The sequence below is a fragment of the Anaeromonas frigoriresistens genome, from assembly GCF_016820655.1.
In the GTDB taxonomy this organism is placed as follows: domain Bacteria; phylum Bacillota; class Clostridia; order Tissierellales; family SIT17; genus Anaeromonas; species Anaeromonas frigoriresistens.
Genome location: NZ_WSFT01000019.1, coordinates 57,672 through 115,342, shown reverse-complemented (window position 1 = coordinate 115,342; position 57,671 = coordinate 57,672). Strand labels below are relative to the sequence as shown.

Sequence of the window (57,671 nt, the reverse complement as noted above, 5' to 3'; positions counted from 1 at the left end):
ATCCTCTGGTGTAAGGTAACCTAGCTCTGTAGGAAGTATTGGGCCTGCTCCTTCATTTACCTTTACTTTACAATAGCCACAACTACCTTTACCTCCACAAGCAGAAGGGATAAAGATTTTCTCATCTATTAGAGCAGAAAGTAAAGTAGTACCACCATCTACTACATGGTCCTCATCATCATTAATATTAATAATTACTTCTCCATAATTTCCTATAGTGTTTTTTGCTAGGGTAAGAAGGAATGCTAGGATCCCTGTAATGCCTGAAATTGCCCCTACAGTAATAATAATTGTACCCATAATATTCCTCCTAACTATTGAATTTGTACTATTCCTGAAAAACCAACGAAAGCAAGGGCCATTAATCCAGTGATTATTATTGTTATTCCTGGTCCCTCTAATCCTTTAGGAACTTTTGCATATTTAAGTCTTTTTCTGATTCCTGCTAATGCTACTATAGCTAATGTCCAACCTATTCCTGAACCTAAACCAAATAATAATGAAACAATCATATTATAATCACGAATTACCATAAATAATGAAACACCTAATATAGCACAGTTAACTGTGATTAGTGGTAAGAAGATTCCCAAAGCATAATAAAGATTAGGAAGGTATCTTTCTACTATCATTTCAACTAATTGTACAAAAGCTGCAATACTTATAATGAATATTATAAATCTTAAATATTCTAATCCTAATGGAACTAAAACATAATGATAAATAAAATAGTTTAGTACTGTAGTAAAAGTAAGTACAAATGTAACTGCCTGCCCTAATCCTAGAGAGGTTTTTATTTCTCCTGATACTGCAATAAATGAGCACATACCTAAGAAATTAGTTAAAATCATATTATTAGTAAATATTGATGCAAAAAATACAACAAATGGGTTCAAACCTTCCATTAGCTAATCGCCTCCCCTTTCATAGATTCCTCTTCAGTGCCGGGTAATAAACTTCTTGCTACCCATATAACTATACCAAGCATGAAGAATGCTCCTGGCGCCATAACCATAATGGTCCATTTAGTAAACCATTCACCTAACACTTGATATCCGAATAAACTACCAAATCCTAATAGTTCTCTGAAGAATGCTATGACTAAAAGGATTATAGCATATCCTGTTCCTGATGCTATACCATCCATAAAAGCATATAATGGTTTATTATTCTGAGCATAGGATTCACAACGACCCATAATAATGCAGTTGGTTATAATAAGTCCTACATAAGGGCCTAGAGCCTTACTCATAGAAGGATAATATGCCTTTAATACTATATCTACTATTATTACAAATGAAGATATTATAAGCACTTGAACCATCATCCTGATATGTTTTGGAGTATGTTTCCTTAATAGAGACACTGTAAGCTCTGAGAAGGAAGTAACAAATATAAGTCCTATCCCCATAACTAATGAATTAAGCATTAAATTTGTTACAGCTAGAGCAGAGCATATACCTAATATTTGTCTATATATAGGGTTATCTTTCCATATTCCCAACGTAAATATTTTTTTTAGTTTTTTATTGCCCATTATTTAAACCCTCCTTCATCAGTTGTCTGAATTCCTCTATATCTTTATTAAGCATATTTTTTACTGATTTAGAAGTTAGAGTTGCCCCTGTTATTGCATCCACATTACCACTTGCAGCTGGTCTATATTCAATATAGTCTCCTTCATTATTTTCGGTTAAATCAATGCCCCTAAATTGTTCTTTAAACCATTCTTCACTTATACGGCCACCTAATCCAGGAGTTTCACTATGTGATACGAAATCTATCCCAAGTAAGGTGTTTAAATCATTAGATACTGCTGCATAACCTCTTACCGTACCCCATAGAGCATTTCCTTCTACAGGGAAGGCATAGCCTAATGTATCACCATTCTCTTTTGCTTTATAAATTGTTATATCATTTACTTTTTCTGCTTCAATCTTTTCTTTATATAGATTTTCTATTTCTTTATCATCTTCTTGATAGTCTATATCAAAAATGTACAAGAGTGTTTTCCATTCTTCAATTTGAGCATTATATGCTATTACATCTTTAGTAGAATAATTTAATAATGATAATACTAAAGTAAAGAATGCAGTTATTAATACCATAAAAATTATTGGGTAACTAAAGGATTTTTTCATGCTGTCACCTTCTTTTTCTTGGCTTTTTTACTTTTCTTATAATATCTTACTCCTTCGTCAATAATAGGGGCGAAAGTATTACCAACTAATATTGCGAACATTATACCACCAGCAAATAATGCATAACCTCTTATGATAACTGTTATAACACCGATGAGAATACCATATATCCATTTTCCTTCTTTAGTTTTAGGTGATGATATAGGGTCGGTTGCCATAAATACTGCTCCAAATAATAAACCACCAGCTAATACTCCGAATATAGGATTTGGTATAGCTGTAAATCCAAAGAGTCTTAATATTAAACTTAAACCTATAAATCCAGAAAGTACTCCAGCCATGGTCTGCCATGCTGCAGTTTTAGTATAAATAAGATAAATTCCTGCTAATATGATTAGAATAGCACTGGTTTCACCCATAGATCCTGATATTCGACCGAATAATAAATCTGTATATGAAGATAATTCTCCAGTTTCTCTGAATCTTAACATTGGAGTTGCTGTAGAAATAGTATCTACTCCTTTAGTCATATATTGGGTAAATCCACCAAGGAAAGATGTTGTTGCATGAGACCATTCAATAGTTAATGGTTGAGGAAAGGATACATATACAAAAGCTCTAGCTACTAGAGCAGGATTGAAAACGTTTTTACCAAATCCCCCAAAAACTTCTTTTCCAAATATTACCCCAAATATAATTCCTAATACCCCGACCCAATAAGGTGTGCTTGGTGGTAGAGTTAATGTAAAGAGAATAGCTGTAACTACCACAGCTTCGGATACTTTACCTTTACCATATTTCTTTTCGAAGATATACTCTGTTACACCACCCCATAGAGTAATCCAAGTCATTAAAAATAATGATCTCCATCCAAAGAAATAAATAGATGCAAGAATTATTGGAATTAATGAATAGATAACCTTTCGCATCATTTTCTGTTGCATAAAATATTGATTGATATTAAAGGACATTTTGACACCCCCATAAGTTTATTTTATATAGTATGTAGTCCTGTTATAGATTATATATTCCCGAAAATAAGGCTAGAAAACAAAAATTTAATAATATTTAAAATATTATTAAATTTTTGTTTCTAGTAATTTCTTATGGATGGTTAATGGATTATTATAGTGGTATATATGAATTAAAGATATATAAGGAGGTTGAAACTGCTTCAATAAAAGATACTAAATAGTATAAATATATAAAATAATACTAGAATAATTGATTGAGAACATTAGTTCTGTTTGATATAATTTTACTATAAGAATAATTGAAGCAGAGGGAAGGTGAAAGCAATTAAAATAACAGTTAAAGGTTTATTAATTAATACATTAGACGTGTATCTAGATGAAATAAATGAATTGATGACTGTGTTTTCATCAGCTAAAAGATTTGCATTTAAAAGACTTGTTGAAAACAAGATTAAAAAAGGCGAACTTGAAAAATTAATATCTCACAAATATGGAATAAATATTCGTCAAAGTAAAGACGCTGTTGAGTCTGCAAGACAGATGATTGCTTCACAAAAAGCTTTGGTTAAGGACTATTATGAGAATTACTCCAAAAAGGTTAAAGGCATAGAAAGACAATTAGAAAAAGCTAAATCAAAGAAAAAGATTTATGGGTTAACCAAGAAACTTGACAAAAGAAAAGAGAAACTAAAATTCTACAAAGAACACTTAGATAACAATACTATACCTAAGATTATTTTTGGAGGCAGAAAAAACTTCGTTAGAAGATGTAAAGGACTCATATCTAATGAAGAATGGAAAGACTTAAGGGACAATAATTATTACTCAAGGGGAGATAAAACTAAAAAGGGTAATCCAAATTTAAGAATAGTGATTAAAAATAACATGACCTTTTTAGAGATTTCTACCCTTAGAAAAACAAACTCTAATAGAGCTGTAAAAATCCAAGTACCTTTATATTTACCTCAAAAGCTTTCTAAAAAGACAGGAAAAGTTAATGGCAGAAATTATAGACATATGGTGTTAGATTACCTACTAACTGGAGAAGCCTATCAAGTAGAGTTAATAAAAAAGAACAATAAAATCTACTGCCATATAACTATAGATGAAAGTAAAATCAGCGATTATAAAGAAGAATTTAATATTTATAACGGAGTTATTGGAATAGATACTAATCCAGATGGATTGGCTTTAACAAAGCTTGATAAGGATGGAAATTACAAGTGGTCGGTCTATTTAAAGGAATCAGAACTTTTGTATGCACGAACCAACAGAAGAGAAAATATTTGTGGTTAACTAGTAAGAGATGTAATTAATATAGCAAAATCTGAACATTGTGCTATAGCATTTGAAGATTTAAAGTTCAAAAATGATAAAGATGTAAAATCTAAATTTTCAAGAATTAAACATCAATTTATTTATAATAAACTCTTATTAATGTTGGAAGCAAAATCTATCAGAGAAAATGTTCAGTATTTTAAAGTAAAACCACAATTCACCAGTAAGATTGGACTCTATAAATATTGCCATCAATACGGATTAGATGTTCATAATGGAGCTGCTTTAGTTATAGCTCGTAGAGCATTTGGATTTAATGAAAAAGTTTCTAAAGTACTAAAAGATAAGTTATTAAAGATAAGTGAATTAGAAAAGTTTCATAAACAAACTAACTGGAAACAGTGGTCTATAATAAATAAAAAAATTAAAAAGAAAGGTGGTGAATATCCTGGTTTGTGGCTAAAACACAGGAAATTGTTTCTTAATATAGTATAAATCATTAACTTAGTTAATGATTTTAATATAAGAATATATCTTGCTAAAGGACACCTAGAAGGAAAAGCTTTTAGCAACTTTAGATATAGATTAGGCAGAAGTAACACTTCTAGCTCTGTTGTACTTAATTACTATATGTGATTAAGGCTTACCTTAAGTATACGGAGTTTATAGTCAAGTGACTATACCTTAGTAGTTGAATCCTGTGATGCTACCACTTTTATTAAAGTGAAAAATCATAATAAATAGTAATGAATGATACTATTTGTTTTGATTTTAGAAACCAGGGAAAAGATATGCAAGAGAATAAAGATGTTGAGAGAAGAGAGGTAGAAGAAAAAAGAAATTCTAGCAGGGTACAGGCTACATTCATCAAATATTTTGCATACATACTTATATTTTTTGGATTTTTATACTTTTTAGTAAGATATGTATTCCCAATGCTTAGATAAATAAAATTAGTATAATAATAAGACGAGGGATAGACTATCCCTCGTCTTATTATGTTAAAATATATTTGGGGTGATGATATGAAAAGTTTAAATAATATAATTAATTTAATAAAAAATAGAGAAGCAAAACCATTAGGTATTCATGCAGATTTCTCAGTACTTATTCCCCTGATATATAGAGAGGGAGAATTACACATATTATATGAAGTGAGAGCTCACCATCTTAGCACTCAGCCGGGGGAAATATCCTTCCCTGGGGGTAGGGTAGAAATGGGAGAAACTTTCTTAGAGGCAGCTATAAGAGAAACAATGGAAGAATTAAATATAGAAAGAGAAAATATTGAAATAATAAATCAAACGGACTATATAGTGATGCCCTTTAATATTGGCATATATCCTTTCTTAGGAATAATAAAGGGCATAGAATTTGAAAATATACGATTTAGTATAGACGAAGTATCAGAGATTTTTACTGTACCATTGAAATACTTTTTAGAAAATGAGCCAGAAGAACATAATATGGCAATAGAACCTCAAGTGGGAGAAGATTTTCCTTATCATTTAATAAATAATGGGAAAGCATATGATTGGAGAACAGGAATTTATCCTGTATACTTCTATAATTATAGAGATTATATAATATGGGGTATGACTGCTAGGATAACTAAAAACTTTATAGATATAATAGATAAATAATCATTTAGATTCTATCCCTGACCTTCATAAAAGAAGATTAGGGATTTTTATTTTTATAAAAATTATATTTTATAAATCTTTCTTATTATTTATGTCGTTATTATATATAGAAGGTCTTAAAAGAGAAAAGGGGTGATAATATGCCTACTGATGAAGAGCTTATTGAGGAGATACACAGGGGTTCCCAGGCAGCGATGGAAGTATTAGTTAAGAAGTATTATAAGAATATATTTTCCTACATATATCGTAAGGTTGGGGATTATCACATATCTTATGATTTAACTCAAGAAGTATTTATCAAAATGATGAAATCAATAGATAGATATGAGAGTACAGGAAAGTTTAAAAATTGGTTACTAAAGATAGCTGTTAATCATTGTAATGATTACTATAAAAGTAAATCTTATAAGAATAAATCAAAAGAAACTCAATTAGAGGATAGAATAGGGGATAATCCCGATAAGGTATGGGATTTACTAAAGAAAAAAATAGAGAGAAACTTAGTAAAAAAAGCAATAATGTCATTGCCAGATTATCAAAGGGATGTTTTGATATTAAGGTATTATCATGATATGAAACTAAAAGATATTGCAGATATAACAAGTAGTAAAGAAGCCACAGTTAAATCAAGATTAAGGCAAGGTATAGGTAAGTTAAATAATCTTCTAGGAGGTGAGGATATTGAAGAAAGAAAAAATAGACTTTGATATATATGAAGATATAACTGAAAATGAATTAGATGAACTATGGTCAATGATGGATAGTTATACAGTGGAATATCCTGATGAAGAGGAAATAGATAATACTATTAACGAGTTAAGACAATACGTACCTGAAAAGGAGAAAGAAGAATATTTTATTGATCGATTTCATTATTTACTAAATAAATCTATGATTGAGATATCCTTTATTAGCAAGCCCTTTTGGATAATGAGTTTCATTCTTTTTATAATGGGATTAATAACTATGTACTTTAATAAATATATTAATCCTTATTTACTAGCTATGGTAATATCACCCCTACCTTTTACATTTGGGTTAATAGAAATATTTAAAAGTAGGGATAAAGGGATGATGGAAATAGAAATGTCCTGCAAGACATCCTATGGTGAAGTATTATTATCAAAACTAACTATTATAGGGTTCTATAATATTGTTTTAAATACAATTTTTTCCCTGATAATATCCTCAATTAGTAATGTTGATTTCTTAAGATTAACCTTGATATGGTTTGCTCCTTTTACATTCATATCTGGAATATCATTATGGTTATCAATGAAGATTAAAAGTAGCTATACGATGACTATTATAGTTTCTATTTGGATAGGTATGATTGGTACTTTACTTAATACTCCATATGAACTAATAGAAAGAATCTTATGGATGAATATAACTATATATATTGGTATATCTATTTTAGGAATTAGTATGAGTTTTATACAAATCAGATCTTTTATTAGAAAGAATATATCACATAAGGGGAGGGGATTATTTGAGGTTAATTATTGAAAATATCACTATGAAATACAAGGACAAGGTAGCAGTAGAAGATTTTAATACAGAATTAAATGAAGGGGTATATGGATTTCTTGGACCCAATGGAGCTGGGAAAACTACCTTGATGAGGGTATTAGCAGATTTATTAAGACCAACTAGAGGTAGAGTATTATTAGATGATAGAGATATATCCACTATGGGGGATAAATATAGGAATATACTAGGATATTTACCTCAAAGCTTTGGATTTTATAAAAGCTTTACTGCCCATAAATTCTTGATGTATATAGCAGCATTAAAGGGACTAGACAAATCAATATCCCCTGATAAGGTTGAAGAAGTTTTAGATATAGTAAATCTAAAAGAACATTCAAAAAGAAAAATAGGTAAGTTCTCTGGGGGAATGAAACAAAGACTAGGCATAGCTCAAGCTCTACTAAATGATCCTAAAATACTGATATTAGATGAACCTACAGCCGGACTAGATCCTAAAGAGAGAATACGCTTTAGAAATCTAATCTCTGAGATATCAAAGGACAGAATAGTGATATTATCCACTCATATAGTTTCCGATATAGAGTATATAGCGAAGGAAGTAATATTAATTAAGGATGGAAAGTTATTGGGAGTGGATTCCCCTGAAAATATATTGGAAAATATGAAGGGGAAAGTTTGGAAAGGCATAGCATCAGAAGAGGAATTTAATAGCATGAAAGATGATTATAAAATAAGTAATATAGTGAGAAAGGGTAAAGAAATAGAATTAAGAATTATATCTAAAGATAAACCCCCTATAGAATCAATAGAAGAAGAATCAAGACTAGAGGATATGTATCTTTACTACTTTGATCAGGAGGTTGAAGAATGATAAGATTAATGAAATTTGAATTATATAAGATATTTAGTAAGAAGGCTTTGATTATTGGATTGGTAGCAGTTATTTTATTGTATGGATTTCTAAGCCTTAAGCAATATAAAAGTTTTAATGATTATAGTTATAACAGGAATGAATTCAAAAAAATTGAAGGAGAATTAACTAAAGAAAAGATTAAATTAGCTGAAGAAGGTATGAAAGAAATTCAAAAAAGAGCTATTGAGCATACTGAATCCGATGGTTATACATGGTATGAATATAATCAAGAGGATCTAGATATGGAAGGTATTTATGAACAGGTAGCACGTACAGAGGGATTTCAGCAAAGAAAAGAAAGTAGAATAAAAGAATTAAAAGAAAGTATAGGAAAACTAGAAGGCAAAAGTAATAATAAATATGAATATAGAAAAGCAAAACTTGAATATAATATGTTACAGAAATTGCCTAAACCTGGTATATATTCAAATGGCTTATGGGATAATTTATTAGGATACATAGAAGGAATCGGGTTTATATTCTCGGCTATTCTAGTACTTCTAGGGTTATCAAATGTATTTACAGAAGAATATAGCACCAAAGTGGATAGATTGATTCTTAGTAGTAAAAATGGTAAAAATGCAATCATAACTTCAAAAATCTTTGCTTCAATTATCTACACACTTATTATATCAGCAACAATAGCGATTATTCATCTACTAGTTAATTTTGCCTTGTATGGTACTGAGGGATTACATCTTAATATACAGAATTATTGGTCATATATAGATTCACCATATAATATAAGTATAATTGAATTTTATGGAACTCAGATATTAGTTAACTTTATAGCAGTACTATCCTTTGGATTACTAATATTAGCTATATCCTCTATAAGTAAATCAGTAATAATTCCATTCTTTATGGGAGTAATGCTATATTTACTTCCAGTATTTATTGACTTTGAAACACCAGATGAAATGGTATATTGGTATACTCCTATAATGAAAATATTTAAAAGCTTTTATTACTCCGGTATAGCTCAAGTGAGAAATTTATTCGATCAATTTAAAACCCTCAACATATTCGGTTACCCAATCCTCTATCCCTATGCAGCAGTAGCTATTATGATTATATTAGGAATACTTTCCATAGTATTTATTTACTTTAGTTTTAGAAGACATCAAGTAAAAAGTTAAACAAAATCCGCAATCATCTAGATGATTGCGGATTTTCATATTATTCCTGTTCAATAATTGGTTTGAAATTATTTATTTCATTATGATCATTATTTAACTTTCTAATCTCTAGCATTATCCATACTCCTGTCACTAATGAAGATAAGGAGTCAGCAACTGGAGCTGCCATCCAAACCCCTTTAAGTCCCAAGAATCTAGGGATAATTAAAATTGCAGGGATTAAAAATAGTACTTGTCTAGATAAACTTAGAAACATTGCATGCTTAGGTTTTCCTACTGCTTGGAAATAGTTAGATGAAACTATTTGGAATCCAATGATAGGTAACATAAATAGGAATATAGTAATTCCTTCTGTTGCCATATTTACAAGGTTCATATCTCCCTTACCAAATAAGCTTATCAATTGTTTGGGGAATAATCTTGTTGCTACATATCCTGTAACAGTAATGGATGTTGCTGCAAGAATGGCTAGTTTAAGAGCAGATTTTACTCTGTCATATTGCTTAGCACCATAATTATAACCGATTATAGGCTGAGCCCCTTGGTTAATACCGAAAATAGGCATTAGAATGAACATTGTAATACTATTTATTATACCGAAGGCTGCAATAGCGGTATCTCCTCCATAGGTTTGAAGATTATTATTTAATAGGGCAGTGATACCGCTGGAGGCTACTTGCATTAAAAAGGGTGCAGAACCTATAGCTAAAATCTTGCCTACCACTGGTAATTCTAATTTAAAGTTAGATATATGAATATCTAAGGTACTTCTACCACCAAAGAAATAAGATAATACCCATATGGCTGCCACAGCCTGAGAAAGAATTGTAGCTATAGCTGCACCTCTAACTCCCATGTCAAATACAAAAATAAATATTGGATCCAGTATGATATTTAAAACAGCTCCTATAAGCATAGTAAACATTGCTATTTTAGGGTTTCCTTCTGCTCTAATAAAGTTATTCATACCGAAACCTATTGTTTGGAAAACAGAACCGGCTAATATTATTTGAAGATATGCTTTTGAATAAGGCAATACCGTTTCACTAGCACCAAATAATTTTAATAGAGGGTTAAGGAATATCAATCCTAATGCTGAAACTATTAAAGCTATAATTATAAGTAGAAATGTACCATTTCCTAATATTTTTTCAGCTTCATCTTTTTTATCTTCTCCAAGTTTTATAGATATCAGAGAAGTTGCACCAATACCAATAAGCATACCAAAGGCCATTATGATAATCATTATAGGAAAGCCTATAGTAATACCTGCAATACCCAACTCTCCAACTTTTCTACCTATATATATCCTATCAATTGTATTATATAATGCATTTACCAACATACCTACTATAGCAGGTATTGAGAATTTTAAGAGTAGTTTACCTACTGGAGCACTACCTAGCATTTTTTGTCTATCCATATTTTTTACCTCATACTTTCTTCATTATTTCAACTACATTATTAATATTTTCTGAAAATGACTTTATTTCAAATTCATCTAGTTTATCAAATAATTCTTTAATTACTTCTTTAAATTTTTCTTTTTCTTGTTCCATATATTTTTTACCTTCAGAAGATAAGGACAGTAAATATCTTCTTCTATCATTATTATCTATATCTCTTACCACTAGATTTTTCTTAACTAAAGAATCTATCAGAGTAGTTAAACTTCCTTTACGCATATCAAGATATTTTCCTAAAGTAGAAGGGGAAATACCATCATGATTACCAATAATCATAATAGCTCTATTTTGATTTTTATTACATCGATATTCACCATCTATATTTTTTCTAAAAACCTTGCTTATTTTACTATGGAATAAAGAAGTAAATTCTATTAGATTTTCATTAATATCATTTAAATATTCATCTTTCAAATAATCACCTCAATCTATTTAGAGTTCCGCATAGTTAGAATTCTTACTATTAGAATTCTAACTATATTTATAGTGAAAGTCAAGTATTAATTGAACAAATACAGTAAAAAGTTATATAATATTAATAATTAATTTAAGGAGGTTTTATTATGCAGCAAATAAAGAAAATAGATACTAAGGATAAAAAGAAATTTTATGGTTATTTAAATCTAAAATTAACAGGATTAATATGTGAAGAAGAAGATTGGTTGGCAAACTTGTCTAATGCCTCTGCATTACTATGGTTATTATTAGAGGATATAAACTGGGCTGGATTTTATTTATATAAAAAAGGTGAACTCATATTAGGACCTTTTCAAGGAAAACCTGCTTGTACTCATATTAAAATAGGTAATGGGGTATGTGGTACTGCTGCTGATAAAAAGGAGACAAAAATTATTGGAAATGTTCATGACTTTGAAGGTCATATTGCTTGTGATGTAGCATCTCAATCAGAGATAGTAGTGCCCATTATTAAAGATGATAAACTTATTGGAGTATTAGATATAGATAGTCCTATATTGAACAGATTTAATGAAGAGGATGGAAGGTATTTAGAAAAGTTTGTAGAAACTTTAAATAAGTATGTAAATTGGAGTGATATTAACTAAGTATAATATAGGAGGATATTCATGAAGAAAATAGAAATAAAGAAATTTGGCATAGGTAGTTTATTTAAAGTGGCCTTATATTTTTCGATAATACCAGTTGTTATTATGTTTCTAGTAGGCCTGGTTTTTTTATTGATAGGTATAGCGGGTAAAGTTCCTGAAATGGGTATATTTGGTGTTGTTTATATGGTATTACCTATATTTATGGTTATTTTCTATGGGGTAATGGCTGTAGTTGCTGGACTAATATATAGTGGATTGGCTTCAAAATTTGGTGGTTTAGAAATATACGTGACTGAGGATGAAGAATCAACATATTAAAAGACAGCCTAGGCTGTCTTTTAATATTTATATTTTAACTTGATGATATTTTTTCTTACCTTTTCTGATCATTAACTTTCCATCTTCAAAATCTTCAATAGTGATTTCTTTTCTGAAATCTGTTATTTGCTTATCATTAACAGATACTCCTCCTTGTTTTACGAGGCGTCTAGCCTCACCATTAGATGAAGTAAGACCTAAATCTGTCATAAGGCCTAAAAGACCTATACCTGCTTCGAATATACTTTTATCCATATCTGTAGACGGAACATTAGACATATCAACCCCGCCAGAGAATAAAGCTTTTGCAGCTTTTTCAGCTTTTTTAGCTTCTTCCTCCCCATGAACAATCTTAGTAAATTCAAATGCTAATATTTCCTTTGCCTTATTTATTTCTGATCCCTCTAGAGAACCTAATCTCCTAACTTCATCCATAGGTAAGAATGTTAATAGGGCCAAAGTATTTTCTACATCAGCATCGTCTATATTTCTTAGGTATTGGTATAGTTCAAATGGGGAAGTTTTATCTGGATCAATCCAAACTGCTCCAGATTCTGTTTTACCCATTTTCTTACCTTCACTAGTAGTTAATAGTTTAAAAGTAAGACCATATACTTGCTTTTTCTCCTCTCTTCTTACTAAATCTACTCCTCCTAAGATATTAGACCATTGATCGTTTCCGCCCATCTCCAACTTACAATTATATTTTCTATTAAGCTCTAAAAAGTCATAGGATTGCATAAGCATGTAGTTAAATTCAAGGAAGGATAACCCTTTTTCAAGTCTAGATTTAAAACATTCTGCTGTAAGCATTCTATTTACTGAGAAATGTTTACCTATATCTCTAATAAAGTCGATATATTGTAACCCTTTAAGCCAATCCTTATTGTTAGCTGCATATCCTTTTTCACCATCTAAATCTAAGTATTTAGATATTTGATGTTTAAGAGATGTTGCATTGTGATCTATATCTGCCTCTGTAAGCATTTTTCTCATTTCAGTCTTTCCAGAAGGATCGCCCACCATAGCAGTTCCTCCACCAACTAATGCAATTGGTTTATGTCCTGCCTTTTGCATATGCATCATAACCATTACCTGAATAAAGTGGCCAACGTGTAGACTGTCAGCAGTAGGGTCAAAGCCTACATAAAATGTTACAGATTCCTTTCCTAAAAGCTCTCTGATTTCATCTTCATGGGTAGCCTGCTCAATAAAGCCTCTTTCCATAAGGATGTCATATACATTACTCATTTTTCATACCTCCTTTTAATTATTTTAACAATAAAAAAGGGTCTTCCCAGTCCTAAAGGACGAGAAAACCCGTGGTACCACCTTAATTTACATTTATTAAATGCCTCATTAAGTCATGTATCGTATGACTAAGCGCAACAGTTTCCTATTGAAACTCTAGAGTCGTAATTCACTAATATCTTGGGCAGATTTTTCACCAACCAATCTGTCTCTAATTTCCCATAATAAAAGTTACTGTCTCCTTCAATGTTCATAGTTTTATATTGAGTTTTAATATATGATATTATAAATACATTAAAAATGTCAAGGATTATTCTACTATTATTTCTATACTATTCTCCCATAAACCATGAATATTACAATAAGCTTGAACATATATAACACCTGGTTTATCTAATATTACACTGGTAACACCTACTGGTTCAGTATATACATCAGATTCTCCATGAGCAGTAAATTCAAAACTTGATAATTGAATAGGGAATTTTCCATCCTCTGCGAAATAAAAAACCTTCATCCATTTAATGTGATGTTCTAAACTATTAGGATGTTTTACTTCATCTCCTATTGATACTCTTATCTCTGTATCCTTACCCTTTTTAACTTTTCTAGGAAGATGAATTACTGGTACGTGTTTTTCACCTTTCCAATCTCCAGTTTGAATTAATTGACCTAAATTTTGCATAAAAACCCTCCTTAGATGATTCTAATTCACTTTTTTATAGTATAACCATGTAGTGAAAATTTAGTATGATATAATCAAATTATTAATATCGCTAAAGGAGAGTATAAAATGGATAGTAAGATAAAAATTGATAAAGTTAAAAGAGAAGAAATGATAAACGTAGTTAAGGATTATTTTGCGAAAGAAAGGGATGAAGACTTGGGAGATTTAGCAGCTTCATTGATACTAGATTTTTTTATAGAAGAGTTAGCTCCTGATATATACAATCAAGGAGTGAATGATGCCCATACATATATAAAGGACAAAGTAGAAGATTTATTTGCATTACAAATAATAAAGAGAAAAATAAAATATAATTAATTATATTTTATTTAAATTATTTAGCAATATTTTCTATTCGCGCCTAATTTTAAAAGAAATAGAATTATATAAAAATAAGTCTAAAAACTATTTTAGACTTATTTTTAACTGGTATAGTAGACAATTTTTTCTAATTAATGTATAATATAACTACATAAAAGTAAATAAATTTAAGGGGTGAAATAAATGACTAGTCCGCCATATAATTACAAGATAAATATTAGGTAAATTGAATGTATATGCATTTTAAATTAAAGGAGGAACAATTGTGAAAAAACAGATTACATTAATATTGATTATTATGTTAATTCTTACTTTTAGTTCTCAGTCGTTTGCATTTAATAATACATCATCAAATCCTACCATAGAAGATGTTCTTATAATTAAGGCGGGGACAGGTATTGACAGTATAGGATATACCCCAATAATGCCAGAAGTAGAGAGGCAATTTCCTGAATCGTTTTTTGTATCTAATAATGGTAAGACCTTTTTTATCCTTGACACAGTTAATAAGAGAATTTTAGAATATGAAAAACAAGAATTGGTAAAAAAGATTGAGATACCCTTTATAGAATATGCAAAGGATTTAATCGTTTTAAAAGATAAGATTTATGTGTTGGAAGGTAATGAAGATAATACTATATACAGAATAGATATGAATGGAAATATTGATGAAATTATAAAGAAACCAGAACAATTAAAACAATATCAAATTAATCAGCTAAATATTGATAAAAACAATAATCTAATTTTAGTTTATGATGGGAATAAACTTTATGATATAATAAATTCAAAAATTATTAGTAACTCTGATGTTAGTGTTAAATCTATTTCCCCTAAAAAAGGGAAAATTAAAACTAAAGAAGGAATAGAAATTGATGTAGCTTTTGAAGAACTATACGGATCAATAAATATTCATAATATAACAAAAGAAGGATATATTTATACATCAGTGGAAGATGTGGCTGATACTTCAAAGATTTTAGTAGAACATACTATTAGAAAATATAATAAAACAGGTAAGTTGGAAGGAATTGCTGCAATTCCTATGGAAAGGTATATATCATTTCCAAATAAATATATGAATGTAACAAACAATGGAGATATATATATTATGATCATAGAAGAAAATCAAGTTATTATTTCAAAAGTAAACTTAGATAAGAATTTTAAATCCACATTGAAGCAAAAAAAATCTGAATACTCTATTGAAGATGAAGAAAAGAACACTAATGATGATGATATTATTATTACACCTATGTATGATCCATCTATTCCATCAAGAAGTACAGTTAATTCTAGAGCTAACTCAATGACAGGTTATAAGTGGACATATAATAGTTCAAATGGTCAACATTCTAGTTACTCATATGTAACAAAGCCTGATTATTTAGTAAATACATCTTATGGTAGTAGTTTAACAGGTATTCCTTATTGTTGGGGAGGATTTGATGGTCATGATAGATCATCAACAGGTTCTTGGTCAAATTTTGGTTCTGCAATGTCAATGGGAAAAGAAGCAGGTAATGTTTATACTTCAGGAAGCTACAAGTCAAGTACTGCTGGTCTTGATTGTTCAGGATTCGTATCCGCAGCATTACAATTTGGGTCAAAGTATGGTACTTATGGATTAAATGATATGTCAGATCCTATTTCTTCTAGCCAATTAAAATATATGGACATACTAATTAAGCCAGGATCACATGTTCTTTTCTTTTATTCTTGGAATTCTGATAAAACAGTAGTAAACTCTAAAGAAGCAACCACTAGTGGTTATGATAAAACTAAAAGCTATACAAGAACTTGGTCATGGTTAAGCTCAAATGGATACTCTGCTAAAACTTTTGGATTAAGATAATTATAGAATCTGAACTTACTAATTATAATTAGTAAGTTCAGATTAATTTATTTAAAAAGGGGCATGTAAATGAAAAAAAGATATATTTATATTATACTTATTTTAGTGTCAATAATTATTTTAACCATATTTAAAAATGATATATTTAATCTTATTCATGCTGAAGAAGATCAAATAGAAGAATTAGTAATAGAAGACGAGATTTTTGGTATAGTTAAAATGAAAGATAGTTCTGATATTACTAATGTAAATAAATTGATTAAGAAACTTACAAAAGATAATAGTCAAGATAACACTGATTTTGGAGGTTCCATTAATGGATATTTGAAAACAACGGATGGAAGTAAAAAAGATGTTGTTTTTTCTCCTAATTACTTAATAATAGATGATACTACTTATATCGGAGAATCTACAAATAATATTTTTAATATAATATCTAGTAAATTATATGATTCTCGTAATTTAAAAAATATAACTGATAAAATATATGAAATATCTATTAATGCAGAAGATCTCTCAAAAAACAAATTAATCAGACAAAGAACTCAAATTGAGGACTTTATATCAAATATTTCTAAAAGTAATTATGTTAATGAAGATATTGAATTTCTTAGAGAGAACAATATTGAATTTCCTAATTATTCCATATTAATTAAAATGAAAGATAATCTAAAACTAAATCTACAATTTTTTAATAAAAATTACTTTAAAATTTATAATGATAACGACCGAAGCATTACTTTTAAAATTTCCGAAGATGTTTGGAATGCTCTTGAAAAAATATTTCCAAATGGTATTTATGATGAAAATGATATTCAATATTTATTTAGAGCTGATAATGTATATCTAATGAAAGAAAAAGAAGAAATGATTGAATTAACCCCAATTAAAAACCAAATAGTTAGAATGTTCTTAAGCAATGAACCTTATAATGGCAACCAAAATGTTGCTTATATGGAATATCCAATCCGAATAATTTTTAGATATCAAGATGGAGATAAAATTGTAACAATAAATGAGAATTCTATTGAATATGTTGGAGAAGTATATGAAATTAATGATGTAGGAAAAAAATTTATTGAAGTATATAATATTAACTGATTATGAAGATGCATGTGCTAAAAAACTTCTTTCTACGTAGAAAAAAGTTTTTTAGCACATAATGTTTATAAAACTGATTCTATTATTCTACAGTTATATCTTTGCTATTTTCCCATAATCCATGGATGTTGCAATAGCTCATTACATGGATAGTTCCTGGTTTATTAGTTTTAAAATATGTTTTAACCATCGGCTCATCAAATATATCAGACTCACCATGGGCATCAAAAGTAGCTGTATATATTTCTATAGGGAATTTTCCATCTTCAGGCTTAAAGAATATCTTAAACCACTTAATATGATGTTCTAAAGTATTTGGATGCGCTATTTCATCCCCAATAGATACTTTAAGTTCTATTAATTCCCCTGCTTTAATTGTATCCTCAATATGTATTACTGGAACGTGCTTTTCACCTTTCCAATCTCCGCTTTGTAATAAATTTCCTAAACTCTTCATTATAAAAACTCCTCCCTTAATTTAAAAATTCATTTCACTAATCTATATACCCCCTAAATCTTTTTTAACACAAAAAATATTAGCCTAGACTAAGTTTTTTAAAAAATTGGTTTAAACAAAGTAATTATAGGAATCATTATAATAGATAATAAAATATATTTCTGATAAAATGAAGTTACACTAAAGAATAGGAGAGATATAATGTCTAAAATTAAATTAATAGCTACTGCAACTTTTGGTCTTGAAGCAGTAGTGAAAAGAGAAGTAGAGGCTTTAGGATTTACTGATATAGAAGTGGAGAATGGAAAGGTTGTTTTTTCAGCAGAAGTAGAGGATATACCAAAGGCCAACTTATGGTTACGAACAGCAGATAGAGTACTATTATTAGTTGGTGAATTCAAGGCTCTATCCTTTGAAGAACTCTTTGAAAAAACTAAAGCTCTTCCTTGGGGAGAGTGGATACCTGAAGATGGAGAATTTACAGTTACAGGCAAGTCAATAAAATCCAAACTATACAGTGTTCCAGATTGTCAATCAATAGTAAAAAAAGCAGTAGTAGATAAGATGAAGGCTAAATATAATACAGAATGGTTTAAGGAGACAGGAGCTAAATATACAATTCAAGTAGCTTTATTAAAGGATATAGCTACATTAACTATAGACACCAGTGGTACAGGACTACATAAAAGAGGTTATAGAGAAGAAGCAGTGGAAGCTCCTTTAAAAGAAACATTAGCCGCAGCATTAGTACAGTTAAGTTTTTGGAAGCACGATAGAGTATTGTTAGATCCTTTCTGTGGTTCAGGTACAATAGCTATAGAAGCAGCTATGATAGGAAAGAATATCGCTCCGGGACTAAATAGAAAATTTGCATCTGAAGAGTGGGATAGAATACCTAAGGAAGCATGGAAACAAGCTAAGGTAGAGGCATTTAAAGCAATAGAACATGATAGAGAATTAAAAATATATGCTTCAGATAGAGATAAAAAAGCGGTAGATATAGCAAAGGATAATGCCTTTAAAGCTGGGGTGGATGATTGTATAGATTTTAAGGTAAGAAAATTCTCGACAATTAATATTAAAAATAATTTTGGAGTAATAATTACTAATCCTCCCTACGGAGAGAGGATAGGAGAAAAAAGAGAAGTAGAAGAGCTATATAAACAAATGGGAAGAGAGTTTAAAGATTTAAGAACATGGTCAAAATACATCATAACATCTGATGAGAACTTCGAAAAACTCTATGGTAAGAAAGCATCAAAGAAAAGAAAACTATATAACGGTAGAATAAAAGTAGACTATTATCAATACTTTGGAGTAAAACCAAAAAAGGCTTAAGAAAATATTTTCTTAAGCCTTTTTTCAAATTTTAAAAGGAATATAGGGTAAATATATAGAATATTCTAATAAATATATAAATTAAATAATATAAATTAAATAGAAAAGGATGAGTAAATGCGTACCGAAAAAGAAATGATGGATTTAATTATTAATTTTGCTAAGCAAGATGAGAGAATTAGAGGAGTATTAATGAATGGTTCTAGGGTGAACCCAAATATAGAGAAAGATATATTTCAAGATTTTGACATTGTATATTTGGTTAATGATGTAGAACCTTTTAAAGATGAAGACTATGTGGTACCTTACCTTGGTGAAATAATGATTATGCAAAAACCAGAGGATATGATATTACCACCTCCTATAGGGGATGGCCACTATACATATTTAATGCAGTTTACCGATGGCAATAGAATAGACATATCTTTTATTAATATAAACCAAATTGAAGAACAAATAGAAGATAGCTTAACAAAGGTTTTATTAGATAAAGATGATATTATTCCTTATCTATCTGAACCAAGTGAAGAAAGTTATCGTATACAGAAACCAAATCCAAAGTTATATGATGACTGTTGTAATGAGTTTATATGGGGAATGGGTTCTCATATACCTAAAACAATATGGAGAAAAGAGTTACCTCTATTAAAAGAATTAATAGAAATCGTTCTAAGGAAACCATTAATTAAAATGCTAGAATGGTCCATTGGAATAAAGATTGACTATGCATTTTCAATTGGCAAAGGTGGAAAAAATTTAGAAAAGTTATTAGAACCGGAAGTATGGCATAAATATAAAAAGACATACGCTGATTATCAATATAAGAACATATGGGAATCTTTATTTATATTTCATGATTTATTTAAAGAAACAGCTGAGCATGTAGGGGAGAACTGTGGATTTGAATTCCCAGAAGATGAATTAGAACGGGCATTTAGTTTCCTAAAGCATGTAAAAGAACTACCAGAGAATGCAGAATCAATATTTTAAATTAAGGAGTAAAATATTATTAAGTATTAAAGGACTTAAAGATATATCTTTAAGTCTTTCTTTTGCAGGGATTGAAAATGAAAATGAAAAATAATACAGTAGATAAGTAATAATTTAAGTTAAAAATAAATTAACAAGTTAAGGGTGGATGTAAGGGATGAATAAGAGATTAGTAGACATAGGATTAAAAAAATTAGAAATATGTAAACAAGGAGAAGGACAACCGGTAGTTGTAATTGAATTAGGTATGGGAAGTTCCATGGATGAATGGAGTCATATTGTAGATGAAATTTCCCAGGATACTACAGTACTAATATATCATAGAGCAGGATATGGTATAAGTACTATTGATTCTAATGATGATAGAAGAACAGAAAATATTGTAGAAGACTTGAACACTCTACTAGACAAAGAAGATATTTCAGAAAAGATCATTATAGTAGGTCACTCCTTTGGAGGTTTCTGTGGGCAACATTATTTAACTAAATATCCAGATAGGATTAAAGGATTGATTTTAATAGATTCAACACCTTTAGAAAATTATAAAATTGAAAAGTTAAAGAAACAATTAAAAGTTATTAATACAAAATATAACATTAATAATATGATAGAAAAATGGAATGAACTATCAATGAAAACAGATGAGAAATTAAAAGATGAAGTAAGTCACCAAATTTTTAATAATAAACTAGACAACCTATCAGAAAAAGAGCAGAGTAAATTAGAATTTTTATCTAAACCTACCTTATATAAAGTTATGAGAAATGAATTTAATAATTTATTTGAAAGTAGAAAGAAATCATTAGAGATAGAAAACCAACTTAATATTCCTTTAAAGGTTCTAGTAAGGGATGGGAATTTAGAAATAGATAATTTAGTTAATAATGGTATACCTGTAGAAGAAGCTACAAGGTTAGAAGATTTAGTTCAAGAATTACTTAAAGAACAAGTTAACATTTCTATGAGGGGCGAGATAATTGAAGCTAAGGGTTGTAGGCATAACATATATATTGATAATCCAAAACTTGTTGTGAATACTATAAGAAGTGTAATAAATGAAGTAGCTGAAAGATAGTATGAAAGGGGATTTTTGATGGAGAAACAATGGTTGAAATGGGCAAAAGAACTACAAGCTATATCACAAGCTGGAATAGAATATTCTAAAGATAAATATGACATAGAAAGATTTCAGCAAATTCGGGATTTAAGTGTAGAGATTATAAGCGAATATACTGAAATGGAACATCATAAAGTGAAGGACTTATTTGCCAATGAGTCAGGGTACCAAACGCCTAAAGTAGATGTAAGAGGGGCAATATTTAAAGGGGAAGAAATCCTATTGGTTAAGGAAAAATTAGATAATAAATGGTCTATGCCTGGAGGATGGGCAGATGTAGGCCTTTCCATTAAAGAAAATGTGGTAAAGGAGGCAATGGAAGAGGCAGGAGCAGAAATAAACCCAAGAAGAATTATAGCTATTCTAGATCGTCAAAAGCATATAAAAGATGATTTTCCATACTCTATATACAAAGTTTTTGTAGAGTGTGATTATATAAAAGGGAGTCATATAGGAAATATTGAGACAAGTGAGGCAAGATTTTTTAGAACAGATAATCTTCCAGAACTCTCTATAGGAAGAAATACTAAAAAACAAATTGATTTATGTTTTAAGTCTAGAGCAAAGGATGTATTTGAAACCCTTTTTGATTAGAATAGTTTTACTTAATCTATATTAGACATATTTAAAAGAGGAAGTTTTAGAAGGAGTGAGGAATTATGATTCTACATATTGTAAAAGAAGAAGAGTGGGAAAAGGCTAAAGTAGAAGGAATATATAAATCCCAGACATTAGAATCGGAAGGGTTTATCCACTGCTCTCCTATTGAAAAAGTGATAGATGTGGCTAATTATAATTTTAAGGGAGTTAAAGGATTAGTATTATTATGTATAGATGAAGAGAAAGTTAAGTCAGAAATAAAATGGGAGGATTTATATAGTGAAGGTAGAGAATATCCTCATATATATGATGAATTAAACATTGATGCGGTAAACAAGGAGTATGACTTTCCTGCAAAGAAGGAAGGATATTTTGAATTACCTAAGGAGCTAAAATATAATAAATAGTTATAGTCTTTTATAGAGTAAGCTCTTAAAGAATAAATTTATTGACAAGTGATTATAAGAAAAAAAGGAGAGAATTAATCATGTTAGATAATAAAGGTTTTGATAACTGGGCAGGAGAATATGATGAATCAATTGATAGATTAAGTACAGGATATCCCTTTGAAGGATATTATAAAGTTTTAGAATATGTTCGTAATTTAGTTGAATTATCAGAGGATGTTAAAATTTTAGATTTAGGTATAGGAACCGGTTTGTTAACTTACGAGGTGTATAAGAATGGTGGACGAGTATACGGCGTGGATTTTTCTTCGGAAATGATAAAAAAGGCAAAAGAAAAAATGCCAAAAGGAAATTTTTATGAACATAATTTTAAACAAGGAATTCCTAAAGAAATTAAAGGATTACAATTTGACTATATAGTTTCTTCCTACGCTATCCATCATTTGGATGATAGTGAAAAGGTTAGTTTCATTTTAGAGTTAAAAAAAGTATTAAAACAAAATGGAAAGATAATTATTGCCGATATATCTTGGAAAAACAAAGAACTGATGGAAGAATGCAAGAAAATATCAAAAAAATACTGGGATGAAGAGGAAATATATTTCATAGGGGATGAGATGGTTAATAAATTAAGGGATATAGGAGTAGATTCATATTATGAACAATTATCTTCTTGTGCTGGTGCACTTGTAATAGAGTAGAGAGGAGAGTATATGAAAGAGATTGAATTTTTAGATTTAGTGGATGAAGATGATAATGTAATAGACAAGGATGAAAGGGAAAATATCATCTCTTCGAATCAAAAAAACTACAGAGTTATTAATATTTTTATATTCAACTCTGAAGGAAAAATGATTATTCCGAGGAGAAGTTCAAATAGAAGAATTTTTCCTGATTGTTATGATTTTTCAGTTGGGGGACATGTAAGTTCAAGGGAAAGTTATGAAGAGGCTGCATATAAGGAACTAAGAGAAGAATTAGGAATTGAGAATGTGATACTAAAAGAAATTGGTTATTTTCATCCTAAAGATTTAAATACTAGCTCTTTTTCAAAACTATATAGACTAGTATATGATGGAGAATTAAATATTGATAGAGATGGTATTTCAGAAATTCATTATTTCAGCATAGATGAAATAATCGAATTGTTAAAAGAAAATCCTAAAAAATTTAAAGGAGATTTTAAACCTTTATTTGAATACTATTTATCAAATCTAAGAATAAATTAATCTAAAATTAATGGAGGAATATATGAATATTCAATATATAACTGGAAAAGAAGAATTGATAGATAATGTAAAAGAACTATGGAATAAGTTGAATGAATATCATACTAACAATTCTAAGTACTTTTCTGAAGACTTTAGAAAGTATAAGTTTGAAGATAGATCTAAAGGGTTACAGGAAAAAGCAAAAGAGGGTAGTATAAAAATTGACTTGGTAAAGAATAAAGATATAGATAAATTAGTAGGATATTGTATAAGTACTATTGATATGAAGAATATAGGGGAAATAGATTCTCTATATATAGAAAAGGAATATAGAGGAGTAGATATAGGGGATAAACTTATGAAAAATTCCATAGAATGGTTAGAATCTAAAGAAGTTAATTCAATAAGGATAGGGGTAAGTGTTGGAAATGATAAGGTGTTAAAATTTTATGAGAGATATGGATTTTATCCTAGAGTTACTATACTACAAAAGAAATAGAGAGTAGTAGAAGAACTGATTACAGAAATATAAATTGGGGGAGATACCATGGGAAATACAAACTGGTCTGAAAAAGTACAGAGTATTTATAGCTTAAATACTAGTAGAGACTTAAGATTTACAGATAAGAAAATGAAAGAAATAATCGAGGTTACTAGGATTGGAGAATCAAAAAATATATTAGAAGTTGGATGTGGACCAGGAACATTTACTAGAAAGCTTAAAAAAGAACTTTCTGAAGAGATAAAGATAACTGGTCTTGATATGGATGGAAAGTTTATTGAATACTGTCGAGAGATAGGAGAGAAAGAAGGGTTAGAAAATATTAATTATATAGAAGGAGATGCACTATCATTACCCTTTGAAAACAATACATTTGATGCCTGTATATCTCATACGGTAATAGAACATGTACCAAATAGAGAATTCCTGAAGGAACAATATAGAGTATGTAAAGAAGGAGGATATGTGTCTGTTTTAAATGTTCGTCCTGAATCATCATTAATGAGTGTAGATAATATCAAGCCAACAGAAAGAGAAAAGGAACTGATGAGGAAGATAGGTACCTACACAAAGGAAGTGAAGAATGAATTACAAGTGGGAGAGTTTTTTGATAATCCTCAAAATATATTAAAATTATTTGAGGAAGTAGGATTCAAAGAAATTCAATTGGATGCTTTAACATATGTAAGCTGTACTGACGATGATAGAAATTCTTATGAAAGAAAAAGAGTAATGATTGATTATGAATATAATATAATATTAGAATTCATTAGGATGAACTTATCTATGAAGAAAGATATATTAACTAATGATGAAGAGGAAGAGTTAATTGGATTAATTAATGATAGATATAAGGAAAGATTAAAGCTTTTAGATAATGGAGAAAGACTGTGGGATTTTAGCATATCTCCAATGATAGTTATTAGTGGTAGGAAGTAGTTAAATCTGAGGTGATAGAGTGGTAGATATTGATAATAGTGAAGTAATGAGAGCTTTAAAAGAGCATAGTGAATACTGTAAAGATAAAAAGGTAATTCAGAGCAATAATTTCTTTGTAGCTATATATAAAGAAGGGATTATTGCTACTGGCGAATTATATATACTTAATAAAGAAAAAGCTAAAGTAGATATTTATTTAAATCATGATGATATAAATAAAGAAAAACTTATTGAAAGATTTATTAATGAAATATTATACTGGAACCCTTTCCTTAAATATATTGATTATGGAAAGGGCGAATTTCATAATCAATGTCCAGCTAATTTAATGAAGATATCTATTGAAGATATACAACCATCACAGTTATATATTAGTGAGGAGAAGTTATCTAATGTATCTAACTGGTTAGATTCAAAAGAAAAGGTAATCATACCTATAGTTAAAATTAATGATACTTATGTATCTACAGATGGGCACACTAGATTAGTACAGGCCTATATTAATGGGTATAAAAATGTGTTTGTATATAATGATACAGATGTTAATCCAGAGACTTCAAAGGTATTTGTAAACTGGTGTAGGGATGAAGGAATAAGTGGTATAAAAGAATTAGCTGATAGGCTATTATGTCAAAAAGAGTACGAAGTAAAGTGGATAGGTAGATGTCAAGGTTATTTTAAAAGTTTAAAGGAAGAAGTATAAGTAAGGGGTGGGATATGAAAAAAAGATCAATAATAATATTCGTGGATTTTCCCAATGTGGAAATAATCCAAGAGATAAGAAAAAAGTATGACCCTTTATATGAATGTATAAGACCTCATATAACCTTATTGTTTCCCTTTGAAAGTGATATTACTTCTGGTGAATTAAAGAATCATATGGAGAATGTATTAGATGACATAGAACCATTTAATATTACTTTAAGGGATATAACTGGAGCAGGAGATAATTATCTATTTTTAAATCTAAAAAAAGGTAATGATGAAATAATCGAACTACATGACAGACTATATTCGGGTATATTAGAGAAGTATCTTTATAAAAGGTTAACCTATATACCTCATATTACAGTAGGACATTTAGATGCTGAGGATAACTACATTAAAGCTTTAGAGGAAGTAGTTAATGTTAAAGATGAATTTAAAATGATTGTTAAAGAAATTGCTGTAGAGGTAATAGATGAAAATGAGAATTCAAATATAGAGTTTATAGTTGGTTTATAAAGGGGGATGTAATGTTAGAAGGGCTTCAAAGTAAATTACCAATATTAATAGGAGATAAATACTTAGTAAGATACATTGATGATGGAGACATAGAAGATATTTTTGATATATATAGTAACGAAAAGATATCAAAACATATTGTAAGAAAAGTTCATACTACTTTAAATGACAGTAAACAGTTAATCCAATTATTAAAAGATAGGATGGTGGAGGGAGATAATGTTTACTTAGGTATTTGTGAGAGTAAAACTAATAAACTTATAGGTATTATTAGATTTTTAATTAAAGAAGATCCTCAAGTAATTACATTAGGATATGGTCTAAATGAAAAATATTGGGGACAAGGAATAGTACCTAAGGTAATCGATGAATTAATTTGTTATATAAAGTCAGATAATAAATACTTAAAGCTAAGGGCGACTATTAAACCTGATAATATTAATTCTCTAAGATGTTTAGAAAAATTAAGGTTTAAAAAAAGTGGAGAGTTTATGAAAGTCGGAATTGTAGATAACGAGGAAGTAAAAACTAAGAGATTTCTTTATTATAAAAAATTATAAAAAATTTAAACTTTCGTATATGGTATTGAAGCTATGAAAATAGCTTCTTATTTTTTTTATTAATGGAAAGTGTACTTTACACAAATATTTGCATATGATATTATTAAGGTGGAAAGTTAACTTAACATTATGGTGTGGAGGAATTAATTTGAAAAATAGATTAGAACAAATAAGAAAAGATAATGAAATTACACAATCGCAATTAGCAGATAAGCTAGAGGTATCTAGGCAGACAATTGGATCATTGGAAAATGGAAGATATAATCCCTCTATAGTACTTGCATTTAAGATTGCTAAATTTTTTAATTTAAGTATTGAAGATATTTTTATTTATGAGGAGGAAGTAAATAATGAAAATTAAAAAAATGAAAATGTATGGTTTGTTACTAGTTTTAGGAGTGATTTTAGTAGTCATTGGAGGCTTTGTAGTTAAAAATCCAGAATTAAAAGCTCTTTCTGGAGTTCTAATAGGAGTAGGGGCTGGCTTATTTGGAATGAGTGGCGGAGAACTAATAAAAAATAAGTTGATACAGAAGGATCCATTATACAACAAAAAGTTAGAAATAGAACAAAAAGACGAAAGAAATATATATATTAGAAATACAGCTAAAGGTAAAGCTTTTGATATTATGAGCATAGTATATAGTATTCTAATGTTAATATTTATACTATTGGAAGCAGAATTAATTTTCATATTATTAATAGTAAGTGCATATATTGTAGGGTATGGAATATACTTCAGATATCTATATAAGTACTCTAATGAAATGTAATAAAACCTCTATTTTGAATAGGGATTTTATTTTTAAGTAAAATATAAATAGAAAAATAAAGATTATGAAGATATATACATAGATAAAAGTTAATCTTACCACTAAATAATTATATTATTATTTGTTATTTAATTAAAAAGATAAGTTAATTATAATATTGGGAAAAATCAAAACAAGCTAAAGATAGATAAAAAGAAAAAAATATTTCCTAATAATTATACTTGTTATAATAAAAGAAGATTGATAAACTAAAGTATATTATAGCAGAAGATGATTTAATAAGAGGTGATAGTTTTGTTTAATCTAGATATTTGAGTATCCTATGTAGCAAATAACTCTACTAAGTTTATTACTGATGTTTTTGATAATATTCTTAGTAAAGAAGGAGTTACACGAGTGCAATGGATTGCACTATATTATTTAGGTAATGATGAAGAATTTAGTCAAAGAGATTTAGCAGATGTGATGAATATAAAGGAATCAACTATTGCAAGGTTAATAGATCGTATGGAAAGAGAAGAACTAGTGATAAGAAAGAGAAATGAGAAGGATAGAAGAATTATGAACTTAGTCCTTACTGAAAAAGGAAAGGCAAAAAGAAAAGAATTACTTCCTAAAGGTGAGGAATTTAACGATATAGTATCCAAGGGTATTCCAGAGAAAGATATGAAAATATTTATGTCGGTTTTGGATAAAATGGTTAGTAATGTGAAAGAACACAGACCTCAAGAATAGGGTAAGTGTTCTTTTTTATAAACAATATTGATTGACTTTCAACAATATACTTGCTATACTAATTATTAGTATAGCAAGTATATTTTATTTAGGGAGGAGATTTAAATGGCAGATGTAAGAAAAATGTTAAATGATTTTACAGGGGGATTAGAGGAATTAGCTCAAACAAATGAAGCGCATGTAAATGCTTTTATGGGATTATTAGGAGCAGCATATGAGCCAGGAGCTCTAGATTTAAAAACTAAAGAGTTAATGAGTATTGCTATTGGATGTTATAATAGATGCGAATATTGCATTGTCTTCCATACATATAAAGCTCTTGAGGCAGGAGCAACCAGAGAAGAAATTTTAGAGTCTGCAATGGTGGCTGTAGCTTTTGGAGGAGGACCATCCATAGCATATAGTGTTACATTATTAAAAGAATCTTTAAATGAGTTCGAGAAGGATTTTCAATAATATAAATTAAGGAGAGAAGACAGTAGAGATACTGTCTTTCTCTAATATATTAGGAATGGAGGAAAGGTATGTTACTGGATATTAAACTTGAAAAACTATCAGGCCATGCTAACAGTGGGAAAGTTGGTAAGGTACATGTGAACATTAATGATAATATAGAATTTGGTGATGAAATATTAGAAGTTGAGTCAAACAAAGGTAATTCAACCATTGTTTCCAATGCGAGTGGAATAGTTAAGTCTATTGAAGTAGAAACTGGAGACACTGTAAAAAAAGGAGAGGTATTAGTAAGGATCGAAGGAGAAGTAAAAAAGGAAGATAATACTAAATCAAAACCAAAAACCAATAAGAGTACTAACACTTTTAATTATATGGGGAATTTAATGAAACCTAAAAAAGAAGAAGTAGATAGAGATATAACAATTATTGGAGCTGGTCCAGGAGGATATGTTGCTGCTATTCAGGCTGCAAAAATGGGAGCCAAGGTTGCAATTATTGAAAAAGAAAGAGTGGGTGGAACTTGTTTAAATTGGGGATGTATTCCTACTAAAGCCTTTGTTACTTCTGCCAAGACTTATAAAGATATTAGGAAAGCTGAAAACTTTGGATTATATGCAGAAAATGTATCGGCTAATATGAAAAAAATAGTTGAAAGAAAAAATGGGATAGTAAAGGAATTAACTAATGGAATTGAGTACTTAATGGAGAATAATAATATTTCTTTATATAAGGGGAAAGGTGAAATAGTAGATAATAATACTATTTTCGTCAAAGAAGGAAATAAAGAAGTGACTATTAATACAGAAAATATCATATTAGCAACTGGGTCAAAGGTTTCTAGAATTCCAATACCAGGTATTGACTCATCAAATATTTTAACAAGTAAAGAGATTCTTGATTTAGAAGAAATACCAAAGAAACTTATTATAGTAGGTGGCGGAGTTATTGGTATGGAATTTGCTTTTTTATTCAATAACTTTGGAGTAGATGTAACAGTTGTAGAATATGCAAATAGTATATTAGACTCCCTAGATAAGGATATTAAAGAGGAAATTTCTGATATAGCAAAGGAGGAAGGTATAAAAATATATTCTTCTTCTAGAGTAGAAGAAATAATGGATACTGAGGATAATCAGAGTATTGTAGTATTTAAGAAAGAAGAAAAAAAGCATTATATAACAGGAGATACTATTTTGTTATCAGTAGGTAGACATCCTAATATTGGAGGAGTAGATTTAGAAAAATATGGAATTCAGAGAAATGATAATAAAAGAGGTATAAAAGTAAATGAAAAAATGCAAACTTCTATACCAAATATATATGCTATAGGTGATGTTACAGATAAAATTCAATTAGCCCATGTAGCCTCTCATCAAGGTATAGTAGCGGTAGAAAATATATTAGGTAAAGATATAAAAATGGACTATAATACTATCCCTAGTGCAATATTTACTGATCCAGAGATAGCTGTAGTAGGTTTAAGTGAAAAGGAAGCTCAAAATAAAGGAATAGAAGTGATTATTGGAAAATTCCCCTTTGGTGCTAATGGAAAAGCTTTAACATTAGGAGAAGCTAAAGGTTTTGTAAAAATAATTAAGGAAAAGGAATCTGATAAAATAATAGGCGGAGCAATAATTGGTCCTCATGCTACTGACTTAATTCATGAAATAGCTGTAGCTATTAAAAATAATTTGAGGGATATAGACTTAATCAATACAATACATGCTCATCCAACTACAGCTGAATCTATTCACGAAGCTATATTAGCATCAACAAAAAATGGTTCAATTCATAACTAGAAGATAAGATAAAGGATTGAGGTTAACCTCAATCCTTTATCTTATCTTTGGAGCTTTTTTTATGATTTTATGCTCCCATTTGCGGGATAAATATAAAATCAAACCTATTATACAGACTATAGCATTACTTAATATCATTGCATACCATACTGATCTTTCTTGAAGATTTGTAAAGTTTTTAAATAATATTATAAGAGGAATTCTAAATAACCACAGTCGAGAGGTCATCATAGACATTGCCATTATGGTATGACCGGAACCTTGGAATGTACCATTAAATATTTGGAATACTCCCATAAGAGGTAGAGAAGCTGAAATCACTCTTAAATAGAATGTGGCTTGCGTTATAACTTCCTCACTATCTGTAAATATCATTATAATTCGTCTTGCTAGAATGAATACGATTAATCCACCTATTAATAAAAATATAGTGGTTAAAATAGTACTCACTTTTACTGCTTTTCTAGCTCTTTTAATATCATCTGCTCCAAGGTTTTGACCTACTATAGTAGATAGAGCATGACCTATTCCCATGGCAGGCATCAATATTAAAGAATTAATCCTATTTCCGATAATAAAAGCAGTCAAAGTAGAAGCACCAAAGGATTTAACAAAGATATTTAGTACAGCAAATCCAAGGGCAGTGGTAGATTGACCTATGGATGAAGGTAAACCTATTGATATTATTTTTTGTAATAGAGTTTTATTTAACTTTAGATCTGACTTATGAAGTTGAATACCTTCCTTTTTTATAAATAGAGTGTATACAGCATATAATGCGAATATTCCTCTAGCTAGAACAGTTGCAATAGCTGCACCAGCTACACCTAAATTAAGTACAAATATAAATATAGGATCTAAGATTATATTTAGACCTACAGATAATGCACCAAATATCATTGGAGTATATGTATCTCCTTGACCTTGTTTAATAGAATTAAAAGCAAAGAATACAAACATAGTAGGCATACCTAAAAGTATTATCCTTAAAAATTCAACGCTAAGTCTGAACATTTCTCCCTCTGCTCCCATTGTTTTTACAATAAAAGGAGTAATAAAAAATCCGATGATTCCTAATCCTATAGAAAATATAAAGGAAAAGGATAATATCTGACCTGCAACTTTTCTAGCATCACTTTTATCATCAGAGCCAGTATATTGTGATATTAAAGCTGTTCCAGCTATTGAAACTCCTATTCCAATAGACATCATGAAAAATATGATTGGCCATACAAATCCTACTGCATTTACTTCAAGATCTCCTAGTCTGCTAACAAAATATGTATCAGTTAGATTGTATATAGTTTGTATTAAATTATTTAGCATTATGGGTCCAGATAATATTAATATTACTTTGGCCATATTGCCATTAAGTATTAAATCTCTTTTCTTAGAATAGTCCATTAAGCCCTCCCAAAATATAATAGCATTAAGAAAATTATATCAAAAATTATTTCGAGTATCAAAACAATTATTTTAAGTCAACCATTATTATGGGTATTAAACATATAAAATATGATTTACTTTTTATCTTGGTGTATAATGTAAATAAACATAAATTTATTAATGAGGAGGGATATATAATGATAGTATCTAATGAAAAGGACATTAAGGGTGTAGAAGTTAAGAATCCTGAAGTTAAAAATGCCGTAATGAAGGCCTTAATTTCACCTAAAGAAGGGTGGGATGGTCATGTAATGAGAGTTATGGAAGTTGGAGAAGAAGGTTATACTCCTAGACATAGTCATCCATGGCCTCATATAAACTATATGTTAGAGGGTAAAGGTGTGTTACACATAGATGGAGAAGATCATGAAGTGGAAGCTGGATCTTTTGCATATGTACCAGCAGATAAATTACATCAATTTAAAAATGTTGGAGAAGGTAAATTTAGATTTATCTGTATAGTACCAGAAGAAGGTCACAAATAGGATGGTTAACCATCCTATTTTTTATTTTTATGATTATATAAAATAAATATCATATGATATAATATATTTACTTAAGTTGTTATAAATATAGCTATAGAATAAGGTGGGAAAAATATGAATCAATGTAAGCAAGTCTGCAATTTATGTCAAGGTAGATATTGTGCAAGAAAAGTATCCATATTCTCAATACTTCAAGAAGAACAATTAGCTGAAGTTACAGATAAAATAAATATAAAAAAATTTAAAAAAGGTGAAATGCTTTTCTTTGAAGGAGATATTTCAGATAAATTATTTTTAATAAATAAAGGAAAGATTAAAGCTTTTAGATATACAAAGGATGGTAAGGAACAAATTATATATATCCTAGCTGAAGGGGATTTTATAGGGGATATGAGCCTTATAAAAGAGGGAGAGTTTAAGTTTAATGCTGAGGCTATGGAGGATAGTAATGTATGTATACTTACTAAGGACGATTTTGATAAGATTCTCTTAAATAATCCAGATATAGCTTTAAAGATATTAAAAGTAATCCATGAAAGAGTTGCTAATTTAGAGGATCAAATCCAGAGACTGGGAACAAAGGATATAGAGTCAAGATTAGCTGGACTACTTTTAAGCTTAATAAAAGATTTTGGAACACCAATGGATACAATAGTAGAACTAGATATACCTCTTAGTAGAGAAGATATGGCCAACTATATAGGTTCTACAAGAGAGACAGTAAGTAGAAAACTAAGTAGTCTTCAAGACGAAGGAATTATAGAACTAATTGGAAACAAAAAAATAATCATAAAAGATCTTAATGCACTGGAGAATCTAGCTTAGGGAGTGAATTTATGAAGCGAATTGATGAAAGGGATACTATGTTTTCTCGAATGAGCTTAGAAAAGGATTCTGAGGAATATAAATATTATTATAATAAAAATCCCGATAAAAAAGAAAAAGATGATAATATAAGACAAAGACCTCAGATCTGTGGAGAAGGTACAGCCACTTATGATCCAGTAAACTCTAAGATTGCTGAGGCCAATTTTAAATTTTTAAACGATATCAAGAGCTTATCAGAAGGAAATCCCGCAGAAAAGGAAGTTGATATAGATAAAGAAACTATTACAAAAAGAATAAAAGGACTTACCTTGCATTATGGTGCTAAACTTGTAGGTGTAACTAAAATGAAGGATTACCACTGGTATTCCCATAGAGGTAGGCATAAAGAGAACTATGGGAATAAAGTTGATATAAAACATCCTTACGGAATAGTATTTGCAGTCCAAATGGATAAGGAAATGTTGAATAGATCTCCCCAAGTTTCAGAAATAATAGATACATCTAGAGCCTATGTGGATGCTGCTGTGATTGGTATGCAAATATCTTATTTTATAAGAGAGTTGGGCTATGAAGCTAGAAACCATATGGATGCTAATTATCTAGCGGTACTTCCTTTAGTTGCAAAAGATGCTGGAATTGGTGATATAGGAAGAAATGGTATTCTTATAACTAAAGAATATGGACAAATGGTAAGGTTGGGTCTTGTTACTACGGAATTACCTTTATTAGAAGATGAATATGAGGATTTTGGGGTAACAGAATTCTGTAAAAGATGCAATAGGTGCATGAGAACTTGTCCAGGAAAAGCTATACCAGAGGATATGAAAAACATTGATGGTATAGAAAGATGGCAAATAAATCAAGAAGATTGCTATAATATATGGAGAAGCTTAGGAACCGATTGTGGAATATGTATTTCTAGTTGCCCATTTAGTCAGGGGATTGAAAATTTGGATGATATTAATAGTGATGAAGATATAGATGTAGCATTAAGAAAGCATGATGAAAAACATGGTATAAGACCCTATATAAGAACAGCTCCTGAATGGCTTAAATAAACTCAGAGAATATTCTCTGAGTTTATTTTTTAAAATATGATTTAGATACAATATTTTCATCTATTCTATCAACTATATCTTTATTCTTACCTAAAATATAAAATACAATTGTTGAATCATATTCTTTAAAATACTTTATATACATTCTCCCATGAAGCTTCATAATAGGATAATCTTTAGAGAGATTATTCAATTCTTTAGGGATACCATATTGTAAGTACCCATTATAATGTTTTTTGTACTTATGGACAGGAGCATTAGTTTTTATTTGAGAGTCCACCATAAGCCAATCCATAGAGTTTATATACTTAATATCTTCTTTAATTGTTTTTATATTATAATCAAATGTTACATTATTAGGAGATAGACCTATAGATGACATAACTAGATATTTTTGGTCATATTCTGGAACTTTAGATAATAAATCTATATTTATATTTTTATCTTTATCAAATCCAAAGGGAGTACTATTATCTGTTTTTATAGCATAGGCTCCATAGAAGGATGAATAATAATCAGATTTAGGATCAAAATAACTAGAGTTTTTCTTACCTAGTTTAAATCCACCGAAATTATACATTATACTTAAATCTACATCTCTATCTACATAGTATTTAAATCCTTCATTTGAATTAAAGTAAAGAACAAAAGGATAGAAACTCTCTTTATTGCTTATTTTCCCGCTAGGTATTTTAAGGGGAATATCATTAAATAATCCCGTGTTTCTATAATAGGTTTTTACTGGATACATTATGATATAACTTCTTAAAGGATAGTATATATTCGTGATAAATAATATTAATACTGTCATCAATATTATAAACACTATTTTACTAGATTTATTAATTGTCTTCATTGCATTTCTCACAGTATCCGTATAATTCAAATTTATGATCTGTAAGTTTGAAACCATCATTAGAAAATTTTTCCTTTATATTCAAAAAAGGGCAAAAGTCTACTATTTCTGTTTTACCACAGCTTTTACATATTATGTGGTGATGATGACTATCTTCACATATTATTTCGTACATAGCTTTTTTACCATCAGTATTAGTACGATGAATTACCCCTAAGTTATCAAGTACCTCAAGATTTCTATAAACTGTAGAAAAATTTGTTTTGGGATAATATTTTTTAGTTTTAATATATATATCCTCAGCACTAATGAAATGATTTTCATTATTTAATAAAACATCTAATATAGCTTCCCGTTGATTTGTGCATCTATATCCTTTATCCTTGAGAGTTTTAATAATATCTTTTTTATTAGGCATTTTATCAACTCCTTTACTTAACACTATTTTATATTATACCTTTCCCATATTCAATTAATATAAAATTAAATAAAAAAGTATTATATAGTAAAATAATGTATATAAAGGGAATATTATTTGGAAGGGTGAGAATAATGAAAATAATTTATGGAATACTTTTATTAGGTGTATTAGAATTTGGATCATATTTATATTTTAATGTTAATGATCTAAATGAGTTTTTTACTATATGATTTGTTATTAGTTTAGTTATAATGGGGGTTTTACTTTATTGAAGGTAGGGATCAAAGAATGAATCTAATAAGTGAAACTTCTACACACATACAGAATATGGGAAAGTCAGTATCAGATAAAGGAATATTTAGCGATGATAAATCGAAGAAAATATTATTAGGATGTAGTAGTTATTTAGTTCTAATACTATATGCAATTATTAATCTTATTTTTGTTATTATTACTTTATAATAGATATTTTAAGTTTAAATTAAATGGGTATAAATTATCTATCTTTAGGAGGTGTTTATATGAGAGTATATACTAAAACAGGTGATAAGGGAAAGACTAGCCTTTATGATAGTAAAAGAGTATTTAAGGATAGTATAAGAGTTGAAAGTTACGGGACAATTGATGAATTGAATTCTTATCTAGGACTAACTAAAAATTTTATAGAGGATGAAAAAACACATAAACTAATACACAATATTCAAAGAAAATTATTTGATGTAGCTGCGGAATTAGCCACAGAGGATAAATCAAAATTAAAATTAGAAATGGTAGAAGAAGATGTAAAATTCTTAGAAAGTAAAATAGATGAATATTTGGACATGGTTAAAACTCCAGACCATTTTATTATACCTGGAGCAGGAAAAGCTGCTGGATTTATGCATGTAAGTCGTACTATATGCAGAAGAGCAGAAAGGAGAATAATAAGTTTAGCTAGAGAAGCTGATGTAAATGAACATCTATTGAAATATGTTAATAGATTATCGGATTTATTATATTCCTTAGGGAGATATCTAGAAGATGAGTTTGAAGAAGTAGAATTCGATAAATAAGAATAGTTCCCCCTTTGAGCATATATAATTATTCAAAGGGGGAATTTTTATGAAAAAAACTAGTGAAATATGGAGAGATATATTACCTATATTTATTTTATCTATATTAACTAAAGGAGAAGTTCAATCAAATAGAATATATGACATTATAGAAAAAGTTTTTATAAATATAAATAGGTCTAGTGCATACTCCACAATAAATTTTATGATTATAGATGAACTAATTGAAGGCATATTTTTATATAAAGAGGATAAAGGTATAAAATATTATAGATTAACTGATAAAGGTAATAATTTATTATCTAATCATAAGGAGGATTTATTGATTATATCTAATGCTTTAGAAGTTATAATGAAATCCTATTATTGAATATAATTTAACATATAAATAATTAAATAAATATAAATAAAAATTTTTCTTATGATATAATTATATATATTGGATACGACTATTTCCTTTGAGGTCTTATTATCCGAAAAGGGGGCAATGAATTGGACAATAAAATTAAAATGTTTATGGATAAAACTAATAAAGTCCATCATAAGCTGTCCCATGATATATTAGATGGTATGGCTGATTGGGTAAGAGTAATAGATAAAAATGGAATGGTGATATATGAGAATCAAACTATGAAAAATGAGATTGGGTTTGATTCATTAGGTAAGTCATGCTATTTTTCTCTAGGGAGCTCTTGCACATGTAAAAAATGTATAACTGAAACAACTTTTGCTACGGGTGCTACATCTGAAAAGGAACAGACTATAGGGAATAGGGTTTTTTCTATAAAGAGTTCTCCTGTAAAGGATTCTGATGGAGATATATATGCTGTAGTAGAAGTGTTTAGAGATGTTACAAGAGAAAGAAACCTTGAAAGAGAAGTACTTAAAAGAAATAAAATGATGAATAAAGACCTTAAATATTCTAGAGCTATTCAAAAGAAAATTCTACCGACTAGAGGGAATTATGGATCAGTATCTATAGATTATATATATAGTCCTTCAGAAGTTCTAAGTGGGGATATGTTTGATGTGTTTAAAATTGATGATAGATATACAGGTATATATATAAGTGATGTGGTAGGCCATGGAGTAACTGCTTCTATACTTACTATATTTGTAAGGCAGACTATGAGAGCCATTATGGATATGACAACTAAGCCTTCTAAAGTATTATCTGAACTCCATAAAAGTTTCCTAGATTTAAATTTTGATGATGATAAATACTTTACAATAATATATGGTGTGTTAGACAATAAAGAAAAGACTTTTACCTATGCTAATGCTGGACATAATAGCATGCCTTTGTTTATAAATAAAGAAGGAATTCATATATTAGAGAACTCAGGATATCCTATATGCTATTTATTTGATAAGATAGAGTATGAAGAAAAAACAATAAATGTAGAAAAAGATAATAAAATATTATTCTACACAGATGGAATTATAGAGCTTAGAAATAGATTTGGAGAAGAATTTGGGATTGATAGGCTACAAAAAAGCATAGAAGATAAAAAATGTAATATTATTGAATCTATTCAACACGCAATGGATGAGTTCCATTATGATGTGCCTCAAGATGATATAGCCTTATTACAGGTTAGCATAAATTAATAATAAATATTATGTTATTGAAACATTATAAAGAAGGATGGCTAATTAGAGTCATCTTTTTTATTACATAAAAAAATGTAATAAATGTGATATTGACAACTGGTTGAAGACTCTATAATATATTTACATGCTTAAGAAAATAGAGAAGAGGTATGCAAAATGAAGATCATATCCTTTAACCCATTTAGAACTATCGGTATGAAAGATATAACTTATATTAAGCCTGAAAATATGTTTAGAGAAATAGATAAAATTAAAGATGCTGACTACATCTTGTTTCCTGAATATTGGCAAGTTAATTCACTAGTGTATGGACTTAACAAAAAAATTTTTCCAAATATAAGTACTTTTCACTTAGGACACAATAAAGTGGAGATGACAAGAGCCCTTATGGCAACATATCCTAAGAATGTACCTTATACGAGAATTATGGGTAAAAACAGTTCCACAGTTGATATTATTGAAGAAGAATTTGGATATCCTGTAGTAGCTAAAGAAATAAAGAATTCTATGGGACAAGGTGTATATCTTATTAAAGATAAATATGAATTAAATAAATATCTTGAAAATAATGATACTTTATATATACAAGAGTACTTACCTATTGATAGAGATTTAAGAGTAGTTTATGTAGGGAATAAAGTGATATCTGCTTATTGGAGGATTGCTGAAAAAGGCAACTTTCATAATAATATAGCTCAAGGGGGTAGTTATTCTTTTGATAATATACCATTGCCTGCTGTAGATTTAGTAGATAGGGTAGCGAAAACCTTAGGGATAAACCATGCAGGTTTTGATGTGATTGAAGTTGAAGGAGAATATTATATATTAGAATTTAATGTATTATTTGGTAATGAAGGTCTTAAGCATCTGGGAATTAGGCCTGAAGAATATATATATAATTATATAAAAGAAGATACTGATCCTAATAAACCAACATATCCTGGAGTAGGAAGAAAAGTTATAGCATAATAACTTTTCTTTTTTTTGTCTATTTTTTGTTTGATTCCATAAAAATTAAGTGTTATACTCTTACTGTACAGGTGTAAAGACAGATGTTAAGCATGGATATGGAAAGGGGCATCATAATGACAAATCAGTGGATGGTTAATGAAATAAATAAAATAAAAAAAGAAAAAAAAGCTTTAATTTTAGCTCATAATTATCAGATACCTGAAGTTCAGGAAGTAGCAGATATAGTAGGAGATTCGTTAGCCCTAAGCAAAGCTGCAGCTGAAGCAAAAGAAGAGATCATAGTATTTTGTGGTGTACACTTTATGGCAGAAAGTGCTAAAATATTATCTCCTGAAAAGAAAATATTACTTCCTGCAATAGATGCAGGATGTCCTATGGCAGATATGGTTACAGCATATAAGCTTAAAGAATATAAAAAAAACAACCCCAATACAGCAATAGTATGCTATGTAAATTCTTCTGCTGAGGTAAAGGCAGAAAGTGATGTTTGTTGCACTTCATCTAATGCTTTAAAGGTAGTAAACAGTTTAGAGGAAGATAAGATAATGTTTGTTCCAGATAAAAATTTAGGTAATTTTATTAAAGGAAAGGTTAAAGATAAAGAGGTTGAAGTATGGCCAGGATTTTGTATAACCCATCATAGAGTTAAAGGATTAGAAATAGATAGGATTAGAGAGGCTCAACCTGATGCAGAGATATTAGTGCATCCTGAATGTAACAAAGAAGTAGTAGAGAAAGCAGATTTTATTGGAAGTACTTCTCAAATTATAAATTATGCAAGGAAGTCTAATAACAAAAAGTTCATAATTGGAACAGAGATGGGAGTACTTCATAAATTAGAAAAAGAAAATCCTGATAAGAAATTCTATTTATTATCTCCAGGTCTTATATGTACTAATATGAAAAAGACTAGTTTAGAGGATGTATATAATGCTTTAAAAGAAGAAAAAAATAGTGTTTTAATTGAAGAAGATATAAGAAAAAAGGCTTTAAAACCTCTGAATAGAATGTTAAGTTTATAAAATTGAGGTGAGAGAAAATGAAAGATATCAGACAACCGGATATAGTAGTAATCGGTAGTGGAATATCAGGATTATATACTGCTATAAATATTGATAATAGTTTAAATGTTTTAGTTTTATCAAAAGGCACAATTGAAAATACAAATTCAATTTTAGCTCAAGGTGGTATTGCTGCTTGTTTAAACAAAGAACATGATTTTAAATTATACACTAATGACACCATAGTAGCAGGATCTAAACGAAATAATATGGATGCCTTGAAAACTATGATACTAGAATCTAAGAATAATATAGATATACTTATAGATTTAGGTGTTGAATTTGATAAATATAAAAATAATGAATTAAAAACTACTTTAGAAGGTGGACATAGTAGCCGTAGGATTCTTCATGCAGGTGGGGATGCTACTGGAAAAGAGGTTATATATGCTCTTAGGAATAAGATAGAAAATAAATCTAATATTGATTTATTACATAATTCTATGGTCATTGATATAAAAAAGGAAAGTAACTATTTTTCTTTAGAACTGATAACAAATGATAAATTCATAAAGCTTACTACCTCAGCTGTAGTTATTGCTACTGGGGGTATAGGTGGAATATATAAGAATAGTACTAATCCTCGAATAGCCACTGGAGATGGTATTGCATTAGCTTATAGGTTAGGTTGTGAATTAGATGATCTAGAGTATATTCAATTTCATCCTACTGCCTTTTATAGTGAAGAAGTTGGAGAAAAATTTTTGATTTCTGAAGCAGTCAGGGGCGAAGGGGCTTATTTAAGAAATAGTAATGGAGAAAGATTTATGTTAGATATTCATTCTAGAGCAGAGTTGGCACCTCGAGATATAGTTTCTAGAGGTATTTTTAATGAGATGAAGAAAAATAATATTTCCCATGTCTTTTTAGATATCACCCATAAAGATAAGAATTATCTAATTAACAGATTTCCTACTATATATAATAAATGTTTAGCTGAAGGAATAGATATGGCAAAAGATTTTATTCCTGTAGTCCCCGTAGAGCATTATTTTATAGGAGGAATAAAGACTGATGTAGAAGGAAAGACAAATGTTAAAGGGATTTATGCTTGTGGAGAATGCGCAAATACAGGAGTACATGGAGCTAATAGATTAGCTAGTAACTCATTATTAGAATGTATAGTTTTTGGGATGAAAGTTGCTAATCATCTAAATCTTAACTTTAATAGGGTACCACTAAGTAAGAGTATCTCTGTAAAGAATATAAAAGAAAATATAGAAGATTATGAAGTAGAAACTACAAAAAACAACATAAGAGAGACTATGGATAAGTATGTAGGTATAATGAGAAGTAAAAATAATTTATACAAAGCTAAAGATACGATTAAAGAGATATTAAATGAAGTGAAAAAAACTAATATAAAAAACAAAGAATATAAGGAATTAGAAAATATGGCTTTGATAGCAGATTTAATTGTAAAAAGCTGTATAAACAATAAGGAAAGTATAGGATGCCATTATAGAATAAATTAAGGGGGAGATGCTATGTTAAGCTATAAAATAAAAGAAATCATTAAAGAAGCTTTATTAGAAGATATGAATAATGGAGATATAACTACTGATAATTTAGTTGATGAAAATAGTAGGACTAAAGCAGAAATTAAAGTGAAGGAAGATGGAGTTATTGCAGGGGTAGATATCGCTAAAGAGGTATTTAAGTATTTAGATAAAAATATATCTTTTGAGAAAAAAAGAGCTGATGGGGATAAGGTAACGAAAGATACAGTTATAGCTACATTAGAAGGAAGTACAAGAGCTATATTATCAGCAGAAAGAACTGCATTAAATATATTGCAACGGTTATCTGGGATAGCTACTAAAACATCAATCTTTGTTGAGAAGGTAAATGGTTATAATTGTAGAGTGGTAGATACTAGAAAGACTACTCCTGGATTAAGAATGCTAGAAAAATATGCAGTAAGAGTAGGTGGAGGACATAATCATAGATTTAATCTATCAGATTCAGTTATGATTAAAGATAATCATATTAAGGCTGCTGGAGGAATAGAGGAAGCAGTAAATATAATTAAGGCTAAAATACCTCATACTATAAAGGTAGAAGTTGAAGTAGAAGATCTAAATCAATTAAATGAAGCTCTTAAATCAGGTGCTGATATTATAATGTTGGATAATATGGAGTGTGAAGACATGAAGAAAGCAGTATCAATAAATAAAGGTAGAGCTATATTAGAAGCTTCTGGGAATATAGAGTTAGATACAATAGAAAGAGTAGCTCAAACTGGAGTGGATATTATCTCTTCTGGAGGACTAACTCACTCTGTAAAGGCTTTAGATATTAGTTTAAATATTGTATACTAAAAGATGACTATTATAGTCATCTTTTTTAATTATATAATAGTTAAAGTGGTATAATTATAATAGTGAGATACATAATGATACTAAATTTAAGGAGGAAAGAAATGGACAATATTACACTTAATTATTCTAATACTTCAATAACAGAAGAAGAAATACAAGGAATAAAACCATTAATTGAAAAGTCCCATGAATTATTACATGAAGGAAATGGATTGGGGCGTGATTATTTAGGGTGGATTGATTATCCTATTAATTATGATAAAGAAGAATTTAGTAGAATAAAGAAAGCAGCAGATAGAATAAAGAATGACTCTGATGTTTTTATTGTAATAGGTATCGGAGGATCATATTTAGGAGCTAGAGCAGCAATAGAAGCTTTAGGTCATTCTTTTTATAATAGTTTAAGTAAAGAAGATAGAAATACTCCTGAAATTTATTTTGTAGGCAATAATATAAGTGGAAGATATATGAAACAGTTATTAGATGTAATTAAAAATAAGGATGTAAGTATTAATGTTATATCAAAGTCTGGAACTACTACAGAACCAGCCTTAGCTTTTAGAGTGCTTAGAAAATACCTAGAAAATAAATATGGCGAGGAAGCAAAGAATAGAATATATGCTACCACAGATTCATCAAAGGGTGCTTTAAGAAAGTTAGCTGATGAAGAGGGCTATGATACATTTATTATTCCTGATGATATAGGTGGTAGATTCTCTATATTTACTCCTGTAGGTCTATTACCTATAGCTGTTGCGGGGTTAGATATAGATGATATGATGAAAGGTGCAAAGGATGCTAGAGAAGAATATAGTAAAAAAGAATTAGATAAAAATATGGCATCTAAATATGCAGCTGTGAGAAATATTTTATATAACAGAGGCAAAGAAATAGAAATTTTAGTAAATTATGAGCCTTCATTACACTTTGTGTCAGAGTGGTGGAAACAATTATATGGAGAGAGCGAAGGAAAAGATGGAAAGGGGATTTTTCCTGCGGCTGTGGACTTTTCTACTGATTTACATTCTATGGGACAATATATTCAAGAAGGAAGAAGACATATATTTGAGACAGTTCTAAATATAGATAATCCATATATTGATATGGATATAGAAGAAGATGATAAGAATTTAGATGGACTTAATTATTTAGCAGGAAAAACTATGGACTTTGTTAACAAAAAAGCTTTTGAAGGTACTTTATTAGCTCATATAGATGGAGGAGTGCCTAATTTAGTTATCAATATTCCAGAAATGAATGAATATTATTTTGGTAATCTTATTTATTTCTTTGAAAAGGCATGTGGTGTAAGTGGATACAGTTTAGGTGTCAATCCATTTAATCAACCGGGAGTAGAAGCATATAAAAAGAATATGTTTGCTTTATTAGGAAAACCTGGATATGAAGAATTAGGAGAAGAATTAAATAAAAGAATAAAAGAATAAAAGAATAAATAAATACTTTCCCTTAAGGGAGAGTATTTATTTATGAAAAAATTATAACAATTCAGAAAATAATTTGTATATAATAGAGGTTTTGTTATAGAATAATCTTGTCCGATAAATTACAGGGGGAGAATAAATGACGGTAAGAAAATTAATAAATACTAGCCTATCTATTATTTTTATAATTACTTTTATAATTATTACATCAACTTATAGGATGTCTATAAATAGTAGAAGAGAAGTAATGGATGCTAACACGTATTGTATAATGGCAATAATATTTTTTATATTTTTTATTATAATATTTATTTTAATTAACTATTTACTCAATGAACGCTTATTAAAACCATTAGAAGAATTAAATCAGTTTGCATCTAGTATTGAAAAGGATAATTTTCAAAGCTATGAGTTTAAAAACTTGATAAATAATAAGGGAGAAGTTAAGGAGTTACAAAATTTTAAAGGGAAGTTTTATGTATTATTAGAAAATTTAAGAATTAATGAAGAAGAGATAACAGCTCAAAATGAAATGCTAGATAAATCTAATAAAGAAGTAAAAGTACTATCTAATAGATTAGAAGAAATTATGGATTCTTTCATTGAAGTGTATAAATTGAGAAAAGATGAGTTCATAAAAAGGTCTTTTGAATCTATCTTTACCTTAATAGAAGAAGCAGATAAGGGTACTCTGTTTGAACTTAGAGATGAGTATTATTATCCTATAGAGAGTAAAGGTTATAATGTAGATATACTTAATAAGCTTAAGTTTAAAAAGGGAGAAACCTTTATAGATGCAAAGGATGTAGATTCTAAAAAGGTTAATTCATACATAGATCATCTAACTAAAGACAGCAACAAAGCTTTACCAGAAACTACTATAGAGCTATTAAATGAATTAGGAACTAATACTGAATTTGATACTCTTTATGCACCAATTATATCAGAAGGTAATATTATAGGTATGATTTCATTGGACAGTTTTAGTCTACCTACTTTTTCTGAGGACTCTAGAAAAATTTTAAGATATTATGCTCAATTAATATCAGAATTTTATAGTCAGGCTATTCAAAAGGACAAATTACATAATACTTATTTAGAGACAGTTAAAGCTTTAGTATCAGCAATAGAACTTAAAGATAAATATACAAAGGGTCATGGAGATAGGGTGAGAGAATATAGTATAGAAATAGCTAAAGCATGTGGATTAGAAGAAGAAAAAATTAAGAATATAGATATTGCTGCATTACTTCATGATGTGGGCAAAATTGGAATACCAGGGAAAATATTAAATAAACCTGATAAGCTTAATTATATTGAATATGAGGTTATAAAGAAGCACCCTGAATTCTCAAAACAAATTATTGAAAAGATTTCTGGACTTTCTCATATAGTTGATGTGATTCATTTGCATCATGAACATTATGATGGCAATGGATATCCCTTTGGGTTAAAGGAATCTGAGATTCCTATAGAATCTCAAATAATACAATTGGCAGATGCTTTTGATGCTATGACTAGCGATAGATCCTATAGAAAAGCTATGAATAAAGAAAAAGCTATAAACATAATAAAATCTGAAAGTGGTAAACAATTTCATCCTGTTGTATCTGATATTGCAATTAAAGAAGTATTTAATAAAATATAGCTATCCAATTTGGATAGCTATATTTTTGTTATATTGAAAAATAAATGAATGTGTTAGATTAACATCCAAAAATAACCAGAAAAAAATTTGTCGCAATAGAAGGAAATTAGGAAAAATTTGTCGAAAGAGTATAGTAATAAATGTATGGGGGGATTTCATGAAAAGTATAAAAACTAAAATCATTATTTACTTTTGTGCAGTTACACTTATGACCACAACAATAATTAGTTTTCTAGGCTATAGAAAAAGCGTAAGTGGAATGCAAGAACTACAGGACTCACTTTTAAATGAAAAGTTAGAAGGAGATATTTCATCTGCTAACGTATATTTAAATAATTACTTTGGTAATTTAAGGTATGATGATGGATTACTATTAGATCAAAAAGGACAAAGTATTGAGAATAAGAATGATATGGTAGATGACATATTAAAGAACATGGGTGCCTTAGCAACTGTGTTTGTTAAGGATGGAGATGATTTTAAAAGAATTACCACCAACATTATTGATAAGGATGGAAATAGAGCTGTAGGTACTTACCTAGGTAAAGAAAGTAATGCTTATACTGACATGATAAATGGAGATCAATTTATTGGAAAAGCAAATATTTTAGATAAACCCTATTTAACTGCATATAAGCCTCTGATAGATAAGTCTGGAGAAATAATAGGTATTCTTTTTGTTGGTGTTTCAGAAGATAAGGCGTATAGTTTAGTTAGTAAATATTTAAGTGAGTTAAGAAGTACTTTTATTATCATAACCTTGGCAGGTATGATTTTAGCTGTTATTATTGCTTATATAATGTCTAAGAGAATTGCAGTTCCAATTGTTAACCTTTCTAAAGATATAGAGACCCTCTCTAATTATGATATATCTTTAGGTGAAGAAAGAGAAACATCAAAGTACTTAAAAAGAAAAGATGAAATAGGAGTAATAACCAGGTCATTAGAAACTATGCAGAAAAATTTCATTTCATTGATTAAAAATATTAACAATAATTCTCAACAGGTAGCATCAGCTTCTAATGAATTAACTATAACTAGTCAGCAGTCCTCTGTGGCGGCGGAGGAAATAGGTAGAACAGTGGAAGAAATAGCAATGGGAGCTACGGATCAAGCTAAGGAAACTGAAGAAGGAGCTTCTCATATTAATAAATTAGGACAATTGATTGAAAAGGATCAAAAGTTAGTAGATGAGCTTAATATTTCTACTATTGAAGTAGATAAACTAAAAAATGAGGGATCTGAAATATTAAATGATCTTGTAGAACAAAATAATCAAAATAACATAGCTGTAGAAGAAGTCCATGAAATAATAATAAATACTAATAAAAGTGCAGGCAAAATAGAAAATGCCAGTCAAATGATTAGAAATATAGCAGAGCAAACAAATTTACTTGCATTAAATGCAGCTATTGAGGCAGCTAGAGCAGGAGAGTCCGGCAGAGGATTTGCTGTAGTGGCGGAAGAAATTAGAAAGTTAGCTGAACAATCCAATGAATTCACAAAAGAGATTACTGATATTATTAATAATTTAGCAAAGGAAACAACATATGCTGTAAATAAGATGGAAGAAGTTAATAAATTAATGAATTCTCAATCAGAAAGTGTAAAGTTTACCAATACCAAATTTGAAGGAATTGATAATGCTATTGAAAAAATGAAAATAGTAATAAAAAATATTAATCAATCAGGAAATGACATGGAATCTAAAAAGGATGAAATTATAAATATAATTGAAAATTTATCTGCTATTTCAGAAGAAAATGCTGCTTCAACAGAAGAAGTATCTGCATCTGTAGAAGAACAAACTGCATCGATGGAAGAGCTTGCTAATGCTAGTGAAGCCTTATCTAAAATAGCCAATGAAATGAAGATTAGTATAAGTAAATTCAAGTATTAGTTTTTATAATAAAAAGGATTGCAAATTATAATTTGCAATCCTTTTTATTATTCTATTATTGTTAGTACATCTTCTACTGGTTTTCTAGGAGGACTTTTTATATCTTCATCAACCGGTACTCCTATAGGAGTCATGGCTGCCAAGAAATAACCATCCTTTTCAAAACCAATATACTCTGTTATTTCTTCCTTAGCATATAAAGGACCTGTCATCCAGCAAGTACCATATCCCATTTGGGCTGATGCTAGTTGTAAATTTTCCATAGCAGCGGCTATATTTTGTACCCCTGGTGAAGGTTTAAGGAGATTATCTATTTCCTCCCTGGAAGCTCCTTTAGCTTGTAATGCCTTATAACCTGCTGGTATATAAGAACCAGCATATACTAGTATAAGAACTGGAGCATTTTTAAATATAGTATGATACTTTAGAAATTTTGTTAATTTCTTTTTTTCATCTTCATTATCTAAGTATGAAGCTAGCGCATCATTTTTTTTCTCTACTATTTTGGCTATTTGATTAATTTTTTGTTTATCCTTTATAACTATGAAATGCCAATTTTGTAGATTTTTACCTGATGGTGCTTGGGTAGCTGCTTGAATCAATGTTTTGATAGCTTCATTACTTATAACTTCATCAGTGAATTTTCTTACACTTTTTCTTTTGTAAATGAAATCTAAGTTTGTCAAAATGATACCTCCTTAATTAGAATGGATAGAAATTTTGATCAAACCAGCTTTCCTCCATAAATCCTTTGAATTCATTGTAGAAATATTCTCTATGCTTATCTTCCCATTCAGCTAGAGTCTTAAGTAAGTTTTTAGCTTGTTCATTATCGGCTTTTTTGATGGCATCTCTATAATAATTAGCAAAATCATTTTCTATAAGGTAAGCCATTCTCATGATAGCCATATCAGAGAAATTAGAGTCAAGGTTTTCTTCTGTCATCTTATCTTTTTCTTCTTCTAAAACTTTTTGAAATATTTCTTCTCCAGAGGAAAGTTCAAGGTCTGTAGAACTCCAGTTTTTATTAGATTCTAATCCATCATAATGCTTCTTTAAAATATTATAATGCTCTTCCTCTACTTCTGCAAGGTTTGCAAAAACTTTCTTTGCTTTTTCGTTTTGGATTTCATCTTTATACTTTAGATAAAACATCTTTCCTTGTCTTTCCATTTCCATAGCATACTTTAATATTTGTAAAGTATTATCCATAATATATTACCTCCTAAAAAATTTTATAATATTTAGTTAATTATCTATTTACCCCTGGGGTTATTTACGAAACAAGTTATTAGTATGAAATCTATTTATGAGTCTAAACTTGTAATGTGGGTAATTAAATAATAATAATATATTTGTTAGGAGGGATAAAATGAGATTTAAAGATATGGTAGTCCTTGTTACGGGGGGAGCTCAAGGAATAGGTATGAATACCACTTATGCTTTTGGTAAAGAAGGGGCAAAAGTATATTTTATTGATGTGGATGAAGAGGCAGGAAGAGAACATTTAGAATATTTATTAAAAGAGGGAATCCCAGCTGTGTTTTATGAAGCAGATGTTTCAAACGAGAAAGATGTAAGGGAGATAATTGAAGATATAGTGGCTAAAGAAGGGGTTATTGATATATTGGTAAATAATGCTGCCATAATAGACAGAAAATCTATTTTAGATAGGAGTGTTAAAGAATGGGAGAGGATTATATCGGTTAATCTAACAGGACCATACATATGTAGTAGATATACTATACCCCATATGAATGAGGGTGGGAGTATAGTGAATATATCATCTACAAGAGCATTGATGTCTGAAAAAAATACCGAACCTTATTCAGCATCAAAGGGAGGTATAAAAGCATTAACTCATTCTTTAGCTGTAAGTTTAAGTGAAAAGAAAATTAGAGTGAATTGTATAAGTCCTGGATGGATAGATGTATCTTCGTGGAAAAAGAAAGATGAAAGAGAACAAGAAGAATTAACAGAACAAGATCATAAACAACATCCTGTTAATAGAGTAGGAATTCCAAAAGATATTTCAGAAGGTATAATGTATTTATGTGATAATGAAAAAGCAGGATTTATAACTGGACAAAATATTACTATTGATGGAGGAATGACAGTGAAAATGATTTATGAAGAATAAATCATTAAAGAATTGATACTGATTATAAAAATAAATTAAGGGGTATAGGAAGATTATAAAAATTGATGGGGGTGAAATATGGAATTTTTAAATTCTTTAACTGAGATTCCAGTATTGGGCTTAATTTCTCGATTAATAATTACATATATTGAAAGAAGAGATTATTTTTTAGAAATAACATTAGAGCATATAAATATCTCATTAATAGCTATCTTATGTATATTTTTTATAGGAGTACCTTTAGGCATATTAATATCAAGATATAGGAAATTAGCACCTTTTGTGATTAGTTTTACTAACTTTTTATATACAATACCTGTTATAGCCTTTTTTGGAATAATGGTATCAATTATTGGATTGGGTACAACTAATGCTATTTTGGCTTTAATAATATATGGATTATTACCAGTTGTTAGAAATACTTATGTTGGCATTACTGAAGTAGATAAATCTATTATAGAAGCTGCCCAAGGAATGGGAAGTACAAGATTTCAGTTACTATTTAATATTCAACTTCCCTTAGCTCTGCCTGTTATTATAGCTGGACTTAGAACTATGATAGTTATGACTATAGCTATGACAGCTATAGCTGCATTTATTGGAGCAGGGGGTATAGGTACAGCGATTTGGAGAGGTATATCCACATATAATACAGACTTATTATTCGCAGGTAGTATATTGGTTGCTTTATTAGCTATTATTGCTGATAGAATATTAGAATTTATTGAAAAGATAGTTATTAAAAAAGTACAAGGGAAAAATATAAAAGGAGGAAATATAAATGTATAAGAAAATAGGAATATTATTAATAGTATTATTTTTAGTTATGGGTATAGTTAGCGGTTGTGGTAATGATGACACAGAAAATACTACAGAAGAAACTTCAGCAAAAAATGAAGATAAAAGTATAACTATAGGAACTAAACCAATGACAGAACAATATATAATAGGAGAAATGATAAAACTATTAGTAGAAGAAAACACGGATATAAATGTAGAAATGAAAACTGGCATAGCAGGTGGAACTAGTAATCTACATCCAGCATTAACATCAGGAGAAATAGATCTTTATCCTGAATATACTGGAACCGGCTGGATGTTTGTACTGAAAAATGATTTAATAGAAGATCCTGATGAAATGTATGAAGAAACAAAGAAAGCATATGAGGAAGAATTTGATGTTATTTGGTTAGACCAATATGGGTTTAATAATACATATACTTTAGCTATTGATGGAGAAAAAGCTAAAGAATTAAATATTAAAACTTATTCAGATTTGGCTAATAAAAGTGATGAGTTAACCTTTGGTGCTGAGTATGATTTCTATGAAAGAGATGATGGTTATAATGAATTAGTAGAAGAATATGGATTAAACTTTAAGAATACTAAAGAAATGGACATAGGTTTAAAGTATAAGGCTATAGAATCAAAAGAAGTAGATGTAATAAATGCTTTTTCTACAGATGGCTTATTAGATGAATACAAACTAAAAGTATTAGAAGATGATAAGAATTTCTTTCCATCTTACTATGCTACAACTATAGTAAGGAAAGAAACCTTAGATAAATATCCAGAATTAAAAGAAGTACTTAATAAATTAGGTGGACAAATAAGTGAAGAGGAAATAAGAAAGTTAAATAATAAAGTAGAGGGAAAAAATGAAGAGCCTAAAGATGTAGCTGAAGAATTCCTTAAAGAGAAGGGGTTATTATAGTGGCAATTGTAGAATTTAAAAATATTTCTAAGGATTATGGAGATGGAAAATTAGCTGTAGATGATCTTAATCTTCAAATAAATGAAGGAGACTTTGTAACACTTATAGGTCCTTCTGGTTGTGGGAAAACCACTACTCTTAAATTTATTAATGGGCTAATAGAACCTTCTGCTGGAGAGATATATGTTGAAGGCAAAGAACTATCTAAGTGGAATAAAATAGAGTTAAGAAGAAAAATAGGCTATGTAATCCAACAAGTTGGTTTATTTCCTCACCTTAGTATACAAGATAATATAACTTATGTACTTAAGATTAAAGGGATAGATAAAACTAACAGAAAGAAAAGGGCAGAAGAACTAATAGAGTTGGTAGGGCTTAATAAAGATCATCTTAGCAAATACCCTAGAGAATTAAGTGGTGGCCAACAACAGAGGGTGGGAGTAGCAAGGGCTTTAGCTGCAGATCCTCCTATAATCCTTATGGATGAGCCATTTGGAGCTATTGATGAGATTACCAGAAAGAAACTTCAAGATGAGCTTATAATGATACATAAAAAACTAAATAAAACAATAGTGTTTGTTACCCATGATATTCATGAAGCAATGAAGCTTGGAAATAGAATTGTATTATTAAAAGAAGGCAAGCTTATTACTGCAGGAAGTAGAGAAGATATATTCTTTAATCAAGAAAATAACTATCTTAATAAATTTTTTGGCATTAAAAGTTTTACTTCCTATGTAGGAGTAACTGGGGTTAAAGGAGCAATAAATAAAGTCTATCCTGTTATCAAAATCAATGAAGACAAGGATATATTAAAACAAATAAATTATAAAGAAATAGAATATATACCTGTAATTGACGAAAAAAATAAGTATATTGGAGTTTATGATATGAAAAGTCAACCTGTATTTGATGAAAACAATATTATTCCTATGGAATCTATAAACGAAGATAAAACTATAATGGAAGCTTTGGAGATGCAGTTTAGAACAGGAAATACTATGTTACCCGTAACAAATAATAAAAATAAATATATGGGTGTTTTTAAAGCAAATGAGGCCTATAACAGCATGATAAATAAAGCTAACTAAAAGTATTAGATTGTAATTAGAAAAAATATAGTGAAAAGTTATTCTATAATAGACTAGGGTATATACATTAAGGTAATAAAAACTTAGTGTATATTTTTTTATACACATGTCCGAGAAAACAGACGAAATTATTTTGTATAGATATTGGGTATTATATTTATAGGTGAGAAAATAGCGATTTACAAGCTTGTATAAGTTTGGCATGCTATTTGCAATATAAAATATATATAGAATGTGAAGGAGGGATAGTGTGGAATTTAATAGTTTAACACTACAAAAAGAAGATAAGATAGCAATTCTTAAAATCAATAGACCTAAAGCATTAAATGCACTAAACACTGAAGTATTATTAGAGCTTGATAAAGCAATAGAAGAATTAAAGTCTGACCAAGATGTAAACGTTATTATTTTATCAGGAGAAGGTAAGGCTTTTGTAGCAGGAGCAGATATTTTAGAAATGAAAGAAAAAACTGCTAATGAAGCTAGAGATTTTGCAAAAGTTGGTATTGAATTATTTAGAAAGATTGAAATGATAGAAAAGCCAGTTATTGCAGCAGTTAATGGATTTGCTCTAGGTGGTGGATGTGAACTTTCTATGGCATGTGATATGAGAATCGCATCTGAAAAAGCTAAGTTTGGTCAACCAGAAGTTGGCTTAGGAATTACACCTGGTTTTGCAGGTACACAAAGATTACCACGATTAGTTGGTTCAGCTAAAGCTAAAGAACTAATTTTTACTGGTGATGTAATAGATGCTAAAGAAGCAGAAAGAATAGGGCTAGTAAATAAAGTAGTAAACCCTGAAGAATTAATGGATGAAACAATGAAATTAGCTAAGAAGATATCATCTAAAGCTCAATTAGCTGTAAGATATTCTAAGATGGCTATAAATAGAGGAATAGAAACTGATGTAGAAACAGGTATGGAGATAGAGAAAGATCTATTTGCATTATGTTTTGCAACTGAAGACCAAACTGAAGGAATGACAGCTTTCTCTGAAAAAAGAAAACCAGATTTCAAAAACAAATAATATTAATTTAATAATAGGAGGTATATTAATGAAAGCATGTATTATAGGAGCAGGAACAATGGGAGCAGGAATAGCTCAAGCTTTTGCTCAAGCAGGACATGAAGTTGTATTAAAGGAAATAGCACAAGAAAATATCGAAAGAGGTATTAATACTATATCTAAAAATTTAGATAGATTAGTAAAGAAAGAAAAAATAACTTCTGATAAAAAAGAAGAAATCCTTTCAAGAGTTTCTGGAACATTATCAAATGATGATATTAAGGATTCTGATATTATAGTTGAAGCAGCGATAGAGAACATGGATATCAAGAAAAAGATATTTAAAGAGTTAGATGAAATTTGTAAAGAAGATACAATATTAGCTTCTAACACATCATCCTTATCTATTACTGAAATTGCTAGTGCTACAAATAGACCGGATAAAGTTATTGGTATGCACTTCTTTAATCCAGTACCAGTTATGAAACTTGTAGAGATCATTAAGGGTATTGCAACATCAGAAGAAACAAAAGAAAAAATTGTTGAAATGACTAAAGAATTAGGAAAGACTCCTGTAGAAGTAGAGGAAGCACCAGGATTTGTAGTAAATAGAATATTAGTTCCAATGATTAACGAAGCTGTTGGAATATTAGCTGATGGAGTTGCTTCAGCAGAAGATATTGATGAATCTATGAAGTTGGGTGCAAATCATCCAATAGGACCTTTAGCTTTAGGAGATTTAATTGGTCTAGATGTATGTTTAGCAATTATGGAAATTCTTTATGAAGAGTTTGCTGATACTAAATATAGACCACATCCATTATTAAGAAAGATGGTTAGAGGTGGATTATTAGGTAGAAAGACTAAAAAAGGATTCTATGACTATAGCAAATAATATGAATTAATTATGAACCCTGTAAATACAGGGTTCTTGTTGTATAGAGATATTGTTAAAGTATTAACTTAGTCTGAATAGACTGAGTTGTAAAAGTATATATTAATAATAAAATTTAAGGAGGAATTATAAATGAGAGATGTAGTAATAGTAGGTGCCGCTAGAACACCGGTTGGATCATTTGGAGGAACATTATCAAAATTATCAGCAATAGATTTAGGGGTTGTAGCAGCTAAAGAAGCAATGAAAAGAGCAGGAGTTAAACCAGAAATGGTGGAAGATGTTCTTATAGGAAACATTCTATCAGCAGGATTAGGTCAAAATCCAGCAAGACAGGTTGCCATTAATGCAGGAATACCAGAAACTACTCCAGCTATGACAATAAATAAACTTTGTGGATCAGGACTTAGAACAGTAAGTATGGCAGCACAATTTATCATGCTAGGTGATGCCGATGTTATCCTTGCAGGAGGAACAGAAAGTATGAGTAACGCTCCATATTTATTACCCAAAGGTAGATGGGGACAAAGAATGGGTCATGGACAAATAATAGATAGTATGATTCATGATGCGTTATCTGATGCATTCCACGATATTCATATGGGAATAACTGCAGAAAATATTGCAGATCAATGGAAATTAACGAGAGATGATCAAGATGAATTTGCAGCTAGAAGTCAAAATAGAGCAGAGAAAGCTCAAAAAGAGGGAAGATTCAAAGATGAGATAGTTCCAGTAGAAATTCCTCAAAGAAAAGGGGATCCAATAGTTGTAGAAGATGATGAATATATCAAGCATGGAATTACTTCTGAAAAATTAGCTAAACTTAGACCAGCATTCAAAAAAGATGGTACTGTAACAGCTGGTAATGCATCAGGAATCAATGATGGAGCAGCAATGCTTGTTCTAATGTCTAAAGAAAAAGCTGAAGAGCTTGGCATCAAGCCAATAGCTACTATTAAATCTTATGGTTCTGCAGCATTAGACCCAAGAATTATGGGATATGGTCCAGTACCTGCAACTAAGATTGCATTAGAAAGAGCTAATATGAGTATAGAAGATATTGACTTAATAGAAGCAAATGAGGCATTTGCAGCTCAATCCTTAGCAGTAGTTAAAGACTTAGGAATCGATCCTGAAAAAGTAAATGTTAATGGTGGAGCAATTGCGATTGGTCACCCGGTTGGAGCAAGTGGAGCTAGAATTCTTATTACATTATTATATGAAATGATGAAGAGAGATTCTAAGACAGGTCTTGCAACATTATGTATTGGTGGAGGCCAAGGTACCTCATTAATAGTTGAAAGATAATTTATTTTTTAAAAGCATTCGTGTATACACGAATGCTTTTCTTATTGTGTTGTTAAGCTAATTCATCTGATTTTCTAAATGCCAAATAAATACAGAACTTTTTCTTTTTGTGTAGAAATTTAAGAATTATGAATTTTAATAATATTGTGTTAATATATAATAAACATAATTTGTAATTTCATAATTAGGGGGGCGGGATTTTGACTAAAGAGTTAGAGTTAAATGATTATTTAATTTCCACTATGGAAAAAATTTTTGATCCTATAACAGTTCCGATTATATTAATAGATGAAGACACAAAGGTAAGGATGATTAATAAAGTCTTTGCTAATTTTTTAGGATATGAAAAGGAGGAAATATTAGGTAAGAAAGTCCAAGAAGTAGATAGAAATAGTCGATTTCCTTACGTGTTTCAAACAAAAAAAGCTGAAATAGCTTGGAAGCATAAATTTGAAAATGGTCATACTGCGATAGTACATAGGATTCCAGTACTTGATGAAAAGGATAAAGTCAGTTATGGATTTGGTATGATTTTATTTGAAGATATGAAAGAGTTTATGCATATTATTGAGAAGAATAAGCTCTTAGAAACAGAGCTTGATCATTATAAAAAACGACTAAAGGAGCTTTCTGGTGCAAAGTATTCCTGGGAGAATATAATAGGGAATAATGGAAAGATGTCTAAAATCAAAAACATAGGTAAAAAAGTTGCTATGACTAATTCTAATGTTCTTATATTAGGAGAAAGTGGAACGGGTAAGGAGTTGTATGCTCATTCAATACATAATGATAGCTCTCGTCATTTAGCTCCCTTTGTAAAAGTCAACTGTGCAGCTATACCTGCTGATCTGTTAGAGTCTGAATTATTTGGTTATGAAGAAGGGGCATTTACTGGAGCAAAAAAAGGTGGAAAGATAGGTAAATTCGAATTAGCTAACGGAGGAAGTATTTTTTTAGATGAAATAGGAGATATGCCACTAAATATGCAATCTAAATTATTAAGGGTATTACAAGAAAGAGAAATAGAAAAGGTTGGAAGTAATAAAACAAAAAAGATTGACGTAAGAGTTATAGCAGCTACAAATCATGATTTAAAGGAATTAGTAGAAGAAGGGAAATTTAGAGAAGATTTATATTATAGACTTAATGTAATGACTATAGAAATACCTCCACTAAGGGAAAGATGTGATGATATTGATGATTTGTCAAGTTTATTATTAAAGAAAATATCCAAGCAGTTAGGTAAATATGTTAATAATATCTCACCTAAAACTATGGAATATTTAAAAATGCATTCTTGGCCTGGAAATGTACGAGAGCTTGAAAACGTTTTAGAGAGAGCTGTAAATTTAACAGATTGTGATACTATACAACCTTCATATCTACCTGAATATTTAATGGAAAATAAGAAAAGCAAATCCTCTGGACCTATAAAATCCATGAAAGATATAATAGAAGAAGCAGAAAAAAATGCAATAACTTCCGTATTAAAATATACAAATGGAAACAAGTTAAAGACTGCTAAGTTACTTAACATAAGCAGGTCTAGTCTGTATGATAAGATTGAAAGATATAGTATTAAAGTGTAGTATGAAAATACAGTGTATGAAA

67 protein-coding genes and 1 other annotated feature (1 of these 68 only partly in view) are annotated in these 57,671 nt (G+C 29.4%); of the genes, 52 read left to right on the top strand and 15 right to left on the bottom strand.

Features of this window, described 5'->3' with window-relative positions; genetic code table 11:
* The 5 genes in view from GOQ27_RS04320 to GOQ27_RS04300 are tightly spaced (at most 14 nt apart) and all read right to left on the bottom strand, a layout consistent with a single transcriptional unit that may run on beyond the window.
* Positions 1-300: the 5' portion of an NADH:ubiquinone reductase (Na(+)-transporting) subunit F gene (locus GOQ27_RS04320; protein ID WP_203365595.1), read on the bottom strand. 798 nt of this gene lie to the left of the window's left edge; only the first 300 of its 1,098 coding nucleotides appear in the window; the start codon lies at positions 298-300; its stop codon lies beyond the left edge, outside the window.
* A 14-nt stretch (positions 301-314) separates the two neighbouring features.
* On the bottom strand, positions 315-905 hold the full coding sequence (locus GOQ27_RS04315; protein WP_203365594.1) for an NADH:ubiquinone reductase (Na(+)-transporting) subunit E: 591 nt from the start codon (positions 903-905) through the stop codon (positions 315-317).
* Positions 905-1,537, bottom strand: a complete 633-nt coding sequence (locus GOQ27_RS04310; RefSeq protein WP_203365593.1) for an NADH:ubiquinone reductase (Na(+)-transporting) subunit D — start codon at positions 1,535-1,537, stop codon at positions 905-907. The genes GOQ27_RS04315 and GOQ27_RS04310 overlap by 1 nt, the downstream gene beginning before the upstream one ends.
* A complete protein-coding gene (locus tag GOQ27_RS04305; protein ID WP_203365592.1) occupies positions 1,527-2,141 on the bottom strand; it encodes an RnfABCDGE type electron transport complex subunit G in 615 nt (204 codons plus the stop codon). The genes GOQ27_RS04310 and GOQ27_RS04305 overlap by 11 nt, the downstream gene beginning before the upstream one ends.
* Positions 2,138-3,112, bottom strand: coding sequence for an RnfABCDGE type electron transport complex subunit D (locus tag GOQ27_RS04300; protein ID WP_203365591.1), 975 nt, complete (start codon positions 3,110-3,112; stop codon positions 2,138-2,140). The genes GOQ27_RS04305 and GOQ27_RS04300 overlap by 4 nt, the downstream gene beginning before the upstream one ends.
* Before the next feature lie 318 nt (positions 3,113-3,430).
* On the opposite strand from GOQ27_RS04300, the gene GOQ27_RS04295 reads away from it, so the two are divergent.
* The 8 genes from GOQ27_RS04295 to GOQ27_RS04265 all read left to right on the top strand — a co-directional run bounded on the left by GOQ27_RS04295 (position 3,431) and on the right by GOQ27_RS04265 (position 9,582).
* Positions 3,431-4,411: a hypothetical protein gene (locus GOQ27_RS04295; RefSeq protein ID WP_207751260.1), complete on the top strand. Its 981-nt coding sequence runs from the start codon at positions 3,431-3,433 to the stop codon at positions 4,409-4,411.
* Between the two features lie 141 nt (positions 4,412-4,552).
* The gene (locus tag GOQ27_RS16955; protein WP_207751259.1) at positions 4,553-4,888 is read left to right on the top strand and encodes a transposase; all 336 of its coding nucleotides are present in this window, start codon (positions 4,553-4,555) and stop codon (positions 4,886-4,888) included.
* A 251-nt stretch (positions 4,889-5,139) separates the two neighbouring features.
* Positions 5,140-5,340 carry a hypothetical protein gene (locus GOQ27_RS04290; RefSeq protein WP_203365590.1) on the top strand — a complete coding sequence of 67 codons (201 nt, stop codon included), beginning with the start codon at positions 5,140-5,142 and terminating at the stop codon, positions 5,338-5,340.
* 78 nt (positions 5,341-5,418) lie between these two features.
* Positions 5,419-6,036, top strand: coding sequence for an NUDIX hydrolase (locus GOQ27_RS04285; RefSeq protein WP_203365589.1), 618 nt, complete (start codon positions 5,419-5,421; stop codon positions 6,034-6,036).
* Between the two features lie 140 nt (positions 6,037-6,176).
* Positions 6,177-6,743, top strand: a complete 567-nt coding sequence (locus GOQ27_RS04280) for an RNA polymerase sigma factor (protein ID WP_203365588.1) — start codon at positions 6,177-6,179, stop codon at positions 6,741-6,743.
* A complete protein-coding gene (locus GOQ27_RS04275) occupies positions 6,718-7,545 on the top strand; it encodes a hypothetical protein (protein ID WP_203365587.1) in 828 nt (275 codons plus the stop codon). The genes GOQ27_RS04280 and GOQ27_RS04275 overlap by 26 nt, the downstream gene beginning before the upstream one ends.
* Positions 7,529-8,401, top strand: a complete 873-nt coding sequence (locus GOQ27_RS04270; RefSeq protein ID WP_203365586.1) for an ABC transporter ATP-binding protein — start codon at positions 7,529-7,531, stop codon at positions 8,399-8,401. Before GOQ27_RS04275 ends, GOQ27_RS04270 begins: the two co-directional genes overlap by 17 nt.
* A complete protein-coding gene (locus tag GOQ27_RS04265) occupies positions 8,398-9,582 on the top strand; it encodes an ABC transporter permease subunit (protein WP_203365585.1) in 1,185 nt (394 codons plus the stop codon). The genes GOQ27_RS04270 and GOQ27_RS04265 overlap by 4 nt, the downstream gene beginning before the upstream one ends.
* Positions 9,583-9,622: 40 nt before the next feature.
* On the opposite strand, the gene GOQ27_RS04260 is transcribed toward GOQ27_RS04265, so the two are convergent.
* Together GOQ27_RS04260 and GOQ27_RS04255 are read right to left on the bottom strand one after the other, a co-directional pair.
* Entirely contained in the window at positions 9,623-11,005 is a 1,383-nt protein-coding gene (locus GOQ27_RS04260) for an MATE family efflux transporter (RefSeq protein WP_203365584.1), read from the bottom strand.
* Positions 11,006-11,015: 10 nt separating this feature from the next.
* A complete protein-coding gene (locus tag GOQ27_RS04255; protein WP_203365583.1) occupies positions 11,016-11,462 on the bottom strand; it encodes a MarR family winged helix-turn-helix transcriptional regulator in 447 nt (148 codons plus the stop codon).
* Between the two features lie 149 nt (positions 11,463-11,611).
* Between GOQ27_RS04255 and GOQ27_RS04250 the strand changes: the two genes are divergently transcribed.
* Both GOQ27_RS04250 and GOQ27_RS04245 read left to right on the top strand, forming a co-directional pair.
* Positions 11,612-12,112, top strand: a complete 501-nt coding sequence (locus tag GOQ27_RS04250; protein ID WP_203365582.1) for a GAF domain-containing protein — start codon at positions 11,612-11,614, stop codon at positions 12,110-12,112.
* 21 nt (positions 12,113-12,133) lie between these two features.
* A complete protein-coding gene (locus tag GOQ27_RS04245) occupies positions 12,134-12,433 on the top strand; it encodes a hypothetical protein (RefSeq protein ID WP_203365581.1) in 300 nt (99 codons plus the stop codon).
* Between the two features lie 27 nt (positions 12,434-12,460).
* On the opposite strand, the gene tyrS is transcribed toward GOQ27_RS04245, so the two are convergent.
* Positions 12,461-13,684: a tyrosine--tRNA ligase gene (gene tyrS, locus GOQ27_RS04240; protein WP_203365580.1), complete on the bottom strand. Its 1,224-nt coding sequence runs from the start codon at positions 13,682-13,684 to the stop codon at positions 12,461-12,463.
* A 52-nt stretch (positions 13,685-13,736) separates the two neighbouring features.
* Positions 13,737-13,940: a binding site (T-box leader), on the bottom strand.
* Positions 13,941-13,994: 54 nt separating this feature from the next.
* A complete protein-coding gene (locus tag GOQ27_RS04235; RefSeq protein ID WP_203365579.1) occupies positions 13,995-14,369 on the bottom strand; it encodes a class II SORL domain-containing protein in 375 nt (124 codons plus the stop codon).
* Positions 14,370-14,477: 108 nt separating this feature from the next.
* Between GOQ27_RS04235 and GOQ27_RS04230 the strand changes: the two genes are divergently transcribed.
* The 3 genes from GOQ27_RS04230 to GOQ27_RS04220 all read left to right on the top strand — a co-directional run bounded on the left by GOQ27_RS04230 (position 14,478) and on the right by GOQ27_RS04220 (position 17,688).
* A complete protein-coding gene (locus GOQ27_RS04230) occupies positions 14,478-14,729 on the top strand; it encodes a DUF2164 domain-containing protein (RefSeq protein WP_203365578.1) in 252 nt (83 codons plus the stop codon).
* Between the two features lie 268 nt (positions 14,730-14,997).
* Positions 14,998-16,587 (top strand): SH3 domain-containing protein, encoded by a 1,590-nt coding sequence (locus tag GOQ27_RS04225; RefSeq protein WP_203365577.1) that lies wholly within the window; start codon positions 14,998-15,000, stop codon positions 16,585-16,587.
* Positions 16,588-16,656: 69 nt separating this feature from the next.
* Positions 16,657-17,688 carry a hypothetical protein gene (locus GOQ27_RS04220; protein WP_203365576.1) on the top strand — a complete coding sequence of 344 codons (1,032 nt, stop codon included), beginning with the start codon at positions 16,657-16,659 and terminating at the stop codon, positions 17,686-17,688.
* 82 nt (positions 17,689-17,770) lie between these two features.
* Here GOQ27_RS04220 and GOQ27_RS04215 read toward each other — a convergent pair whose 3' ends face one another.
* Positions 17,771-18,145 carry a class II SORL domain-containing protein gene (locus GOQ27_RS04215; protein ID WP_203365575.1) on the bottom strand — a complete coding sequence of 125 codons (375 nt, stop codon included), beginning with the start codon at positions 18,143-18,145 and terminating at the stop codon, positions 17,771-17,773.
* A 201-nt stretch (positions 18,146-18,346) separates the two neighbouring features.
* On the opposite strand from GOQ27_RS04215, the gene GOQ27_RS04210 reads away from it, so the two are divergent.
* The 17 genes from GOQ27_RS04210 to lpdA all read left to right on the top strand — a co-directional run bounded on the left by GOQ27_RS04210 (position 18,347) and on the right by lpdA (position 30,796).
* Positions 18,347-19,483: a THUMP domain-containing class I SAM-dependent RNA methyltransferase gene (locus GOQ27_RS04210; RefSeq protein WP_203365574.1), complete on the top strand. Its 1,137-nt coding sequence runs from the start codon at positions 18,347-18,349 to the stop codon at positions 19,481-19,483.
* Between the two features lie 117 nt (positions 19,484-19,600).
* Positions 19,601-20,473, top strand: a complete 873-nt coding sequence (locus GOQ27_RS04205) for an aminoglycoside 6-adenylyltransferase (RefSeq protein ID WP_203365573.1) — start codon at positions 19,601-19,603, stop codon at positions 20,471-20,473.
* A 157-nt stretch (positions 20,474-20,630) separates the two neighbouring features.
* A complete protein-coding gene (locus GOQ27_RS04200; protein ID WP_203365572.1) occupies positions 20,631-21,548 on the top strand; it encodes an alpha/beta fold hydrolase in 918 nt (305 codons plus the stop codon).
* A gap of 18 nt (positions 21,549-21,566) precedes the next feature.
* Complete coding sequence (locus tag GOQ27_RS04195; protein ID WP_203365571.1) at positions 21,567-22,184, top strand: NUDIX hydrolase; 618 nt, start codon at positions 21,567-21,569, stop codon at positions 22,182-22,184.
* Positions 22,185-22,249: 65 nt separating this feature from the next.
* Positions 22,250-22,597, top strand: a complete 348-nt coding sequence (locus GOQ27_RS04190; RefSeq protein ID WP_203365570.1) for a DUF952 domain-containing protein — start codon at positions 22,250-22,252, stop codon at positions 22,595-22,597.
* Between the two features lie 80 nt (positions 22,598-22,677).
* Positions 22,678-23,298, top strand: coding sequence for a class I SAM-dependent methyltransferase (locus tag GOQ27_RS04185; RefSeq protein WP_203365569.1), 621 nt, complete (start codon positions 22,678-22,680; stop codon positions 23,296-23,298).
* 12 nt (positions 23,299-23,310) lie between these two features.
* Positions 23,311-23,826 (top strand): NUDIX domain-containing protein, encoded by a 516-nt coding sequence (locus GOQ27_RS04180; RefSeq protein WP_203365568.1) that lies wholly within the window; start codon positions 23,311-23,313, stop codon positions 23,824-23,826.
* A 22-nt stretch (positions 23,827-23,848) separates the two neighbouring features.
* Entirely contained in the window at positions 23,849-24,307 is a 459-nt protein-coding gene (locus GOQ27_RS04175; protein WP_252187738.1) for a GNAT family N-acetyltransferase, read from the top strand.
* A gap of 48 nt (positions 24,308-24,355) precedes the next feature.
* Positions 24,356-25,249: a class I SAM-dependent methyltransferase gene (locus tag GOQ27_RS04170; protein WP_203365566.1), complete on the top strand. Its 894-nt coding sequence runs from the start codon at positions 24,356-24,358 to the stop codon at positions 25,247-25,249.
* A 19-nt stretch (positions 25,250-25,268) separates the two neighbouring features.
* Positions 25,269-25,952, top strand: a complete 684-nt coding sequence (locus tag GOQ27_RS04165) for a hypothetical protein (RefSeq protein ID WP_203365565.1) — start codon at positions 25,269-25,271, stop codon at positions 25,950-25,952.
* A 14-nt stretch (positions 25,953-25,966) separates the two neighbouring features.
* Entirely contained in the window at positions 25,967-26,473 is a 507-nt protein-coding gene (locus tag GOQ27_RS04160) for a 2'-5' RNA ligase family protein (protein WP_203365564.1), read from the top strand.
* An 11-nt stretch (positions 26,474-26,484) separates the two neighbouring features.
* Positions 26,485-27,033 (top strand): GNAT family N-acetyltransferase, encoded by a 549-nt coding sequence (locus GOQ27_RS04155; RefSeq protein WP_203365563.1) that lies wholly within the window; start codon positions 26,485-26,487, stop codon positions 27,031-27,033.
* Between the two features lie 148 nt (positions 27,034-27,181).
* A complete protein-coding gene (locus GOQ27_RS04150) occupies positions 27,182-27,394 on the top strand; it encodes a helix-turn-helix transcriptional regulator (protein ID WP_203365562.1) in 213 nt (70 codons plus the stop codon).
* Positions 27,384-27,806 carry a DUF2178 domain-containing protein gene (locus tag GOQ27_RS04145; protein ID WP_203365561.1) on the top strand — a complete coding sequence of 141 codons (423 nt, stop codon included), beginning with the start codon at positions 27,384-27,386 and terminating at the stop codon, positions 27,804-27,806. The genes GOQ27_RS04150 and GOQ27_RS04145 overlap by 11 nt, the downstream gene beginning before the upstream one ends.
* Positions 27,807-28,154: 348 nt before the next feature.
* Entirely contained in the window at positions 28,155-28,541 is a 387-nt protein-coding gene (locus GOQ27_RS04140) for a MarR family winged helix-turn-helix transcriptional regulator (RefSeq protein WP_425475005.1), read from the top strand.
* Between the two features lie 105 nt (positions 28,542-28,646).
* The gene (locus GOQ27_RS04135; RefSeq protein ID WP_203365560.1) at positions 28,647-28,997 is read left to right on the top strand and encodes a carboxymuconolactone decarboxylase family protein; all 351 of its coding nucleotides are present in this window, start codon (positions 28,647-28,649) and stop codon (positions 28,995-28,997) included.
* Between the two features lie 68 nt (positions 28,998-29,065).
* Entirely contained in the window at positions 29,066-30,796 is a 1,731-nt protein-coding gene (gene lpdA, locus GOQ27_RS04130; protein ID WP_203365559.1) for a dihydrolipoyl dehydrogenase, read from the top strand.
* Between the two features lie 36 nt (positions 30,797-30,832).
* On the opposite strand, the gene GOQ27_RS04125 is transcribed toward lpdA, so the two are convergent.
* Entirely contained in the window at positions 30,833-32,200 is a 1,368-nt protein-coding gene (locus GOQ27_RS04125; protein ID WP_203365558.1) for an MATE family efflux transporter, read from the bottom strand.
* Positions 32,201-32,379: 179 nt separating this feature from the next.
* Between GOQ27_RS04125 and GOQ27_RS04120 the strand changes: the two genes are divergently transcribed.
* The 3 genes from GOQ27_RS04120 to GOQ27_RS04110 all read left to right on the top strand — a co-directional run bounded on the left by GOQ27_RS04120 (position 32,380) and on the right by GOQ27_RS04110 (position 34,613).
* Positions 32,380-32,727 carry a cupin domain-containing protein gene (locus GOQ27_RS04120; RefSeq protein WP_203365557.1) on the top strand — a complete coding sequence of 116 codons (348 nt, stop codon included), beginning with the start codon at positions 32,380-32,382 and terminating at the stop codon, positions 32,725-32,727.
* Positions 32,728-32,841: 114 nt separating this feature from the next.
* Positions 32,842-33,552: a Crp/Fnr family transcriptional regulator gene (locus tag GOQ27_RS04115; protein WP_203365556.1), complete on the top strand. Its 711-nt coding sequence runs from the start codon at positions 32,842-32,844 to the stop codon at positions 33,550-33,552.
* Between the two features lie 11 nt (positions 33,553-33,563).
* Positions 33,564-34,613: a 4Fe-4S dicluster domain-containing protein gene (locus GOQ27_RS04110; RefSeq protein ID WP_203365555.1), complete on the top strand. Its 1,050-nt coding sequence runs from the start codon at positions 33,564-33,566 to the stop codon at positions 34,611-34,613.
* A gap of 22 nt (positions 34,614-34,635) precedes the next feature.
* Here the strand turns inward: GOQ27_RS04110 and GOQ27_RS04105 are convergent, their stop codons facing one another.
* Both GOQ27_RS04105 and GOQ27_RS04100 read right to left on the bottom strand, forming a co-directional pair.
* Positions 34,636-35,469 (bottom strand): hypothetical protein, encoded by an 834-nt coding sequence (locus GOQ27_RS04105; RefSeq protein ID WP_203365554.1) that lies wholly within the window; start codon positions 35,467-35,469, stop codon positions 34,636-34,638.
* Positions 35,456-35,887 carry a Fur family transcriptional regulator gene (locus GOQ27_RS04100; RefSeq protein WP_203365553.1) on the bottom strand — a complete coding sequence of 144 codons (432 nt, stop codon included), beginning with the start codon at positions 35,885-35,887 and terminating at the stop codon, positions 35,456-35,458. The genes GOQ27_RS04105 and GOQ27_RS04100 overlap by 14 nt, the downstream gene beginning before the upstream one ends.
* Positions 35,888-36,178: 291 nt before the next feature.
* On the opposite strand from GOQ27_RS04100, the gene GOQ27_RS04095 reads away from it, so the two are divergent.
* From GOQ27_RS04095 to GOQ27_RS04045, 11 genes are all read left to right on the top strand, one after another.
* A complete protein-coding gene (locus GOQ27_RS04095) occupies positions 36,179-36,352 on the top strand; it encodes a hypothetical protein (RefSeq protein WP_203365552.1) in 174 nt (57 codons plus the stop codon).
* Between the two features lie 59 nt (positions 36,353-36,411).
* Positions 36,412-36,942 carry a cob(I)yrinic acid a,c-diamide adenosyltransferase gene (locus GOQ27_RS04090; RefSeq protein WP_203365551.1) on the top strand — a complete coding sequence of 177 codons (531 nt, stop codon included), beginning with the start codon at positions 36,412-36,414 and terminating at the stop codon, positions 36,940-36,942.
* Positions 36,943-36,991: 49 nt separating this feature from the next.
* Complete coding sequence (locus GOQ27_RS04085) at positions 36,992-37,312, top strand: helix-turn-helix transcriptional regulator (protein WP_203365550.1); 321 nt, start codon at positions 36,992-36,994, stop codon at positions 37,310-37,312.
* Positions 37,313-37,434: 122 nt separating this feature from the next.
* Complete coding sequence (locus GOQ27_RS04080) at positions 37,435-38,553, top strand: SpoIIE family protein phosphatase (protein ID WP_252187737.1); 1,119 nt, start codon at positions 37,435-37,437, stop codon at positions 38,551-38,553.
* 159 nt (positions 38,554-38,712) lie between these two features.
* Positions 38,713-39,525, top strand: a complete 813-nt coding sequence (locus GOQ27_RS04075; protein WP_203365549.1) for an ATP-grasp domain-containing protein — start codon at positions 38,713-38,715, stop codon at positions 39,523-39,525.
* 83 nt (positions 39,526-39,608) lie between these two features.
* Positions 39,609-40,550: a quinolinate synthase NadA gene (gene nadA, locus GOQ27_RS04070; RefSeq protein ID WP_484477100.1), complete on the top strand. Its 942-nt coding sequence runs from the start codon at positions 39,609-39,611 to the stop codon at positions 40,548-40,550.
* 17 nt (positions 40,551-40,567) lie between these two features.
* Positions 40,568-42,064, top strand: a complete 1,497-nt coding sequence (gene nadB, locus GOQ27_RS04065; protein WP_203365548.1) for an L-aspartate oxidase — start codon at positions 40,568-40,570, stop codon at positions 42,062-42,064.
* Between the two features lie 12 nt (positions 42,065-42,076).
* Positions 42,077-42,910, top strand: a complete 834-nt coding sequence (gene nadC, locus GOQ27_RS04060; RefSeq protein WP_203365547.1) for a carboxylating nicotinate-nucleotide diphosphorylase — start codon at positions 42,077-42,079, stop codon at positions 42,908-42,910.
* Between the two features lie 101 nt (positions 42,911-43,011).
* Complete coding sequence (locus tag GOQ27_RS04055) at positions 43,012-44,355, top strand: glucose-6-phosphate isomerase (protein ID WP_203365546.1); 1,344 nt, start codon at positions 43,012-43,014, stop codon at positions 44,353-44,355.
* Positions 44,356-44,491: 136 nt separating this feature from the next.
* Positions 44,492-46,000, top strand: a complete 1,509-nt coding sequence (locus tag GOQ27_RS04050; protein ID WP_203365545.1) for an HD domain-containing phosphohydrolase — start codon at positions 44,492-44,494, stop codon at positions 45,998-46,000.
* 157 nt (positions 46,001-46,157) lie between these two features.
* Complete coding sequence (locus GOQ27_RS04045; RefSeq protein ID WP_203365544.1) at positions 46,158-47,900, top strand: methyl-accepting chemotaxis protein; 1,743 nt, start codon at positions 46,158-46,160, stop codon at positions 47,898-47,900.
* Positions 47,901-47,947: 47 nt separating this feature from the next.
* Here GOQ27_RS04045 and GOQ27_RS04040 read toward each other — a convergent pair whose 3' ends face one another.
* Both GOQ27_RS04040 and GOQ27_RS04035 read right to left on the bottom strand, forming a co-directional pair.
* Positions 47,948-48,586, bottom strand: coding sequence for a nitroreductase family protein (locus GOQ27_RS04040; protein WP_203365543.1), 639 nt, complete (start codon positions 48,584-48,586; stop codon positions 47,948-47,950).
* A gap of 16 nt (positions 48,587-48,602) precedes the next feature.
* Positions 48,603-49,112 (bottom strand): ferritin family protein, encoded by a 510-nt coding sequence (locus GOQ27_RS04035; RefSeq protein ID WP_203365542.1) that lies wholly within the window; start codon positions 49,110-49,112, stop codon positions 48,603-48,605.
* A 160-nt stretch (positions 49,113-49,272) separates the two neighbouring features.
* Here GOQ27_RS04035 and GOQ27_RS04030 point away from each other — a divergent pair, with 160 nt between their 5' ends.
* From GOQ27_RS04030 to GOQ27_RS03995, 8 genes are all read left to right on the top strand, one after another.
* Positions 49,273-50,040 carry an SDR family oxidoreductase gene (locus GOQ27_RS04030; RefSeq protein ID WP_203365541.1) on the top strand — a complete coding sequence of 256 codons (768 nt, stop codon included), beginning with the start codon at positions 49,273-49,275 and terminating at the stop codon, positions 50,038-50,040.
* Between the two features lie 78 nt (positions 50,041-50,118).
* Positions 50,119-50,829 (top strand): ABC transporter permease, encoded by a 711-nt coding sequence (locus tag GOQ27_RS04025; RefSeq protein ID WP_203365540.1) that lies wholly within the window; start codon positions 50,119-50,121, stop codon positions 50,827-50,829.
* Positions 50,822-51,754, top strand: coding sequence for a glycine betaine ABC transporter substrate-binding protein (locus GOQ27_RS04020; protein WP_203365539.1), 933 nt, complete (start codon positions 50,822-50,824; stop codon positions 51,752-51,754). Before GOQ27_RS04025 ends, GOQ27_RS04020 begins: the two co-directional genes overlap by 8 nt.
* Positions 51,754-52,845: an ABC transporter ATP-binding protein gene (locus tag GOQ27_RS04015; protein ID WP_203365538.1), complete on the top strand. Its 1,092-nt coding sequence runs from the start codon at positions 51,754-51,756 to the stop codon at positions 52,843-52,845. Before GOQ27_RS04020 ends, GOQ27_RS04015 begins: the two co-directional genes overlap by 1 nt.
* Before the next feature lie 250 nt (positions 52,846-53,095).
* Entirely contained in the window at positions 53,096-53,875 is a 780-nt protein-coding gene (locus GOQ27_RS04010; protein ID WP_203365537.1) for a short-chain-enoyl-CoA hydratase, read from the top strand.
* 28 nt (positions 53,876-53,903) lie between these two features.
* Positions 53,904-54,749: a 3-hydroxybutyryl-CoA dehydrogenase gene (locus tag GOQ27_RS04005; protein WP_203365536.1), complete on the top strand. Its 846-nt coding sequence runs from the start codon at positions 53,904-53,906 to the stop codon at positions 54,747-54,749.
* 132 nt (positions 54,750-54,881) lie between these two features.
* The gene (locus tag GOQ27_RS04000) at positions 54,882-56,060 is read left to right on the top strand and encodes an acetyl-CoA C-acetyltransferase (RefSeq protein WP_203365535.1); all 1,179 of its coding nucleotides are present in this window, start codon (positions 54,882-54,884) and stop codon (positions 56,058-56,060) included.
* 200 nt (positions 56,061-56,260) lie between these two features.
* On the top strand, positions 56,261-57,649 hold the full coding sequence (locus GOQ27_RS03995) for a sigma-54 interaction domain-containing protein (RefSeq protein ID WP_252187736.1): 1,389 nt from the start codon (positions 56,261-56,263) through the stop codon (positions 57,647-57,649).
* Positions 57,650-57,671 lie beyond the last annotated feature (22 nt).

Excerpts from the sequence above, each read along its gene's own strand:
- GOQ27_RS04315 (WP_203365594.1), bottom strand. The coding sequence starts at position 905 with ATGGAAGGTTTGAACCCATTTGTTGTATTTTTTGCATCAATATTTACT.
- GOQ27_RS04310 (WP_203365593.1), bottom strand. The coding sequence starts at position 1,537 with ATGGGCAATAAAAAACTAAAAAAAATATTTACGTTGGGAATATGGAAA.
- GOQ27_RS04305 (WP_203365592.1), bottom strand. The coding sequence starts at position 2,141 with ATGAAAAAATCCTTTAGTTACCCAATAATTTTTATGGTATTAATAACT.
- GOQ27_RS04300 (WP_203365591.1), bottom strand. The coding sequence starts at position 3,112 with ATGTCCTTTAATATCAATCAATATTTTATGCAACAGAAAATGATGCGA.
- GOQ27_RS16955 (WP_207751259.1), top strand. The coding sequence starts at position 4,553 with ATGTTGGAAGCAAAATCTATCAGAGAAAATGTTCAGTATTTTAAAGTA.
- GOQ27_RS04290 (WP_203365590.1), top strand. The coding sequence starts at position 5,140 with ATGAATGATACTATTTGTTTTGATTTTAGAAACCAGGGAAAAGATATG.
- GOQ27_RS04285 (WP_203365589.1), top strand. The coding sequence starts at position 5,419 with ATGAAAAGTTTAAATAATATAATTAATTTAATAAAAAATAGAGAAGCA.
- GOQ27_RS04280 (WP_203365588.1), top strand. The coding sequence starts at position 6,177 with ATGCCTACTGATGAAGAGCTTATTGAGGAGATACACAGGGGTTCCCAG.
- GOQ27_RS04265 (WP_203365585.1), top strand. The coding sequence starts at position 8,398 with ATGATAAGATTAATGAAATTTGAATTATATAAGATATTTAGTAAGAAG.
- GOQ27_RS04260 (WP_203365584.1), bottom strand. The coding sequence starts at position 11,005 with ATGGATAGACAAAAAATGCTAGGTAGTGCTCCAGTAGGTAAACTACTC.
- GOQ27_RS04250 (WP_203365582.1), top strand. The coding sequence starts at position 11,612 with ATGCAGCAAATAAAGAAAATAGATACTAAGGATAAAAAGAAATTTTAT.
- GOQ27_RS04245 (WP_203365581.1), top strand. The coding sequence starts at position 12,134 with ATGAAGAAAATAGAAATAAAGAAATTTGGCATAGGTAGTTTATTTAAA.
- tyrS (WP_203365580.1), bottom strand. The coding sequence starts at position 13,684 with ATGAGTAATGTATATGACATCCTTATGGAAAGAGGCTTTATTGAGCAG.
- GOQ27_RS04235 (WP_203365579.1), bottom strand. The coding sequence starts at position 14,369 with ATGCAAAATTTAGGTCAATTAATTCAAACTGGAGATTGGAAAGGTGAA.
- GOQ27_RS04230 (WP_203365578.1), top strand. The coding sequence starts at position 14,478 with ATGGATAGTAAGATAAAAATTGATAAAGTTAAAAGAGAAGAAATGATA.
- GOQ27_RS04220 (WP_203365576.1), top strand. The coding sequence starts at position 16,657 with ATGAAAAAAAGATATATTTATATTATACTTATTTTAGTGTCAATAATT.
- GOQ27_RS04215 (WP_203365575.1), bottom strand. The coding sequence starts at position 18,145 with ATGAAGAGTTTAGGAAATTTATTACAAAGCGGAGATTGGAAAGGTGAA.
- GOQ27_RS04210 (WP_203365574.1), top strand. The coding sequence starts at position 18,347 with ATGTCTAAAATTAAATTAATAGCTACTGCAACTTTTGGTCTTGAAGCA.
- GOQ27_RS04205 (WP_203365573.1), top strand. The coding sequence starts at position 19,601 with ATGCGTACCGAAAAAGAAATGATGGATTTAATTATTAATTTTGCTAAG.
- GOQ27_RS04200 (WP_203365572.1), top strand. The coding sequence starts at position 20,631 with ATGAATAAGAGATTAGTAGACATAGGATTAAAAAAATTAGAAATATGT.
- GOQ27_RS04195 (WP_203365571.1), top strand. The coding sequence starts at position 21,567 with ATGGAGAAACAATGGTTGAAATGGGCAAAAGAACTACAAGCTATATCA.
- GOQ27_RS04190 (WP_203365570.1), top strand. The coding sequence starts at position 22,250 with ATGATTCTACATATTGTAAAAGAAGAAGAGTGGGAAAAGGCTAAAGTA.
- GOQ27_RS04185 (WP_203365569.1), top strand. The coding sequence starts at position 22,678 with ATGTTAGATAATAAAGGTTTTGATAACTGGGCAGGAGAATATGATGAA.
- GOQ27_RS04180 (WP_203365568.1), top strand. The coding sequence starts at position 23,311 with ATGAAAGAGATTGAATTTTTAGATTTAGTGGATGAAGATGATAATGTA.
- GOQ27_RS04175 (WP_252187738.1), top strand. The coding sequence starts at position 23,849 with ATGAATATTCAATATATAACTGGAAAAGAAGAATTGATAGATAATGTA.
- GOQ27_RS04170 (WP_203365566.1), top strand. The coding sequence starts at position 24,356 with ATGGGAAATACAAACTGGTCTGAAAAAGTACAGAGTATTTATAGCTTA.
- GOQ27_RS04160 (WP_203365564.1), top strand. The coding sequence starts at position 25,967 with ATGAAAAAAAGATCAATAATAATATTCGTGGATTTTCCCAATGTGGAA.
- GOQ27_RS04155 (WP_203365563.1), top strand. The coding sequence starts at position 26,485 with ATGTTAGAAGGGCTTCAAAGTAAATTACCAATATTAATAGGAGATAAA.
- GOQ27_RS04145 (WP_203365561.1), top strand. The coding sequence starts at position 27,384 with ATGAAAATTAAAAAAATGAAAATGTATGGTTTGTTACTAGTTTTAGGA.
- GOQ27_RS04135 (WP_203365560.1), top strand. The coding sequence starts at position 28,647 with ATGGCAGATGTAAGAAAAATGTTAAATGATTTTACAGGGGGATTAGAG.
- lpdA (WP_203365559.1), top strand. The coding sequence starts at position 29,066 with ATGTTACTGGATATTAAACTTGAAAAACTATCAGGCCATGCTAACAGT.
- GOQ27_RS04125 (WP_203365558.1), bottom strand. The coding sequence starts at position 32,200 with ATGGACTATTCTAAGAAAAGAGATTTAATACTTAATGGCAATATGGCC.
- GOQ27_RS04120 (WP_203365557.1), top strand. The coding sequence starts at position 32,380 with ATGATAGTATCTAATGAAAAGGACATTAAGGGTGTAGAAGTTAAGAAT.
- GOQ27_RS04115 (WP_203365556.1), top strand. The coding sequence starts at position 32,842 with ATGAATCAATGTAAGCAAGTCTGCAATTTATGTCAAGGTAGATATTGT.
- GOQ27_RS04110 (WP_203365555.1), top strand. The coding sequence starts at position 33,564 with ATGAAGCGAATTGATGAAAGGGATACTATGTTTTCTCGAATGAGCTTA.
- GOQ27_RS04105 (WP_203365554.1), bottom strand. The coding sequence starts at position 35,469 with ATGAAGACAATTAATAAATCTAGTAAAATAGTGTTTATAATATTGATG.
- GOQ27_RS04100 (WP_203365553.1), bottom strand. The coding sequence starts at position 35,887 with ATGCCTAATAAAAAAGATATTATTAAAACTCTCAAGGATAAAGGATAT.
- GOQ27_RS04095 (WP_203365552.1), top strand. The coding sequence starts at position 36,179 with ATGAATCTAATAAGTGAAACTTCTACACACATACAGAATATGGGAAAG.
- GOQ27_RS04090 (WP_203365551.1), top strand. The coding sequence starts at position 36,412 with ATGAGAGTATATACTAAAACAGGTGATAAGGGAAAGACTAGCCTTTAT.
- GOQ27_RS04085 (WP_203365550.1), top strand. The coding sequence starts at position 36,992 with ATGAAAAAAACTAGTGAAATATGGAGAGATATATTACCTATATTTATT.
- GOQ27_RS04075 (WP_203365549.1), top strand. The coding sequence starts at position 38,713 with ATGAAGATCATATCCTTTAACCCATTTAGAACTATCGGTATGAAAGAT.
- nadA (WP_484477100.1), top strand. The coding sequence starts at position 39,609 with ATGTTAAGCATGGATATGGAAAGGGGCATCATAATGACAAATCAGTGG.
- nadB (WP_203365548.1), top strand. The coding sequence starts at position 40,568 with ATGAAAGATATCAGACAACCGGATATAGTAGTAATCGGTAGTGGAATA.
- nadC (WP_203365547.1), top strand. The coding sequence starts at position 42,077 with ATGTTAAGCTATAAAATAAAAGAAATCATTAAAGAAGCTTTATTAGAA.
- GOQ27_RS04055 (WP_203365546.1), top strand. The coding sequence starts at position 43,012 with ATGGACAATATTACACTTAATTATTCTAATACTTCAATAACAGAAGAA.
- GOQ27_RS04050 (WP_203365545.1), top strand. The coding sequence starts at position 44,492 with ATGACGGTAAGAAAATTAATAAATACTAGCCTATCTATTATTTTTATA.
- GOQ27_RS04045 (WP_203365544.1), top strand. The coding sequence starts at position 46,158 with ATGAAAAGTATAAAAACTAAAATCATTATTTACTTTTGTGCAGTTACA.
- GOQ27_RS04035 (WP_203365542.1), bottom strand. The coding sequence starts at position 49,112 with ATGGATAATACTTTACAAATATTAAAGTATGCTATGGAAATGGAAAGA.
- GOQ27_RS04030 (WP_203365541.1), top strand. The coding sequence starts at position 49,273 with ATGAGATTTAAAGATATGGTAGTCCTTGTTACGGGGGGAGCTCAAGGA.
- GOQ27_RS04025 (WP_203365540.1), top strand. The coding sequence starts at position 50,119 with ATGGAATTTTTAAATTCTTTAACTGAGATTCCAGTATTGGGCTTAATT.
- GOQ27_RS04020 (WP_203365539.1), top strand. The coding sequence starts at position 50,822 with ATGTATAAGAAAATAGGAATATTATTAATAGTATTATTTTTAGTTATG.
- GOQ27_RS04005 (WP_203365536.1), top strand. The coding sequence starts at position 53,904 with ATGAAAGCATGTATTATAGGAGCAGGAACAATGGGAGCAGGAATAGCT.
- GOQ27_RS04000 (WP_203365535.1), top strand. The coding sequence starts at position 54,882 with ATGAGAGATGTAGTAATAGTAGGTGCCGCTAGAACACCGGTTGGATCA.